The 57418-nt window shown below is 35.8% G+C and carries 63 protein-coding genes, 11 tRNA genes and 1 other RNA gene (2 of these 75 running past the window's edge); 60 read left to right on the forward strand and 15 right to left on the reverse strand.

Going from position 1 to position 57418, the window contains the following annotated elements; translation table 11 throughout:
- The 7 genes from DS031_RS03540 to DS031_RS03570 form a co-directional block, all read left to right on the forward strand.
- On the forward strand, positions 1 to 793 hold the 3' portion of the coding sequence (locus tag DS031_RS03540; RefSeq protein ID WP_113804556.1) for a putative glycoside hydrolase. Its footprint begins 413 nt before the window's first position; 793 of the gene's 1206 nt are visible here — the last part of the coding sequence; its start codon lies off the left edge, out of view; the stop codon is at positions 791 to 793.
- A 197-nt stretch (positions 794 to 990) separates the two neighbouring features.
- Positions 991 to 1434, forward strand: a complete 444-nt coding sequence (gene sirA / locus DS031_RS03545) for a sporulation inhibitor of replication protein SirA (protein ID WP_181832994.1) — start codon at positions 991 to 993, stop codon at positions 1432 to 1434.
- Between the two features lie 109 nt (positions 1435 to 1543).
- A complete protein-coding gene (locus DS031_RS03550; protein ID WP_113804558.1) occupies positions 1544 to 1759 on the forward strand; it encodes a YneF family protein in 216 nt (71 codons plus the stop codon).
- Between the two features lie 155 nt (positions 1760 to 1914).
- Positions 1915 to 2745 carry a M15 family metallopeptidase gene (locus DS031_RS03555; RefSeq protein ID WP_113804559.1) on the forward strand — a complete coding sequence of 277 codons (831 nt, stop codon included), beginning with the start codon at positions 1915 to 1917 and terminating at the stop codon, positions 2743 to 2745.
- 108 nt (positions 2746 to 2853) lie between these two features.
- Positions 2854 to 3564: a cytochrome c biogenesis CcdA family protein gene (locus tag DS031_RS03560; RefSeq protein ID WP_113804560.1), complete on the forward strand. Its 711-nt coding sequence runs from the start codon at positions 2854 to 2856 to the stop codon at positions 3562 to 3564.
- 35 nt (positions 3565 to 3599) lie between these two features.
- On the forward strand, positions 3600 to 4037 hold the full coding sequence (locus DS031_RS03565; RefSeq protein ID WP_281269092.1) for a Na(+)/H(+) antiporter subunit B: 438 nt from the start codon (positions 3600 to 3602) through the stop codon (positions 4035 to 4037).
- Between the two features lie 131 nt (positions 4038 to 4168).
- Positions 4169 to 4654, forward strand: a complete 486-nt coding sequence (locus tag DS031_RS03570; protein WP_113804561.1) for a CcdC family protein — start codon at positions 4169 to 4171, stop codon at positions 4652 to 4654.
- 21 nt (positions 4655 to 4675) lie between these two features.
- Here DS031_RS03570 and DS031_RS03575 read toward each other — a convergent pair whose 3' ends face one another.
- The 3 genes from DS031_RS03575 to DS031_RS03585 all read right to left on the reverse strand — a co-directional run bounded on the left by DS031_RS03575 (position 4676) and on the right by DS031_RS03585 (position 5630).
- Entirely contained in the window at positions 4676 to 5101 is a 426-nt protein-coding gene (locus DS031_RS03575; RefSeq protein ID WP_113804562.1) for a DUF2621 family protein, read from the reverse strand.
- A gap of 186 nt (positions 5102 to 5287) precedes the next feature.
- Entirely contained in the window at positions 5288 to 5446 is a 159-nt protein-coding gene (locus tag DS031_RS24390) for a YfhD family protein (protein WP_113804563.1), read from the reverse strand.
- Positions 5447 to 5489: 43 nt separating this feature from the next.
- Positions 5490 to 5630 carry a small acid-soluble spore protein P gene (locus DS031_RS03585; RefSeq protein WP_113804564.1) on the reverse strand — a complete coding sequence of 47 codons (141 nt, stop codon included), beginning with the start codon at positions 5628 to 5630 and terminating at the stop codon, positions 5490 to 5492.
- Positions 5631 to 5753: 123 nt separating this feature from the next.
- Between DS031_RS03585 and DS031_RS03590 the strand changes: the two genes are divergently transcribed.
- Entirely contained in the window at positions 5754 to 6011 is a 258-nt protein-coding gene (locus DS031_RS03590; protein ID WP_113804565.1) for a hypothetical protein, read from the forward strand.
- Between the two features lie 32 nt (positions 6012 to 6043).
- On the opposite strand, the gene sspO is transcribed toward DS031_RS03590, so the two are convergent.
- Positions 6044 to 6187: a small acid-soluble spore protein O gene (gene sspO, locus DS031_RS03595; protein WP_113804566.1), complete on the reverse strand. Its 144-nt coding sequence runs from the start codon at positions 6185 to 6187 to the stop codon at positions 6044 to 6046.
- Between the two features lie 211 nt (positions 6188 to 6398).
- On the opposite strand from sspO, the gene acnA reads away from it, so the two are divergent.
- From acnA to DS031_RS03650, 11 genes are all read left to right on the forward strand, one after another.
- Positions 6399 to 9110, forward strand: coding sequence for an aconitate hydratase AcnA (gene acnA, locus DS031_RS03600; RefSeq protein WP_113804567.1), 2712 nt, complete (start codon positions 6399 to 6401; stop codon positions 9108 to 9110).
- Between the two features lie 319 nt (positions 9111 to 9429).
- Positions 9430 to 9978, forward strand: a complete 549-nt coding sequence (locus tag DS031_RS03605; protein WP_342767223.1) for a thermonuclease family protein — start codon at positions 9430 to 9432, stop codon at positions 9976 to 9978.
- Positions 9979 to 10167: 189 nt separating this feature from the next.
- A complete protein-coding gene (locus DS031_RS03610) occupies positions 10168 to 11619 on the forward strand; it encodes a NarK family nitrate/nitrite MFS transporter (protein WP_113804569.1) in 1452 nt (483 codons plus the stop codon).
- Between the two features lie 208 nt (positions 11620 to 11827).
- Positions 11828 to 11956, forward strand: a complete 129-nt coding sequence (locus DS031_RS03615) for an FbpB family small basic protein (RefSeq protein ID WP_113804570.1) — start codon at positions 11828 to 11830, stop codon at positions 11954 to 11956.
- 177 nt (positions 11957 to 12133) lie between these two features.
- Positions 12134 to 12277, forward strand: a complete 144-nt coding sequence (gene sspN / locus DS031_RS03620) for an acid-soluble spore protein N (protein ID WP_113804571.1) — start codon at positions 12134 to 12136, stop codon at positions 12275 to 12277.
- Positions 12278 to 12356: 79 nt separating this feature from the next.
- On the forward strand, positions 12357 to 12575 hold the full coding sequence (gene tlp, locus DS031_RS03625) for a small acid-soluble spore protein Tlp (protein WP_113804572.1): 219 nt from the start codon (positions 12357 to 12359) through the stop codon (positions 12573 to 12575).
- Positions 12576 to 13001: 426 nt separating this feature from the next.
- The gene (locus tag DS031_RS03630) at positions 13002 to 14816 is read left to right on the forward strand and encodes a sensor domain-containing diguanylate cyclase (RefSeq protein ID WP_113804573.1); all 1815 of its coding nucleotides are present in this window, start codon (positions 13002 to 13004) and stop codon (positions 14814 to 14816) included.
- A gap of 229 nt (positions 14817 to 15045) precedes the next feature.
- Positions 15046 to 15633: a Gmad2 immunoglobulin-like domain-containing protein gene (locus DS031_RS03635; protein WP_113804574.1), complete on the forward strand. Its 588-nt coding sequence runs from the start codon at positions 15046 to 15048 to the stop codon at positions 15631 to 15633.
- 329 nt (positions 15634 to 15962) lie between these two features.
- Positions 15963 to 16544 carry a hypothetical protein gene (locus DS031_RS03640; protein WP_113804575.1) on the forward strand — a complete coding sequence of 194 codons (582 nt, stop codon included), beginning with the start codon at positions 15963 to 15965 and terminating at the stop codon, positions 16542 to 16544.
- Between the two features lie 30 nt (positions 16545 to 16574).
- Positions 16575 to 18050 carry a hypothetical protein gene (locus DS031_RS03645; protein ID WP_113804576.1) on the forward strand — a complete coding sequence of 492 codons (1476 nt, stop codon included), beginning with the start codon at positions 16575 to 16577 and terminating at the stop codon, positions 18048 to 18050.
- An 83-nt stretch (positions 18051 to 18133) separates the two neighbouring features.
- The gene (locus DS031_RS03650) at positions 18134 to 18898 is read left to right on the forward strand and encodes a carbon-nitrogen hydrolase family protein (RefSeq protein ID WP_113804577.1); all 765 of its coding nucleotides are present in this window, start codon (positions 18134 to 18136) and stop codon (positions 18896 to 18898) included.
- Positions 18899 to 18959: 61 nt separating this feature from the next.
- Here DS031_RS03650 and DS031_RS03655 read toward each other — a convergent pair whose 3' ends face one another.
- The 3 genes from DS031_RS03655 to DS031_RS03665 form a co-directional block, all read right to left on the reverse strand.
- Positions 18960 to 19580 carry a class D sortase gene (locus tag DS031_RS03655; protein ID WP_181832995.1) on the reverse strand — a complete coding sequence of 207 codons (621 nt, stop codon included), beginning with the start codon at positions 19578 to 19580 and terminating at the stop codon, positions 18960 to 18962.
- A gap of 17 nt (positions 19581 to 19597) precedes the next feature.
- Positions 19598 to 20086: an LPXTG cell wall anchor domain-containing protein gene (locus DS031_RS03660; RefSeq protein ID WP_113804579.1), complete on the reverse strand. Its 489-nt coding sequence runs from the start codon at positions 20084 to 20086 to the stop codon at positions 19598 to 19600.
- Positions 20087 to 20391: 305 nt separating this feature from the next.
- Positions 20392 to 20481, reverse strand: coding sequence for a YjcZ family sporulation protein (locus DS031_RS03665; RefSeq protein WP_113804580.1), 90 nt, complete (start codon positions 20479 to 20481; stop codon positions 20392 to 20394).
- A 192-nt stretch (positions 20482 to 20673) separates the two neighbouring features.
- On the opposite strand from DS031_RS03665, the gene DS031_RS03670 reads away from it, so the two are divergent.
- From DS031_RS03670 to DS031_RS03690, 5 genes are all read left to right on the forward strand, one after another.
- Positions 20674 to 21807 (forward strand): zinc-dependent alcohol dehydrogenase, encoded by a 1134-nt coding sequence (locus DS031_RS03670; protein WP_113804581.1) that lies wholly within the window; start codon positions 20674 to 20676, stop codon positions 21805 to 21807.
- A gap of 179 nt (positions 21808 to 21986) precedes the next feature.
- Complete coding sequence (locus DS031_RS03675; protein WP_113804582.1) at positions 21987 to 22367, forward strand: hypothetical protein; 381 nt, start codon at positions 21987 to 21989, stop codon at positions 22365 to 22367.
- A 214-nt stretch (positions 22368 to 22581) separates the two neighbouring features.
- Positions 22582 to 23418, forward strand: coding sequence for a pyrroline-5-carboxylate reductase (gene proC, locus DS031_RS03680; RefSeq protein WP_113804583.1), 837 nt, complete (start codon positions 22582 to 22584; stop codon positions 23416 to 23418).
- 54 nt (positions 23419 to 23472) lie between these two features.
- On the forward strand, positions 23473 to 24642 hold the full coding sequence (gene proB, locus DS031_RS03685; RefSeq protein WP_113804584.1) for a glutamate 5-kinase: 1170 nt from the start codon (positions 23473 to 23475) through the stop codon (positions 24640 to 24642).
- 18 nt (positions 24643 to 24660) lie between these two features.
- Positions 24661 to 25923, forward strand: coding sequence for a glutamate-5-semialdehyde dehydrogenase (locus DS031_RS03690; protein ID WP_113804585.1), 1263 nt, complete (start codon positions 24661 to 24663; stop codon positions 25921 to 25923).
- A 138-nt stretch (positions 25924 to 26061) separates the two neighbouring features.
- On the opposite strand, the gene DS031_RS03695 is transcribed toward DS031_RS03690, so the two are convergent.
- The 3 genes from DS031_RS03695 to madL all read right to left on the reverse strand — a co-directional run bounded on the left by DS031_RS03695 (position 26062) and on the right by madL (position 28635).
- Complete coding sequence (locus DS031_RS03695; RefSeq protein ID WP_113804586.1) at positions 26062 to 27246, reverse strand: cation:proton antiporter; 1185 nt, start codon at positions 27244 to 27246, stop codon at positions 26062 to 26064.
- Positions 27247 to 27435: 189 nt separating this feature from the next.
- Positions 27436 to 28200, reverse strand: coding sequence for a malonate transporter subunit MadM (gene madM, locus DS031_RS03700; RefSeq protein WP_113804587.1), 765 nt, complete (start codon positions 28198 to 28200; stop codon positions 27436 to 27438).
- 15 nt (positions 28201 to 28215) lie between these two features.
- On the reverse strand, positions 28216 to 28635 hold the full coding sequence (madL, locus tag DS031_RS03705) for a malonate transporter subunit MadL (protein WP_113804588.1): 420 nt from the start codon (positions 28633 to 28635) through the stop codon (positions 28216 to 28218).
- A 600-nt stretch (positions 28636 to 29235) separates the two neighbouring features.
- Between madL and DS031_RS03710 the strand changes: the two genes are divergently transcribed.
- The 7 genes from DS031_RS03710 (at position 29236) to DS031_RS03735 (ending at position 35156) form a co-directional block, all read left to right on the forward strand.
- Positions 29236 to 29907 (forward strand): GntR family transcriptional regulator, encoded by a 672-nt coding sequence (locus tag DS031_RS03710; protein WP_113804589.1) that lies wholly within the window; start codon positions 29236 to 29238, stop codon positions 29905 to 29907.
- A gap of 377 nt (positions 29908 to 30284) precedes the next feature.
- Positions 30285 to 31082, forward strand: a complete 798-nt coding sequence (locus DS031_RS03715; RefSeq protein ID WP_113804590.1) for an enoyl-CoA hydratase/isomerase family protein — start codon at positions 30285 to 30287, stop codon at positions 31080 to 31082.
- Between the two features lies 1 nt (position 31083).
- Positions 31084 to 32289 (forward strand): CaiB/BaiF CoA transferase family protein, encoded by a 1206-nt coding sequence (locus DS031_RS03720; RefSeq protein ID WP_113804591.1) that lies wholly within the window; start codon positions 31084 to 31086, stop codon positions 32287 to 32289.
- Between the two features lie 90 nt (positions 32290 to 32379).
- Positions 32380 to 32532: a hypothetical protein gene (locus DS031_RS23345; RefSeq protein WP_181832996.1), complete on the forward strand. Its 153-nt coding sequence runs from the start codon at positions 32380 to 32382 to the stop codon at positions 32530 to 32532.
- Between the two features lie 135 nt (positions 32533 to 32667).
- Complete coding sequence (locus tag DS031_RS03725; protein WP_113804592.1) at positions 32668 to 33480, forward strand: hypothetical protein; 813 nt, start codon at positions 32668 to 32670, stop codon at positions 33478 to 33480.
- A 304-nt stretch (positions 33481 to 33784) separates the two neighbouring features.
- Positions 33785 to 34717 carry a manganese-dependent inorganic pyrophosphatase gene (locus DS031_RS03730; protein WP_113804593.1) on the forward strand — a complete coding sequence of 311 codons (933 nt, stop codon included), beginning with the start codon at positions 33785 to 33787 and terminating at the stop codon, positions 34715 to 34717.
- Positions 34718 to 34940: 223 nt separating this feature from the next.
- Positions 34941 to 35156 (forward strand): hypothetical protein, encoded by a 216-nt coding sequence (locus tag DS031_RS03735; protein ID WP_113804594.1) that lies wholly within the window; start codon positions 34941 to 34943, stop codon positions 35154 to 35156.
- 238 nt (positions 35157 to 35394) lie between these two features.
- On the opposite strand, the gene DS031_RS03740 is transcribed toward DS031_RS03735, so the two are convergent.
- On the reverse strand, positions 35395 to 35982 hold the full coding sequence (locus tag DS031_RS03740) for a hypothetical protein (protein WP_113804595.1): 588 nt from the start codon (positions 35980 to 35982) through the stop codon (positions 35395 to 35397).
- Between the two features lie 244 nt (positions 35983 to 36226).
- On the opposite strand from DS031_RS03740, the gene DS031_RS03745 reads away from it, so the two are divergent.
- The 15 genes from DS031_RS03745 (at position 36227) to DS031_RS03815 (ending at position 40346) form a co-directional block, all read left to right on the forward strand.
- Positions 36227 to 36442: a hypothetical protein gene (locus tag DS031_RS03745; protein ID WP_113804596.1), complete on the forward strand. Its 216-nt coding sequence runs from the start codon at positions 36227 to 36229 to the stop codon at positions 36440 to 36442.
- A 116-nt stretch (positions 36443 to 36558) separates the two neighbouring features.
- Positions 36559 to 37527: a hypothetical protein gene (locus DS031_RS03750; RefSeq protein WP_113804597.1), complete on the forward strand. Its 969-nt coding sequence runs from the start codon at positions 36559 to 36561 to the stop codon at positions 37525 to 37527.
- Between the two features lie 206 nt (positions 37528 to 37733).
- Positions 37734 to 38002, forward strand: an RNA gene (ffs, locus tag DS031_RS03755) — signal recognition particle sRNA large type.
- Positions 38003 to 38129: 127 nt separating this feature from the next.
- Positions 38130 to 38205, forward strand: a tRNA-Thr gene (locus DS031_RS03760).
- Between the two features lie 85 nt (positions 38206 to 38290).
- Positions 38291 to 38375: transfer RNA gene (locus tag DS031_RS03765), tRNA-Leu, on the forward strand.
- 14 nt (positions 38376 to 38389) lie between these two features.
- Positions 38390 to 38478: transfer RNA gene (locus DS031_RS03770), tRNA-Leu, on the forward strand.
- A 46-nt stretch (positions 38479 to 38524) separates the two neighbouring features.
- A tRNA-Arg gene (locus tag DS031_RS03775) sits at positions 38525 to 38601 on the forward strand.
- A gap of 36 nt (positions 38602 to 38637) precedes the next feature.
- Positions 38638 to 38714 (forward strand) — tRNA-Pro (locus tag DS031_RS03780).
- Between the two features lie 36 nt (positions 38715 to 38750).
- Positions 38751 to 38843 (forward strand) — tRNA-Ser (locus DS031_RS03785).
- 13 nt (positions 38844 to 38856) lie between these two features.
- Positions 38857 to 38932: transfer RNA gene (locus DS031_RS03790), tRNA-His, on the forward strand.
- A gap of 30 nt (positions 38933 to 38962) precedes the next feature.
- A tRNA-Gln gene (locus DS031_RS03795) sits at positions 38963 to 39037 on the forward strand.
- A 4-nt stretch (positions 39038 to 39041) separates the two neighbouring features.
- Positions 39042 to 39115, forward strand: a tRNA-Gly gene (locus DS031_RS03800).
- A gap of 23 nt (positions 39116 to 39138) precedes the next feature.
- Positions 39139 to 39212, forward strand: a tRNA-Ile gene (locus DS031_RS03805).
- Between the two features lie 38 nt (positions 39213 to 39250).
- Positions 39251 to 39341: transfer RNA gene (locus tag DS031_RS03810), tRNA-Ser, on the forward strand.
- A gap of 156 nt (positions 39342 to 39497) precedes the next feature.
- Complete coding sequence (locus DS031_RS03815; RefSeq protein ID WP_181832997.1) at positions 39498 to 40346, forward strand: tyrosine-type recombinase/integrase; 849 nt, start codon at positions 39498 to 39500, stop codon at positions 40344 to 40346.
- A gap of 54 nt (positions 40347 to 40400) precedes the next feature.
- Here DS031_RS03815 and DS031_RS03820 read toward each other — a convergent pair whose 3' ends face one another.
- On the reverse strand, positions 40401 to 41039 hold the full coding sequence (locus tag DS031_RS03820; protein ID WP_113804599.1) for a LysE family translocator: 639 nt from the start codon (positions 41037 to 41039) through the stop codon (positions 40401 to 40403).
- 170 nt (positions 41040 to 41209) lie between these two features.
- Between DS031_RS03820 and DS031_RS03825 the strand changes: the two genes are divergently transcribed.
- From DS031_RS03825 to DS031_RS03865, 9 genes are all read left to right on the forward strand, one after another.
- Complete coding sequence (locus tag DS031_RS03825) at positions 41210 to 42193, forward strand: 2-hydroxyacid dehydrogenase (protein ID WP_113804600.1); 984 nt, start codon at positions 41210 to 41212, stop codon at positions 42191 to 42193.
- 41 nt (positions 42194 to 42234) lie between these two features.
- Positions 42235 to 43008, forward strand: a complete 774-nt coding sequence (locus tag DS031_RS03830; RefSeq protein ID WP_113804601.1) for an IclR family transcriptional regulator — start codon at positions 42235 to 42237, stop codon at positions 43006 to 43008.
- A gap of 243 nt (positions 43009 to 43251) precedes the next feature.
- Entirely contained in the window at positions 43252 to 44217 is a 966-nt protein-coding gene (locus tag DS031_RS03835) for a sugar kinase (RefSeq protein ID WP_113804602.1), read from the forward strand.
- 24 nt (positions 44218 to 44241) lie between these two features.
- Positions 44242 to 44904, forward strand: coding sequence for a bifunctional 4-hydroxy-2-oxoglutarate aldolase/2-dehydro-3-deoxy-phosphogluconate aldolase (locus DS031_RS03840; RefSeq protein ID WP_113804603.1), 663 nt, complete (start codon positions 44242 to 44244; stop codon positions 44902 to 44904).
- A gap of 426 nt (positions 44905 to 45330) precedes the next feature.
- Complete coding sequence (locus DS031_RS03845) at positions 45331 to 45642, forward strand: DUF1806 family protein (protein ID WP_113804604.1); 312 nt, start codon at positions 45331 to 45333, stop codon at positions 45640 to 45642.
- Between the two features lie 16 nt (positions 45643 to 45658).
- Complete coding sequence (locus DS031_RS03850; RefSeq protein ID WP_113804605.1) at positions 45659 to 46363, forward strand: PIG-L family deacetylase; 705 nt, start codon at positions 45659 to 45661, stop codon at positions 46361 to 46363.
- 17 nt (positions 46364 to 46380) lie between these two features.
- Positions 46381 to 47547 carry an acyl-CoA dehydrogenase family protein gene (locus DS031_RS03855; protein WP_181832998.1) on the forward strand — a complete coding sequence of 389 codons (1167 nt, stop codon included), beginning with the start codon at positions 46381 to 46383 and terminating at the stop codon, positions 47545 to 47547.
- An 85-nt stretch (positions 47548 to 47632) separates the two neighbouring features.
- Entirely contained in the window at positions 47633 to 49033 is a 1401-nt protein-coding gene (locus DS031_RS03860; protein WP_113804606.1) for a LysM peptidoglycan-binding domain-containing protein, read from the forward strand.
- A gap of 160 nt (positions 49034 to 49193) precedes the next feature.
- Positions 49194 to 50552, forward strand: coding sequence for an MATE family efflux transporter (locus DS031_RS03865; protein ID WP_181832999.1), 1359 nt, complete (start codon positions 49194 to 49196; stop codon positions 50550 to 50552).
- A gap of 138 nt (positions 50553 to 50690) precedes the next feature.
- Here DS031_RS03865 and DS031_RS03870 read toward each other — a convergent pair whose 3' ends face one another.
- A complete protein-coding gene (locus tag DS031_RS03870; RefSeq protein WP_113804608.1) occupies positions 50691 to 51407 on the reverse strand; it encodes a LytR/AlgR family response regulator transcription factor in 717 nt (238 codons plus the stop codon).
- 125 nt (positions 51408 to 51532) lie between these two features.
- Here DS031_RS03870 and citZ point away from each other — a divergent pair, with 125 nt between their 5' ends.
- The 4 genes from citZ to DS031_RS03885 all read left to right on the forward strand — a co-directional run bounded on the left by citZ (position 51533) and on the right by DS031_RS03885 (position 55453).
- Entirely contained in the window at positions 51533 to 52672 is a 1140-nt protein-coding gene (gene citZ / locus DS031_RS03875; protein WP_113804609.1) for a citrate synthase, read from the forward strand.
- Positions 52673 to 52765: 93 nt separating this feature from the next.
- Positions 52766 to 52918, forward strand: coding sequence for a hypothetical protein (locus DS031_RS23465; RefSeq protein WP_181833000.1), 153 nt, complete (start codon positions 52766 to 52768; stop codon positions 52916 to 52918).
- Between the two features lie 73 nt (positions 52919 to 52991).
- On the forward strand, positions 52992 to 54704 hold the full coding sequence (gene acsA, locus DS031_RS03880; protein ID WP_113804610.1) for an acetate--CoA ligase: 1713 nt from the start codon (positions 52992 to 52994) through the stop codon (positions 54702 to 54704).
- A gap of 83 nt (positions 54705 to 54787) precedes the next feature.
- On the forward strand, positions 54788 to 55453 hold the full coding sequence (locus tag DS031_RS03885; RefSeq protein WP_113804611.1) for an adenylate kinase: 666 nt from the start codon (positions 54788 to 54790) through the stop codon (positions 55451 to 55453).
- 81 nt (positions 55454 to 55534) lie between these two features.
- Here the strand turns inward: DS031_RS03885 and DS031_RS03890 are convergent, their stop codons facing one another.
- Positions 55535 to 55933 carry a hypothetical protein gene (locus DS031_RS03890; RefSeq protein ID WP_245947177.1) on the reverse strand — a complete coding sequence of 133 codons (399 nt, stop codon included), beginning with the start codon at positions 55931 to 55933 and terminating at the stop codon, positions 55535 to 55537.
- Between the two features lie 276 nt (positions 55934 to 56209).
- Between DS031_RS03890 and DS031_RS03895 the strand changes: the two genes are divergently transcribed.
- On the forward strand, positions 56210 to 57043 hold the full coding sequence (locus tag DS031_RS03895) for an STAS domain-containing protein (protein WP_113804612.1): 834 nt from the start codon (positions 56210 to 56212) through the stop codon (positions 57041 to 57043).
- Positions 57044 to 57090: 47 nt separating this feature from the next.
- Here the strand turns inward: DS031_RS03895 and DS031_RS03900 are convergent, their stop codons facing one another.
- Positions 57091 to 57418 carry the final stretch of a Cof-type HAD-IIB family hydrolase gene (locus DS031_RS03900; RefSeq protein WP_113804613.1) on the reverse strand. It continues 494 nt past the right edge of the window, so 328 of the gene's 822 nt are visible here — the last part of the coding sequence; its start codon lies beyond the right edge, outside the window; it ends in the stop codon at positions 57091 to 57093.

Raw genomic sequence — 57418 nt, forward strand, 5'->3', positions numbered from 1 at the left:
ACAGAAAATTTACCCAATTGCTCGAGTAGTGGTCTTTAAAGATTCTGTCCTTGCACAGAAAAAGCCTGAACTTTCTTTTAAAGAAAACGGCTCCTTATGGAAAAACCGGCGTGAAGAAGCATTTGTAAATCCTTTTATGAAAGAAGTATGGGAGCATAATGTTCAAATTGCCATTTCTGCAGCAAAACTTGGATTTAAAGAAATTCAATTTGATTATGTTCGATTTCCTGAAGGTTTTGAAAAACGTGATCAAACATTAACATATAATGAAGGAGAGTATGCATCATTAGAAGAGGACAATGTCCAAAAGCGTGTTAAAGCTGTTACAGATTTTGTAGCATATGCAAAAGAACAGTTAAAACCATATGATGTTGATGTTTCAGTTGATATATTTGGATACTCAGCAACACTTCCTGAAGCACCAGGAATTGGGCAAAACTTTAGTAAAATCTCCTCTCATGTAGATGTGATTTCTTCGATGATTTATCCTAGTCACTGGACTTCTTATTTTGGAATTGCAAAACCAGATTTAGAACCGTATCGATTAGTGTCAGAATATGCAAAGGTAGAAAATCAAATATTATCTAAATTAGAAAATCGTCCTACTTCTAGACCGTGGATTCAAGATTTTACAGCTAGCTATTTAGGAAGCGGCAACTACCGCGTTTATGGAAAAAAAGAGGTTGAAGATCAAATTCGCGCTTTAAACGAACAAAATATCAATGAATTTCTTCTTTGGAATGCAGGCAATAGTTATACAGAAAACGTAGATTACACGCCTCTTAGTAACTAGCTGAGCAGCATCTTGTTAAGAGAAGCCTGTAGAAATTAAAGAAAAGACACCTTTGTTGAGTCTCTTATAAGACAAAGGTGTCTTTTATGTTTCAATTTTTTCGACAAAACTAGTGTCTCATTTTTCCACTGATAGACACTGCTTGCTGTCTATATCTTTTATACTTATATACAACAAGGTGAAGGGGAGGAATTAATGTGAAACGTTATACAATATATCTTATAGAAGATGAAGCGGCAAAGTCTTGTTTTGGTCAAGAAGTCTTATTGTATAAGCTTTTCTTAAAAGGACAAGCCGATGTTTCTCCTCAACAAACTATTATAAAAAAACAAATTTCATATATAACGAGATTGATTCCTGTATTAACTATTCATAGTCGTTTACAAGAGAAACTTGGCGGATTGAACGGTTATGAGATGAAAGATAACCACATTATTTTTTGTCCTGACAGCAGAGCAGAACTGAGGATTTATTACGATCATATTGTGCTGCTTGCCAATGGATCCTTAGAGGCGGAAACAATGTTCTTTGAGATTCTTCGTCAGGTTGAAAGCTGTTTTTTTGCGATGAATTTTCAAAATCACCATTTTGGTTGGCTCAGTCCTATAAAAACAAAAAAAAATGGTGTAAAATTTGGTTGAATTAGCGTTTTATTCATATAAAACAATTCCAATTCACTAATTAATCTTGTATAATCAGTAGCGTGTGTAGTAAAATACACTGTAGATATAGTGAAGGAGGAAGTAATATATGTGGACTTATATTCTTGTGGGCGTGATAGCGCTTTTAGCAGGTGCAGCGCTTGGTTTTTTTATTGCCCGCAAATACATGATGGATTATTTAAAGAAAAATCCACCAATTAATGAAAATATGCTTCGAGTGATGATGATGCAGATGGGACAAAAGCCATCACAGAAGAAAATTAACCAAATGATGAAAGCGATGAATAATCAAGTTAATAAATAAAACAAAAAGCACTCATGGTTGTTGAGTGCTTTTTTATACGTTTTTTCCTTAGTTATTTCTTACTAAATTATTACTTTTAGCACCTCCCGTAATTTAAGGGAAAAATGATAAGATGATTATTGTATAAAATCAATTAAACAGACAGGATGAATGCTATGAAATTATTTAAAAAAATGAGTATAGGAGTAATCGCTTTAGCAGCTCTTACTGCATGTACTCCAACAGTTAATCAAGTAGAAGATCACGAACAAACTGTAAAAAACCCATCAGAAGAAACGGCCGACCATTTACAAGAAAATAATGATGAAAACAAGAAAGACTCGGATCAAGCTGCTAAAAACAATAACGAAGAAAAAAAGAAATTACCAACTCTTGCTGAAACAATTACGAAAGGAGAGAATGGAAAAGATGTAGTGACAAATCCGAATGATATTTTAGTAGTTGCAAATAAAGAAAGACGTTTACCTTCTGACTATATTCCGGATGATTTAGCTGAGCCAAATGTACCGTTTACCTTTGAAGAAGATGTACCAAAAAAGCTGATGCGAAAAGAAGCTGCTGCAGCATTAGAATCATTGTTTAATCAAGCAGAAAAAGAAAACATTCATATATTAGCACAATCTGGTTATCGTTCCTATGAAACACAACAAGCCATTTTCGCTTATAACGCCAAACGATATGGCAGTGAAGAAGAAGCGAATAAAGTAAGCGCATATCCAGGAGAAAGTGAACATCAAACAGGCTTATCCATGGACATAACGAGCTCTTCTGCCGAATATCAATTAGTAGAGGCGTTTGGAGAAACAAAAGAGGGAAGATGGGTAGCTGAAAATGCTCATAAGTTTGGGTATATTGTTAGATATCAAAAAGGGAAAGAGCAGATCACTGGTTATCAATATGAACCATGGCATTTACGTTATGTAGGAATAGAAGCAGCCTCTCATATTTATAAGCAAAATATGACGTTAGAAGAGTATTTACAATAAAAAGTAAAAATATTGTCAAACGATAGGCTGACATTAAAAAGGTTAGCCTGTTATTCTAAAGAAGGTTACAATTGAAACATTATTAATAAATAAGGGGCTGTACCTCATATGACTGACATTAATTTTTTATTAGCGTTCGGTGCAGGCTTTCTTTCGTTTATTTCTCCATGTGTCCTGCCCTTATATCCAGCATTCTTATCATATATTACAGGGGTTTCGGTTACAGAACTAAAGGAGGAAAACGGAATTTTGCAGCGTCGTGCTCTTTTACATACTACATTCTTTTTAATTGGTTTTTCGATTATTTTTGTTGTGCTCGGTATGTCTACCTCACTTATTGGTGGACTATTTATTCAATATAAAGAATTTTTAAGACAGATTGGCGCACTGCTTATTATTGTATTTGGTTTAGTTGTCGTGGGTATATTAAAGCCCAAGTTTTTAATGAGTGACAAAAAAATTATTTTTCGCAGTCGGCCAAGCGGCTACTTTGGATCTATTTTAATTGGAATGGGATTTGCAGCAGGATGGACGCCCTGCACAGGACCTATTTTAGCAGCTGTTATTGCCTTAGGGGTGACAAACCCAGAAAAAGGTATGCTGTATATGCTTGTATACAGCTTAGGATTTGCTGTACCATTTTTCCTTCTGTCTTTTTTTATTGGCAAATTTGATTGGATTAAGCGTAACAATCAAAAAATTGTATTGCTTGGCGGATACTTAATGATTGTAATGGGTGTTTTTCTATACTTTAATTGGATGACAAGAATTACTTCATTTCTTGTTGACCGTGTTTTCGGTGGTTTTCAAGGTTTTTAAATGATATAATAAAAAATGAAAAGGGGGCTGTACTAGTGAAAGCGGTAAGAACAAATGATTTAATTTTAAAAACAACGACTACAATGATCGTATTTGTTATTTTAGCCTTTTCAGTATATTTATTTTTAGCAGGGCATAATGCGCCAGGCGGTGGTTTTATTGGTGGCCTTATGACTTCAGCTGCTCTACTTCTTCTCTATGTTTCATACGGATTTAAAACGATGAAGCGAATTATAAAAGTGAATTTTCGAATGTTTATTGGATTTGGATTGTTAATAGCAGTATTGACTGGAATTGGATCTTTTTTCTTTAATGTTCCGTTTTTAAGTCATACATTTGCTCATTTTCATCATGTACCAGTTATAGGAGAAATTGAATTAGCAACAGCTATGCTGTTTGATTTAGGTGTTTATTTAACTGTAATTGGTGTTACGATGACTATTATTTTAACGATTGCTGAAGATGCTGGGTAAAAAAAGCGAGCCTTATAAAGTGCTCGCTTTTTTATTATTTTTGTTATCTAGTTGTATTTTGTGAAAAATGAAAGTACAATAAAAAAAGTGTATAACATTCCTTCTAAATGGAATCGGAAAGGGATGAGAAGGTGTTTATAGCAAGTACTGTTATTGCGGTGTTTATGGCGCTTATCGTTGTGATCATTCGTGTAAAGGCAAGTAAAAAGCCTGTTTCAGCAAAGAAAATTTTATTGCCACCTTTCTTTATGAGTACAGGATTTATGATGTTTCTATACCCGCCTGCACGCATTTCTGTGAGTGAAGCTGGTGAAGCGTTTATAGTGGGGGCTCTTTTTTCCCTTTTGCTTATTAAAACGTCTAAATTTGAAATAAAAAATAAAGCAATTTATTTAAAACGTTCCAAAGCTTTTATAGCCATATTACTTTTATTATTACTTGTAAGGATTGGACTTAAAGTTTATTTAGGTCAAACCATTTCATTTGAAGAAACAAGCGGTGTATTTTTTATTCTTGCTTTTGGTATGATTTTACCGTGGCGAATTGCTATGTTTATTACATACCGGAAATTTGAACAAATGCTTCATATGAGTGAAAGCAATAAAAGTCTCGTTTAGACTTTACTCTAAACGAGACTTTTATTGCAATAACTGTTTATATGGTTGAATGCTTATTTCTTTTTCATTTAGTTTTTTCATAAGAAACTTATGATCACGTTTTGGAGTTGCAATAATATATCCTCGTATAATTAAATCTTCTCGCATTGCTTTTGCTGACTCTTTTAAAGCGAGTTCACCAATTTTTGCAGCAATTTTTTGTTTTGCGACATCACGAAACAAACTTGGTACAGGCTCCACTAATTCATTTAATAACTTTTTTTGTTCCTCAGACCAAAGGTGATATGTTTTTTCTACGTAATATTCTTCCCAATCAATAATTGATTTTCCATCATCTTTTGGCAGTCTTTTTAAGAATTTGCGAAACATAAAATAGCCGCCGATAAGAAAAATGGTAATTAAAAAAAACATCCAAATTACAATAAACCCCATAAACCAAGGAGACATAAAACGTTCACCCCATTATAATATCTTCACTTATTTAAAAACTTTTTGCTGTGCAGTATGTAGAACTTTTCTAATCACTAGAGTATATTATAAATTTCTTTTAGTGTGAAATCAACAATATTTCATTTTATAATAAAATCCCGCACACCCTTTTTATTTTTAAGGATGTGCAGGATTGGACGGTCTTTATTTATGATTTATCGCTTGACGATGGGCATCCTGAGCTCGCTTTTGCGCCTCTTTATCATCAGCGTCAGCGAGCTCTTCTGAATATTCTTCATCATAAACGCTAACAAGCGGTTCTTCTTTATTAGCCGTTTGTGTTATTTCTTTGCGTTTAGTCACTGCTCTTCCTCCTTAAAAGTTCTAATGAAATGAAAGGTTAGTTTTAAAATCCTTCACCATTCTTTTGACGTGTATGGTTACGGTTTTTCACTTTTTTTGATCCGCTTAATGGTTTAGGCTGACCTGAATCATTTCCTTCTGGCGAATTTCTGCGAATATCCTTAAAATCGTTGCGTTCTCCCAATTGATTCGCCTCCTTTCTTGATTAGAGTGAACGAGTTACTTTTTTTTTATTCTTAGCTGTGAAGGTATAAGCAGTCGTTATTATGTTAAAAATAATTCAAGAATGTATTAAAGGAGTGAAAATATGCCTTATCATAAAGACAAACAACAAGCGTTTCAAGCGGCGCAGCAGGGATATAATGAAGCAAAAGAAGCGAGTTATGATTTAGTAATTGATTCAAGTGACTATGGAAAGCAATTAAAACATTTAAAACAAGAAGTAAATGAAGCGTATATGCAAATTGAAAATGCCCTTGAAGTGGCTTCAGAACATCAAAGAGAACAGCTCGAACGTTTTCAACAAGATTTATCAAATATTGTGAATCAATTGGATAGGGAGTAAAACAAAAATCCCGCTGTGCGGGATTTTTGTGGTTACTGTCGCTTTTTTGTTTTCTTGTTAAATTGACGCTGTTCGGCAGATAATGGTTCATTAGCAAATTCTGTTTGATGACCTTTGCTTTGACCAAATGCAGGGTTCATTTCAGGAGCACTGTTTTTTGTAGATCGTTTTGCCATTTCTATTCACCTCCACACACATAGTGTGGATAGAACTTTTAACTCTATACATTCCATAAGTATTTCTTATTAATATTGATAACATACTTGTAATTTACTTATGTTAATCAATGGTATATTATAATAATTGTGAATAAAAAGTAAAACAAATGGATTATTTCGACAACTTTTACTTTTTAGTATATCATAAAATCGAGGAGGGGAATTACATATGTCAACAAATGACGTTTATCAAGCAAAAAAGACATTTGACTCAAATGGCAAAACATATTATTACTACGATTTAGCAGCTCTCGAAAAAGCTGGATTTGGAAATGTTTCCAAACTTCCTTATTCGATTAAGGTTTTATTAGAATCTGTTTTACGTCAATATGATGGAAGAGTAATCAATAAAGAACATGTAGAAAACTTAGCGAACTGGGGTACAGATCAATTAAAAGATATTGATGTACCGTTTAAACCTTCTCGTGTTATTTTACAGGACTTTACAGGAGTTCCGGCTGTTGTAGATCTTGCATCATTACGTAAAGCAATGGCTGACATGGGGGGAGATCCTCAAGCAATTAATCCAGAAATTCCTGTGGATTTAGTTATCGATCACTCCGTACAGGTTGATAAAGCTGGTACTAGTGATTCACTTGAATATAATATGAGACTTGAGTTTCAACGCAACGAGGAGCGTTATAAATTCCTAAACTGGGCGCAAAAAGCTTTTGATAACTATCGTGCTGTGCCGCCTGCAACTGGTATTGTCCACCAGGTTAACTTAGAATATTTAGCTAACGTTGTACAATCTCAAGAAGTGAATGGTGAAACTTTAGCATTCCCTGATTCTCTTGTAGGTACTGACTCTCATACGACAATGATTAATGGTATTGGTGTTTTAGGATGGGGTGTTGGTGGTATTGAAGCAGAAGCAGGGATGCTTGGCCAACCTTCATACTTCCCAGTACCAGAGGTAATTGGAGTGAAGTTTACAGGTTCACTGCCAAAAGGTACAACTGCAACAGATGTTGCTTTAAAAGTAACTCAAGTTTTACGTGAGAAAAAGGTAGTAGGTAAGTTTGTTGAGTATTTCGGACCAGGGCTTACTGAAATGCCTTTAGCTGATCGTGCTACAATCTCAAATATGGCTCCTGAATATGGTGCAACATGTGGTTTCTTCCCAGTTGATGAAGAGGCGCTAAATTACATGCGTTTAACTGGGCGTTCAGAAGAGCAAGTAAAGCTTGTAGAAGAATATTGTAAAGCAAACGGACTTTGGTATGTTCCTGGACAATCTGAAGATCCAACATATACAAGTGTTGTTGAAGTGGATCTTTCTAAAATTGAAGCAAATCTGTCCGGTCCTAAGCGTCCGCAAGATTTAATTCCACTTTCTAAGATGCAAAGCGAGTTCCATAAAGCAGTTACTGCACCTCAAGGCACACAAGGTCTTGGTTTATCACAAGATGAGTTCAAAAAAGAGGTTACTGTAAAGTTTGCTGATGGAAGCGAAGCGGCTATGAAAACAGGCGCAATTGCAATTGCTGCTATTACAAGCTGTACGAACACTTCTAATCCATATGTAATGCTTGGTGCAGGTCTTGTTGCCAAGAAAGCAGTAGAAAAAGGTCTTCAAGTTCCTGAATATGTAAAAACATCTTTAGCGCCAGGATCAAAGGTTGTAACAGGTTACTTACGTGACTCAGGATTAGAAAGCTATTTAGATCAATTAGGATTCCAGAATGTAGGTTACGGCTGTACAACATGTATTGGTAACTCAGGTCCATTAGCAGATGAAGTTGAGGAAGCCATTTATAAAAATGACTTAACTGTTACGTCTGTTCTTTCTGGTAACCGTAACTTTGAAGGTCGTATTCACCCGCTAGTAAAAGCGAATTATCTTGCTTCACCTCCACTAGTTGTAGCTTATGCATTAGCTGGAACAGTAGATGTTGATCTAAACAATGATTCGCTTGGAAAAGATAAAGATGGTAATGATGTTTTCTTTGATGACATTTGGCCGTCAACAGAAGAGATTAACGAAGTTGTTGCAAAAACTGTTACTCCTGAATTATTTAGAAAAGAATATGAGGATGTATTTAAAAGCAACCCACGTTGGAATGAAATTGATACAACAGATGAAGCGTTATATAAATGGGAAGAGGATTCAACTTATATTCAAAATCCTCCTTTCTTTGAAAATTTATCAGCAGAGCTTAATGAAATTAAGCCGCTGAACAGCTTAAGAGTAATTGGTAAGTTTGGTGATACGGTAACAACTGATCATATTTCACCAGCAGGTGCAATCGCAAAAGACAGCCCTGCAGGTAAGTATTTACAAGAAAAGGGTGTAAGTCCTCGTGACTTTAACTCTTATGGTTCACGACGCGGAAATGACCGTGTAATGACTAGAGGTACGTTTGCAAATATTCGTATTCGTAACCAAATTGCTCCTGGTACAGAAGGTGGCTGGACTACTTATTGGCCAACAGAAGAAGTAATGTCTATTTATGATGCAGCAATGAAGTACAAAGAAAATGGTACAGGACTTGTTGTAATTGCCGGTAAAGATTATGGTATGGGAAGTTCTCGTGACTGGGCTGCAAAAGGAACAAACCTTTTAGGCATTAAGACAGTTATTGCTGAAAGTTATGAGCGTATCCACCGCAGTAACTTAGTATTAATGGGTGTGTTACCACTGCAGTTTAAAGAAGGCGATACAATTGAAAGCCTTGGATTAACTGGAAAAGAGCACTTCTCAGTTGAAATTGATGAAAATGTAAAACCTCGTCAAGAATTAAAAGTAACAGCAGCTGATGAAGAAGGAAACACAACAGAATTTAATGTAATTGCTCGTTTTGATAGTGAAGTTGAAATCGACTATTATCGTCATGGCGGCATTTTACAAATGGTACTTCGTGATAAGCTTTCTAAATAAGGATGCTTTCCTACAAAATGTTTCATAAAACTGCTGAGGCTTTCTCAGCAGTTTTATTTTATAATGAAGAGAAAATGAAGATATACATTGAAAATTTCACGTACTATATTAATTTTATAATTGTGTAAAAAAAATGATATGATAAATATATCTTCTAAAATAAAGGTGGAAAAATATAAGATGGTTTTTATTCCTAATAGTAGGGCTTGTTCTATTAACGGCTTGTTCTGACACACATAATGAAGGTATTCCTGTTACAAAAGTGGTGGATGGAGATACAATAAAAGTACAGTTAAACGGAAAAGAAGAGACGATCAGAATGCTTTTAATTGATACTCCTGAAACTGTTCATCCTAACAAGCCGGTTCAGCCTTTTGGACCAGAAGCAAGTCAGTTTGTAAAAAGTAAACTTGAAGATCAAAATGTTACACTTGAAATGGATATTAGTGAACGTGATAAGTATGGAAGACTTCTCGCATATGTGTATACAATGGACGGAGAAATGATTAATGAACGCTTATTAGAAGAAGGGTTAGCACGAGTTGCTTATGTGTTTGAACCTAATACTAAATATGTAGATAACTTTTACAAAATACAACAGCAAGCACAGCAAGAGGAAAAGGGCATTTGGAGTATGGAAAATTATGCAACAGATGAAGGTTCCAATTACGATGCTGCCGTTGATACATCAGCGGAAACAATAGAAAAACAAAATAGCGGTTGTGATATCAAAGGGAACATTAATTCAAGTGGTGAGAAAATCTATCATCTCTCATCAGGACGCTATTATAAACAAACAAAAGCAGAAAGAATATTTTGTACGGAAGCTGAGGCGAAAAAAGCAGGCTTTCGAAAAGCGCTTCAATAATAAAAACCATGAGTAATTTACTCATGGTTTTTATTATTTTAAAAAAGAAATGAAAGTGTGGGAAATTTTAATATAAAAAATATGGGAAAATCATGTAAGAAAAGTTAACATCATCTGTGACAACATCGTTAATGTATGGAATAATCAAAATTGTCAAACGGAATAATTTATTATTAGGAGAGTGGAGAAATGAGTGGAGAGACAATTTACAAAGGAAACAAAAAGATTTTAGGATTAACAACATTATCTTTTTTCTTAACATTTGTTGTATGGTTTAACATGGCACCTTTTACTTCAACAATTAAAGAAGCGCTCAATTTATCAAAAGAAGAAATTGGTGTTCTAATGTCCATTAACATTGCTTTAACAATTCCAGCCCGTATTATTATTGGAATGTTAGTAGACAGATTTGGACCAAGAAAGGTTTATTCTTCCTTATTAATTGTGATGAGTATTCCGTGTTTTATATTTGCTTTTGGTACTTCGTTTATGCAGCTTTTCATTGCAAGAGCATTTTTAGGAATTATTGGAGCAGGTTTTGTAATTGGAATTCGAATGGTTTCCGAATGGTTTCCTGCCAAACAGGTTGGCTTAGCTGAAGGAATCTACGGAGGTTGGGGCAACTTTGGTTCAGCAGCAGCAGCTTTTACATTACCAACGATTGCATTATTTATTGGCGGTGAAAATGGCTGGCGCTATGCGATTGCATTATCAGGTTTACTTTGCTTAATTTACGGTTTTGTTTATTATCGTTCTGTTCAAGATACACCTTCAGGAAAAGTATATGAGAGACCGAAACGAAATGGTGCAATGGAAGTAACTAGTTATAAAAGTATGGCCGGCTTAATTTTTATGACTCTTCCACTGTACGGTATACTTGGACTGTTAACATGGAAGCTTAGCAATACTTCATTAATTAACAGCAGTTTAGCAAATACTATTTATGTTATTTTAGCAGTTATTTATCTCTATAATGTGTATAAAATATGGAATGTAAATAAAGAGCATTTAAAAGAAGGCGTAGATAAAAAAGAGCAGTATTCCTTCCGACAAGTTGCTATTTTAGATTTTGCTTATTTAATTACATTCGGTTCAGAACTAGCAGTAGTGTCGATGCTTCCGATGTTTTTTGAAGAAACATTTGAGTTAAATATCGCTCAAGCTGGAATGGTTGCGGCAAGCTTTGCGTTTATGAATTTAGTTGCTCGTCCTGGTGGTGGGTGGTTAAGTGATAAATTTGGACGTAAAAAGACATTGATGATCTTACTGCTTTGTTTATCAGTTGCTTATATGGGAATGTCACAAATTAATTCAAGTTGGCCGCTCGTTTTAGCGATTATATTAACGATGACATGTTCATTCTTCGTTCAGGCTGGTGAAGGTTCCGTTTTCGCAATGGTGCCACTAGTAAAAAAACGATTAACAGGTCAAGTTGCAGGGATGGTAGGAGCCTATGGAAATGTAGGCGGTGTATTATTTTTAACAGTATTAAGCTTTGTAAATCCATCATTATTTTTTATGACAATTGGTGTGGCTGCGTTATTATGCTTTATCGCAAGTTTATTTCTTAAAGAGCCGGATACTGCAGAGCATTCAAGCATTGTAGTTCAAGATAAAGCCGGTAAAGAGGCAGCAATGTAAAGATATAAAAGATTATAGCGTTAATATTTTTAATATAAAACAACGTGTGGTTAGAATTCTAACCACACGTTGTTTTATTTTATTATTCGAAAAAGGTTGAAAATAAGATAATATTGTAATGAAACATAAATATTCGTACAATTTGAATAATTTATATATTTACTGGAGATAGTAATAGTAATTAAAAAATATGCAAAGGATGAGGAAAATGAGAAGAATAAAAAAGATAACATTTAACGAGTTAGTGATCCAAAATAAACAAGAACTGCTTCGTAATCCTGAGGCAATAGCGCGTATTGAACAAAAAATAGATGAAAAACATGCAAATAATTTTTAACGCAGGAAGTTACTTCCTGCGTTTTTAGTTACCCTTTAAGAAAGTTTAAATTTTAAAAGGATTAAAGATAAGAAAAACTAAGGCTTTCGCTAAAAGAACTTTGCGGCAAGCCAAGTTTTTCTAATGTATAAACATGATGAATTCGGTGATAGTAAAAGGGAGAAAGGAGGAGAGGTTATGAGTAATCCAAAACACGATCCAAGACCATTCACAAAAAATCACCTTTCTTCTGCAACGCTTGAAGCAGGCGGGAATAAAGGAAAACAAATGCAAAACAAAAGCAATGAACATCCTGATTATGTACCAGCTAAAGGAAAATAAGGGAAGAGAAAAACACCAATTTAAGGAGTTTTAACGCAGCAAAGCAAACATATTATAAATATCCAAAGGAGAATAAAACATGCCAAATCCAAAACCAGATGATCGAAGCGATAATGTCGAAAAATTACAAGAAATGGTAGATAATACACTTGAAAATATCGAAGCTGCTGAAGAAACGCTTCAATTTGCTGATGGGGAAGAAAAACAGCAAATTATTAATAAAAATAAGCGTCGAGAAGAAAGTATTCAAGCAATGCGTAATGAAATTAAAGATGAGTATCGTGATCAACATCAATAAACTTTCTGTGAAGGGGCTGTCTAGAAAGTCAGTGAAAACTGGCTTTCTGAAGCCCTTTTGCTTGTGAAATGAAAGTTACCATACCAACATTTCAGAAAGGAATGATTTTTAGGAGTAATTCTTGAAACCCGGAAAGAGAAGCAAAAACAGCGCAGTCAATTTAAGAAATCATTAAAGTTCATTCGATGAAGGTCCCCTGCCTCGTCTCGCTAAATATAAGAAACAGAACGAGGTCTTTTGGGATCGAAACAGTTATTCCAAAACAGACAAAGACTCGCTAATACAAAAACGAAATGTTTTTCCTCAGCTTCTTTACTTTTAGGGACTTATCGAACAACCCCATTTTTTATTTTACAGCTCATGATGTCTTAACAATAATGCTATAATAAATAAATTAAAAAATTCATACATGATGGTGGAAGATAAATGCGCAAAAAGAAGCTCTTTTTTTCTTTAATTTTTCTATTGTTTATTATTGGGTTGCTGTTATTTAGTGTAAATGGCCAAGATAATCATCAAAAAATCCCAATAGAAAAAGATATTGTTTCTTTACATAGCGAATGGGAGTTTTATTGGAATCAACTGCTTGATCCTGAAGCAATAAAACAAGAAAAAAACAAACTTAACTACATAAAAGTCCCTTCTTCTTGGGAAGGGAAAGTAATTGATGGAAAGCCGCTTTCTAACGTTGGTTATGCGACATATCGTTTACAAGTGAAGATACCAAAAGAAGACATAGGAACAAATAAAGCTCTGTATTTAAGATATATTGGGAGCGCTTATCAAATATGGATTGACGGAGAAAAAAAGGATGTTATCGGCCATGTAGGTAAGAGCATAGAGGAAGAAATTCCAAAATTACGTTTAAATGTTATTTTCTTTGAACCAAAGCAAGAAATAATTGAAATTGTGATTCAATTTTCTAATCATTCGTTTCGAGAAGGTGGGATTTTTGGCGATGTTTCTTATGGAGATGCGAAAGTTCTCATTCCTACTATTCTAAAAGGGCTGCTTAAAGATAGTTTTCTAATTGGTGGTTTTTTCTTTATTGGATTATATCATCTCATTATTTTTGGAATGAGAAAGCTTGAGTTATCTATTTTTATTATTGGTTTAATGGGAATGGTTGGCGCAGTTCGTACTTTGCTTCTTAGTGAATACCTTCTTTTTTTACTAGTTCCTCATATTGAATGGACATTAATGGCTAAAATGGAGTATTTAGTAGAAATTGCTGGATTTTTATTAGTCATTTTTCTAATGAAAAATATGTATCCAAAGGAAGTTAAAAAACTTCCTCTGCTGAGTTCTTATATGTTTACAATATTGTGGAGTACATTTATCGTATTAACACCTGCGCAGGTTTTTACAGAACATATTTTTATACATACAGCAATGATGATCATTTTTCTTTTTTATTTTGTTTTTTATGTAGGAATCCTTGCAGCGTATCGAAAAAGAGAAGGCGCATCTATTAACCTAGTAGGGTTAATGATTATAATGATTTGTATTTGTCATGATGCACTTTATTATACACAAATTATTGAGTCAATATCTTTACTGGAGTACAGCGGCCTGCTCTTTCTTTTAATGCAGGCAGTCATTATTTCTTATCGTTATGCAAAGCTGTTTAGAAAAAATCAAACATTAACGAGAGAACTAATAGCGATAAACGGCACATTAGAACAAAAAGTGATGGAAAGAACGAAAGAACTAAAGAAAAAGAATGAAGATTTGTTTTATCAAGCAACTGTTGATGGGTTAACAGGTGTGTTTAATAGAACATATTTTTTAAAGAAAGTAACTGAGCGATTAAGAAGTCCAAAGGCAGGACTTACTCTTTTTCTTATTGATCTTGATGATTTTAAATCGATTAATGATCGATATGGTCATATAGCCGGTGATCATGTGCTTCTTGCTTTTTCCAGCCTTTTAAAAGAAACATATGAAGACATAGGGGTTGTTGGACGAGTTGGCGGTGAAGAATTTGCGGTATGTGTAACAAAAATAAGTGAAGAAGAAGCCCTTCATGAGGCTGAACGGTTACGAATTCTTATTGAAAGTAAGAAAATTTACCTTCATGAAGAAAAGAGGATTTCAATTACAGCAAGCATCGGCATTGCTTATACAACAAGATATAATATAAAGTTTGAGGATTTGTATCACACTGCAGATCTGGCACTTTATCAATCAAAGAAGACAGGGAAAAATAAAGCAACATTAGGTGAGCTGGTTTTTAGATGAAGGCTGGTTCAATCTTTACAATATAAATGAAAAGGCATTATCAGAGCATTTAGAAAATGATTTGGTAATGTCTTATTAGTTTTTAGGAAGCATTTTTTATAGATCCTGAACCAATCGTCTTATTTTTAAGAAAGCACTAATATTTATGAGATATTTCATCACATTCGAAATATATTATACCAAAGAACATTCATGCAAGTACAAAATCTTTATAGAGGAGCTATAAAGGATGAAAATTAAGATGATGTTTTTACTCATGTTAATAATAGGGGCTCTTATTGCAGTAAGCGGTTGTCAAGGGGAGAAAGAAACGACTGACAATAATGATTCAACCAAGATTGAGGAAGAAAAAACTATTGAGGAAGAAGAAAACAATGAAGCAAAGGAAGCTGAAAAAGAACAAGATACTGAAGAAGTAACAGCCCCTAAAGTTGAGGGAGAACCCGAACAAGAAGAACCTTCTGCTGGAGAGAAAGAAGAACAAGAACAAAACGCAACGGTTTTAGAAAATGAGGCCTTTAAAATTACATCTCCTCTTCCTAATCAAAAAATCAATGGATCGTTTCTAGTCGAAGGGGAAGCGCGCGTATTTGAGGCGAATTTCCTATATCGCCTTGAAGATGGTCATAATGTGTTAGCAGAAGGCTTTGTAACAGCAAGCGAAGGAGCACCAGGATGGGGAGAGTTTTCATTTGAAATAAACTATGAAGGTGCCACAAGTCCTTCTGCTGTTTTAGTAATTTATGAAGGAAGCGCAAAAGACGGCTCACCGCAGCATGAGTTGTTTATACCTCTTCAGGTGGAAGATTACGAGTAAAAAAGTGAAATAAAAAGAAATGATAAAAGCCGTTTCAATCACTCCTATACAAAGTAGCAGGAGAGTCTGCCTTTAAGCGATTCAACACTTAAAGGCAGACTCTCTTTTGTTTTCCTAAACTATTAAACAACCTTTATAAATAGTCATATTATTGGAAAATTCAATTTAAAATACTGAAATTACTCCAATATATGATAAATTCCGCTATAATATAGGTAAAAGGAAATAGATAAATATAGATGGATCTCCTTTTTTATTTCTTATAGTGTGTGAAGAGCTCTCACCTATTTTGTTTATATATTTTGAAGAATGAAGGTGATCAAATGAAGATGGAAAACATCGAAGAAATTTATTTAGATGATATCCTTGAATATAACGAAAACAGTATAAACGCAATAGAAGAAGAGAAGGAAGAAGAGAAGCAAGCTTCTAATTTATTTGAAAAAGCAGTTCTTGATTTACATACCATTGCTGTACAAAAAGAAACTTTTAAAGAAAAAATCTCAGCATTTGTTTTGAAAAAATTTCATGGAGGCGAGATTGATAGACTACAAGCTCTTTATGACAAAATGCAGCCTGTCCATCGCTTTTATGATGAAACAGAAAGAACGTTAATTAAATGGCAGATAGATCGTGAGCGTATGCCGAATACTGCCCCATTACAATCAGAAAATGAAGGGATTGAGCATTTCTTCTCAGCATTTAAAGCCCAGCAGGAAAAAGTATCCTATCATATGACTGCTTTATCTGCAAAACAAGAGCAAATTGAAAAAAATCTTTTTAATTTAGTAAAAGATCCATCCACTCCATTGCAAGAACGTACGCAAAAAATGGTACCTTTAATGGAAGCACAAGAGAAAATCAATATGTTTATCCAAGATTTAAAAAATATTTTATCTGTGATTCAGTAATCAAACAATGATTAGAAAAGGTGATAGCTCATGAATTCATTGGTTGATGGATTTTTCGAAAATTCCAAAATAAAAAAAGCGGTTAATCCTAATCCTGCCGTAAGCCAATTTATTGCGAAATTTGAAAAAGAATTGTTTGTAAATAAAATTGTGGATGAAGCGGCTCAGGAACTATTTGATCCTTCTTATCAACTGATTTATCGAAAAAATGGGAAAGAAATTGTTACCCTTTATCCGGTAAAGAGTACCTGCAGTTTAAAGCTTGTGAGTGGAAACTGGGATATTTCGATTTTTTCTGCGATGCCTGTACATCTTGAATATTTAAAAGAAGAAATGTGCTGGAAAATTGATTCGGTTACAAAAATTAAAATTTCTGGTTTAATTGAGGCAATTAAAAAAGCACAAAAATATAAACATGATTTGCATTTATCTCTTATCCATACGTATACGGTTATAAAAGCGTTTGTTCTCAAAAATTCCCTGCTTTTTCATGATAAGGACAAGCTGTCTGAACTTGCTGTTAACTCTTTTTGGAATGGTGAAATTGAAGAGATTAGCAAATTATATAAAAGATTAACAAGTAAAAAATATGATTTTTTAAAAACCTTTCTTTTGAATTGGGATAAAGAATTAAAATATGAAAAACAAATTTCAGCCTCACTCTTTGCTTCTAGTATGGAAAGTGATTTACATGAGTTAAAAGCGTTGTTTTCAAAATTGACTGCTTCTTTAGATAGCCAAAGTGAAGATTATCTTGCTTCAGTAAAAATGATTTGGTTTAATGAGCAATTAATGAATGATTTTCAAAAGTTTCATCAAACAGTGGAGATTATGCGCAGAAATACAAATAAAACACGTCAATTTACAAAGGATTTAAATGCGGTGATTGAACAGTTGAATGAGGAAGAAGCGGAAGAAACATTTTTAGGTATGGACACCGCGGAAACCTTTATTGAAGAGCTTATTGATGAAACGACCGAGCAATTTCTAGAAAAGACAGGGGAAAATTTTTTCATAGAGGAGTCGGTTTTGAATTTCTCACCAAGCAGTATTGGAAGTCTATTAAGCAGTTATGATTTAAAAAGTGAGCATATTCCTTTTATTGTTCGCGAAGAAACGCTTCCGTATATGTATGCCGAATTACATTTAAATGAAGAAGCAGTGATGACGTTAGCAGCGCATTTAACTAACGAAGAAAAATACCATCTTGAATTAGTTACCCTCATTACTGTTTTAGTAAAAACATGCAATACAGCTGGGTATGCGGTAAAAGAAGAGCTGAAGAAGTCGTTTATGGTAAACTATGACGATACAAAAGCAATACTGGATTATTGTGAACGATATCATGTAAAGCATCTAGCTGTTCAAGCATCATTAGCAAACTTTTTTGAAAAAGTAATAAATGATTTTTACAAATTTAATATGATAAAAATAGAGTTAGAGCGAGTCCAGGAAAAAGAAGAACAACGCATTTATTGGAACTATAATGTATGTGTTTATGAATAAAACGTAAAAGAAAGAGGATAGTTTATTAAGATCTACGTCTATTTTCCTAAAGTATTTTCTTTTCTTTGAAAGAAGGCATAATAATGAAAAAGATAAAAATCGCTTTCCTGCACTTATTACCGCTTGCAGGAAATATTACACATAATCAGCAGCTAATTGAAAAAGCATTGACGTTAATACAAGATAAAAAAGTGGATTGGTTCCTTACACCGGAACTTGCTGTGAGTGGATTGCAATTCTCTAAAAAGTTTGGAACGAATTGGATCAATAGACAGCCAGATGAATGGATGACAAATTTTATAAAACTTGTTAAGACAGTAAATGTTAATGTGTTTTTAGGGTGTCCGGAAAAATCCGCGGATGGAAAGCTTTATAATACCGTTTTTGTTATTAATCGAAGTGGGGAATTAATAGGAAAACAAAGAAAAATATCAAGTGTAACAGATGACTGGTCCACATCTGGAGAGTTTATTGAACCGATTAATGTAGAAGGCAGTAAAGTCGGCATTGTCATTTGTGCGGATGCGTATACAAATCATGTTTCAAACACGTTATTAGCAAAAGGAGCAGAAATTATTATTGCTCCTTCATCTTGGGGACCAGGGCTGCATGGGCCAAATGGAGAGTGGGAGCAGCGTTCGGTTGAGACGAATTTACCTTTTATTGTCTGTAATCGTACCGGAGAAGATGAGACCGTTTCGTTTTGGGAAGCGGAAAGTTCGGTCATAAAAAACGGTAAAAGACTTCTGGCTTATCAATCAAAACAATCGGCAGTTGTAACATTTGATTGGGATTTAGATAGAAATGAATTACTTTCTAAAGAATTCGAAGTGCTTGAAATGTTGTAAAACAAGAGGGGGGCATTACAGGAGTATAAAACAGCCCGCACAAATGTGTGGGCTGTTTCTATTATTCTTTTGAAATAAGTTCAGCTTGAATAATATAGCGATCGGGCGCTGAACCGAGATAATCAAATGGATAGCAGGTTGTTAATGTTAACGTTGGGGTTGATTTTTTTACAATTACGGATCGATCGTCTTTATCCGTAATCCATATTTTTCGAACTTGGTAATTATAAGTTGTTTCTTCATATGTGAAATAGAGGTGATCTCCTTTATTCATATCTTTAAGATTTCGAAAAACGGTATCACGGTGCCCAGAAAGAACGACATGACCCTTTTGATTAGGAGAGACCGTCCACTTGCTTTCATACATTCCAACACCTTTTTTTAATGTGTTAGGATCAGCTCCCCAATACACGTCATATGCGCTGCCGATTCTTGGAATCGCAAGTTTGCCGACATGTTTCCCAGTTTGATAGGTTTTTATTTCTTCTGTTTTGACTGTTTCTTTTTCACTTACGATAGGGTTTATTGTTTTCTTCGCTGTTATTTCTTTCCAATCTTCATGCTGTTGTTGGATTTTGTCTGGATCATACGTTACAGCTTGAGCTTGATCCCACCAAGCATAACCGTTTGATAGAAGGATTGCTATCCCAATCATTATGAAAAGATAGCCAAGTTTTCTCATTATTTTCATCCTTTAAGTTAGACACTCACATGCTTTCTTCTTATCATAAATAAGGCACCAAGTACAATAAACGCACCACCAACAACCAACATTAATGGTAAAGATGTTGCAGTATCAGGAAGCTGTCCGCCGTTGTCTGATTCAACATTATCCATACGATCTCCAAATACCCATTTTCCAGCTTCATATTTATAATGAATTGTAAGCGTGTAGTCGCCTCTTAATTCATTGTTTCCGGATTGTGTTAGCTTATAATGGTTTTCGTTCATCTTTTCTAAGCTATATTCTTGATCAGTCATTAATGAAATCGGACCATCTCTAGATTCTAAGTATACATTTCCATTTTCCTCATAAAAGAATGTATCTAAGTAATGATCAGCAAGCGGCCATACCATAATGCCTTTAAGATCTTGCTCTAATTTGTCCATAGAATCATAATTCTTTAATTGACCATCTTCCATTGTTTCTTGATAAATGAAATCCTTAAACTGCTGCTCTAATTCCATAATAGGGGGTTCACCATGTTCTTCTGCAGATACTACACCTTAAAATCCTAATGCAAGTAAAGATACGACTAGTACTGCTGACAATTTTTTTATCAAATTAAAACCTCCTTAAAGTATTCTAGTCTATGTGTACCATGAATGTCTGGCTGTTAAACGTTTTTTGGAAATCTGTTGGAATCATTTCAAAAAAACAAAGATTAGCACAAAATATGTATAATTTATATGTAATAACAAAGAAAGAGGACTTGTACGAAGACAAGTCCCTGAATCGAAATTTCACTTTCAGTTAACGCAGAAGCTGCTCATTAACAAACGAAAGCAGTACCTACGATAATTAAAAGAATAAACAGCACAACAATTAACGCAAAGTTGCTTACAGGCTTATAACCAGACATAAGACACTCTCCTTCCTTTTGTATAATATAATTGAGAGTTTTACTCTCACTAATAAGGTATGTCAATTGTTTACGTGATGTTTGGACAAGAGCGGGGAATAGGAGCGGATTTTTTAAATGCAAAATTTGAATAGTATGTTTTCTAAAGCTAAATAATAGAAGCAGACTTATTTGGCGAATGGAGTGTAAAATATGAAAGCTGTAACCTATCAAGGACCAAACTCTGTAAAGGTTAAAGAGGTCGAGGACGCAAAAATCGAAAAAAAAGATGATGTGATTGTTAAGATTACTTCTACTGCTATTTGTGGATCTGACTTGCATTTATATAAAGGAAATATGCCGCTTCCTGAAGGTTATGTAATTGGACACGAGCCAATGGGGGTTGTTGAAGAGGTTGGACCTGAAGTAACGAAGGTTAAAAAAGGGGATCGTGTTGTTGTTCCTTTTAATGTTTCATGTGGGCAGTGTTTTTATTGCCAGCATGAAATGGAAAGTCAGTGCGATCATTCTAATCCTCACTATGATTCGGGAGGATACTTTGGTTACACTGAAAAATTTGGTAATCATCCTGGGGGACAGGCTGAATATTTAAAAGTACCGTTTGGAAACTTTACTCCTTTTGTGATCCCAGAAGCATGTGAATTGGAAGATGAATCGCTTCTTTTTTTAAGCGATGTTCTTCCTACAGCATACTGGAGTGTTGATTATAGTGGAGTGAAGAAGGGAGATACTGTCGTTGTACTTGGCTGCGGTCCGGTTGGATTAATGACACAAAAATTCGCGTGGATGAAGGGAGCTGAGCGGATTATTGCAGTGGATTATCTCAATTACCGCTTACAACATGCAAAAAAGACAAATGCTGTTGAGACATTTGATTTCACTCAATATGATGATATGGGTGAACATTTAAAGGAAATTACTTATGGGGGGGCAGATGTTGTCATTGATTGTGTGGGAATGGATGGTAAGAAATCACCGCTTGAATTCATTGAGCAAAAATTAAAACTGCAGGGAGGCACACTTGGACCGATTCAAATTGCAACAAAAGCGGTTAGAAAATTTGGCAATGTTCAAATCACAGGCGTGTACGGCAGTAATTATAATAAATTTCCACTTGGCGCCTTTTTCTCAAGAAACATTACCCTTAAAATGGGACAAGCACCAGTCATTCACTATATGTCCGAGCTGCTGCAAAAAATCATTAATAAAGAATTTGATCCCACCGATATTATTACCCATCGTATTTCTCTTGAAGAGGCAGCCAAAGGTTATAAACTCTTTAATGATCGTGAGGATAACTGTATTAAGGTTGTATTAAAGCCTTAACCGAGATCATTAAATTGATAAGCCGCTCATTCGCAGGATGTATGAATAAGTTTCCTTGTAAGTATGAATGCAGGAGGGGCTTATTTTTTGTTTTTATTCATATAATTGTTAAAAGATAGTTGAATTTCTTTTTTCTATATCATGTTTTTGTTATTTTTAGTAAATAGGGAGATGAGCGTTTGATTATCGAAAATGTGTATGCATTAAGTAATGAAACGTATTTTGCAAAGCTCTCTGTGAAAGATGCTTTTAGTTTGTTAGATATTGAAATGAATTTTAATGAACATGTGATGAAGAAGCATTTTAACTTTATATTGGCTGTTAACATTCATAAAGAAACAGGTGGAGAAATAATATATAGTGAAGAAACGAGAAATCTTTTTATTATCAAAGAAAAAGCTTCTCTTATTGAAATACTATTAACGGAAGAGCTTAAAGAAATTAATCCTTTTTCAACCATTGGTTTAAAAATTACTCATTATTCAACAGCACAGTTATTAAAGCGCTTTGGTAAAGTAGATAAGATAGACATATTGAAAAAGTTTCTTGAAAACCGATAGAAAATAATCGGTTTTTTCTTTTGAATAAAGCACTGTTAAATGATGAAGATGGCATAGTTTGTAAACAATCCTCTGTGAACGGTTCTATTTTGCGGGAAAAAGTAGTACTGAATAAATTATAGGAGATAAACACAAAATTTGTTTAGAAGAAAAGCACTTTTTATATGAACAAACACGATCAATATAATAAAAAATACGAGGGGATGAGAAAAAAATGGCTGGTAATCATAAGGTTGCTTTTATTGGGGCGGGCTCAATGGCTGAGTCGATTTTTTCAGGATTGCTGCAGCAAAAAAAGCTTTTACCGGAAAACATTCTTGTAACAAACCGTCAAAACGAAGAGCGTCTTAATGAATTATATGAAAAGTACGGAGTACAAGTAAGCTCGAGCAATGAGCAAGTTTTAGCAGAAGCAGATGTTGTCATTTTAGCAATGAAACCAGCAGGCATTCAAGGCGCAATCGAGTCAATTCGTCCATTCATAACTAAAAACCAGTTGTTTATTTCTGTTCTTGCAGGGATTACGACAGATTATATTTCATATTTGCTAAAAATTAATGCTCCCGTGGTACGCGTTATGCCGAATACTTCTGCAGCAGTAGGGTCATCTGCAACAGTAATTACAGCAGGAAAATATGTAAAAGATGAACATCTAAAAATTGTAGAAGCTTTATTTCAAGCAGTTGGAATGGTAAAACGAGTAAAAGAAGCTGATTTAGATGGCATTACAGCTCTTGCTGGCAGTGGGCCTGCATTTATGTACTATTTAGTGGAAGCACTGTATAAGTCAGCAGAAGAATTAGGATTAGACCGTAAGTTGGCAGAAGAACTAATTCTGCAGATGATACAAGGATCTGTCGATTTACTTCAGCACACAGATCACGAGCCATTTCAATTATACGAAAGTGTTAAAAGTCCTGGAGGTACAACGGAAGCGGGACTTAATGTGTTAGAAGAAAATCATTTTCAAGAAATTATGATGAAATGCATTAAACGTGCAGCAGCACGCTCAAAGGAAATTACTGAGGAGTTATCCATTGTACCAGTTTAATATGCTAATTCTTACTTCAAGAAGATAGTAAATAAATGGGGGTCACAGCATAAGATGGGAGAACATAAAGGAAAAAAGCGTATTGTTGTTAAAATTGGAAGTAGTTCATTAACAAGTCGACATGGTGAAATTAGTTACCGAAAATTAGTTCGTTTAGTCGATGAAATTGCTTTATTGAAAGATGATGGTTATGAAGTTGTTCTTGTTTCCTCAGGAGCTGTTGCGGCAGGATATCGTAAGCTTGGTTGTTTAGAGCGACCTGAAAATTTAGCTGAGAAGCAGGCGGCCGCTTCAATTGGTCAAGGACTTTTAATTGAGGCCTATTCCGAAAGATTCGCCTCTCATGGATATGTAGCTTCGCAAATATTAATAACGCGAAGTGATTTTTCTGATGAAGATCGTTATATGAATGCGCGAAATACACTTACTGTTCTGCTTGAACGAGGGGTTGTACCGATTGTAAATGAAAACGATACAATTACCATTAAGCATTTGAAGTTTGGTGATAACGACACATTGTCTGCTAAAGTTGCGGGCCTTGTTGAAGCAGATCAATTAATTATATTATCAGACATTGATGGTCTTTATAATGATGATCCTCGAAATAATCCAAATGCTAAGCTGTTAGAAGTTGTTGATGCGATTACTCCTGAAATTGAAGCAGCTGCCGGAGAATCTGGAAGTGAGGTTGGGACAGGGGGAATGCGCTCAAAAATTGATGCAGTAAAAATTTCATTAGCTGCAGGCATTCCAACTTTTTTAGGAAATGCGAATCGAGCAAATATTTTGTATGATGCGGCTTATCATAAAGCGAGAGGAACATATTTTAAGGCAGATAAAGAGCAGGATGAATTAGATGTAAAACAGCACTGGATTGCCTTTAGCTCTGGTCCTCAAGGCGAAGTGATCATTGATGAAGGTGCACGAACGGCGATTACGGAAGAGCAAAGTCATCTGCTTCCACAAGGTGTGCGGGATGTGAAGGGAATGTTTGATTGCGGAGATGTTGTGGTGATTCGCCATTTAGATGGACAAGAGGTTGGCCGCGGGGTAATTAATTATTCCGCAGAACAGCTTCGAGAAATTAAGCGTCTTAAGCTGAAGGAAATCCCAGCTCACATTAAAGTGACAAAAAGTGAAGCAATTAGTCAAAGTGAACTTGTATGCCATACAAATATTACACTTCCAATGCCGGATAAAGGAGAGTTTTCATCAAATACTTAAGTAAAGGAATGAACATGGTTGAGTATAGAGACGACTACAATAAATGTAAAAGATCAAGCAGTAAAAGCCCAGCAGTCAGGAAAAATATTAAGCCTTTTATTAACATCTGAAAAAAATGATGCCCTAAATGTAATCGCAGATACGTTAGAACAAGAATATAAGTTTATTTTAGAAGAAAACAAAAAAGATCTTGAGACAGGAAAGGAAAAAGGATTCAATGAGGCTTTTATGGATCGACTCCGGCTAACACAGGAGCGAGTAAACGATTTTGCGAATGGACTTCGCGACGTGGCAAAGCTTGACGATCCAATCGGCGATATTTTATCAGAGTGGACGTTAGAGAACGGCCTTCATGTAAAAAAAGTCCGTGTTCCACTCGGTGTAATTGGGATGATTTATGAAGCAAGACCAAATGTCACGGTAGATGCGACCGGGCTTGCATTAAAGTCAGGAAATGCAATTATTCTAAAAGGCGGATCTTCCGCACTTATTTCGAATCGAGCGATTGTATCTGTAATTCATCGTGCACTTGAAAAAACAAAAATTCCAAAAGAAGCTGTTCAATTTATTGCAACAACAGACCGAAGTGCGACAGAACAATTATTTACATTAAAAGAGCACATTGATGTCCTGATTCCACGCGGTGGTGCTTCTTTAATTCAAACAGTTGTAAACAATGCAACTGTACCTGTATTAGAAACGGGTGTAGGAAATGTTCATATTTATATTGATAAAGAAGCAGATGTAGAAAAAGCTTTAAACATTATGGTAAATGCGAAGACAGATCGTCCTGCTGTTTGTAATGCATTAGAAACCCTCATTGTTCAGAGAGACTGGTTACAAACGAATAAAGAAGCATTAATTTCTAAGTTTCACGAACACAGCATTACGGTTCATGGAGATGAAGAAATTTTAGAAATAATTCCTGGGGCTGTAAAAGCAGAGGAAAAAGATTGGACAGAAGAATATTTATGCTTAGAGTTAGCGGTTAAAGTTGTTAATAATGTTGAAGAAGCAATTGCCCATATTGAACAATACGGTACAAAGCACTCTGAGGCAATTATTACCGAGAATCAAACGACAGCACAGCAGTTTTTAAAAGCAGTTGATGCAGCAGCTGTTTATCATAATGCTTCTACTCGGTTTACGGATGGCGGGGCATTAGGATTTGGAGCAGAAATCGGAATCTCTACACAAAAACTTCATGCCCGCGGACCGATGGGCCTTTCGGCTTTAACAACGACAAAATATTGTATAACAGGCAATGGACAAGTTCGCTAGACTCATAAATCATATTTATAAATAAAATAAAGTGATTGATATGTGCTGATTTATAGGACACAAAACACTGCCTTTAAATCAGCACATATCAAACATTCAAAGAAGCATTATAATAAAAAATATAGTGATTTCGATAGGTTATAATGATAAAATTTTTTTTGATAAAGGATAAATGAGTGTGCTCTGAATAATAAGTGAAAGAATGATTGCACCAAAGGTTAAGGAAAGGATCGTATCGGTTTTACCTGCGCCTTGGGCAGCCAGCCCTAAAAGAAGGGCAACTGACATTGTTCCTTTAATGCCAGACCAAGTGATTAAAGTTACTTCTCCCCACCTAAACTTTTCTTTCCAAGATGGAAAAATTTTTAAAATAGAAGAAAGAACACCAAATCGAACGATTAACGATAAAACAAAAATAAGAAGGATAAAGCCTATATTGTTAAATTGTAAATACTTCATTGCTTCAAGACCGATTACAAGAAAAATAAGCGAAAGAATACTAGGTTCAATTACTTCCCAAAAGCCATTAAGATAACGGCGGAAAGTTTTCTCTTTCTCTGTTTGTTCTAATTTCCATGACAGCATAATTCCTGAAGCAACAGACGCTAATACTCCTGAGACCCCTAAGTGTTCAGCTAAATAAAAGCTTCCATAAGCTAAAATAATACTAAGCATCACTTGATATTGGTGGTGATGGGTGTAATGAATGGCTTTACTAAAGAGCCATCCAAATAGTATCCCGATGAACAGACCTCCTAACGAAACTTTGGTGAATTCAAGGAAAAAGGAAATTACTCCAAATTGTTCATTTTTTATATATACCTGGGAAACTAAAGTGAATAATACAATGCTCGTGCCATCATTAACCATTGATTCTCCTTCTACTACTTCTGCAATTTTAGGGCTGTTCGATGATTTTTTTAATATCGATACAACTGAAACGGGATCAGTTGGGGTAAGAATGGAAGCAATTAATAAGGCTTCAATAAATGAAAGTGATATGAAACTAAAAAAATAAATAGCGGTTCCGAGAAGCAGTACGGTTAGAATTAATCCGATTGTGCTTAATACGCTAATTACGCCGATATTTTTCTTTAAGCCGCCAATTTGGAACTGGTAAGCAGAAGTAAAAAGCAGGGCAGGTAGAAACCAGTTAAAAATCATATGCTTCGTAATTTCGACAGAAGAAAAGAACGAAAAAAAAGAAAGGCTAATCCCAATTAAGAGTAGCACCATTGGCACAGGAAAATTTTCTTGTTTCTTATCAATCGTAAATACGATATAGCCAATACATAATAACGTAATAATTTGATATGATTCCATAGAAAAAACTCCTTCAGAAATGATGGTAATTATATTCCCATGGAAAGGAAGAGGCAAACAGAACGGTTTATACGTTTTTTTAGAATAGATATTAAATTATTAAGTGAACCTATAAACGCGCTCAACGTAAAAAATCCGCTTCCATAAAGGAAACCGGATTTTTTACGTTATATGAGATTTTTATTATGGTTAACCAACGATTCCCTTAACAATTAAAAATAATACGGATGGTGCTAAGAGACAGCCTAAACCTGTATAAAATGTTGCAGTCATGGCACCGTATGGTACAAGTTTAGGGTCTGTTGCTGCTAAACCGGCTGAAACTCCGCTTGTGGTTCCCATTAATCCTCCATAAACAATAGCTGATTGAGGGTTATTAAGTCCAATAAATTTAGCAGCAAGCGGTGTTGCGATCATTGTTAAAATGGATTTCACTAATCCAGCAGCAATACTAAGAGCAATCACTTCTGAACTTGCTCCAACAGCTGCCCCAGTTATAGGTCCTACAATATATGTGGCAGCGCCTGCACCAATTGTAGTTAAACTTGCTGCATCTGTATAGCCGAATGCGTAGGCTGCAACAGCTCCAACAATAAAGGAAACGATAATACCTAAAAACAAGGAAATGATGCCGCTTAAACCCGCTTTTTTAATTTCATCAAACTTTACTCCAAAAGCAGTAGAGACAATCGCAAAATCACGAAGCATACCGCCGCCCATTAAGCCAACACCTGCAAATAGCTGCATATCAGAGAGCCCGCCTTTGCCGCCAGTGGTAATGCCGCCAAAATAGGCAAGCGCTAGTCCAGCGACAATTGCAATTGCTGAACCATGGATTCTTCCTTTTGTAAGCTTGTTTGAAATAATATAAGAAAGATACATAGTAATTCCAATCACTGCAAAAGCAGTAATCAGCTCGTTATCTACCATTGTCGTTTTTAAAAGTTCTACCATACTAAATAACCTCCCTTATTTTGCTTCGTCATATGCAGCAGCAGTTTCATTTTGATACGTATCTAGTTCATTTTGATTTTCATTTTTTCCAATCTTGCTTAATAATGGAACAAGAGCAAAACTGACTACAACTGCGCTAACACCTGCTATTAATGCTAGAGGACCTGCTTTTACTGCCGCTACTACATTTTGCTTTGCGGCCATTGCTACTACGATAGGAATATACATGGAGCTCCAAAAGGCAATTCCTGATTCTGATGGTTTATTTAGTTTCCCTTTCTTAATTAAATAATTACTAAGAAAGATTAACAGCAGCATCGCAATCCCTACACCGCCAATATTTGAGTCAACACCGACAATTTTACCTAACAATTCTCCAAAGAATACTCCTAACAGCATACAAATTGATAATAGTGCAACACCATATATAACCAACTATAAAACCTCCTGAATTTTATAGATTTATTAGGACAAAATTAGTAGATCGAGACAGTTTATTACTAAGCTTTCGTAATCTAGTAACTTGTCCGTTTTATTATTTAGTTAAGATAGCCTTCTTTGAAACCGCATTCATTTTTTCGTTGCTGATAAACATTGATGTGGTTGTCCTTTAAATCAAATAAATTAATAGCTTTGTATATATTAAGAAGAGATAAGAGGTAAAAAAGAATTGTGCAAATTATGTAACAAAGAGATGTAAGCGTATTGGATAAAAATAATTCACTTTTTCAACTCCTTTCTAATTGATTTAATCACAGAATTTAATGATAAATCAATATAATTAAAATATTTTGTTGTAAAAAGGTAATTTTTATACAGTCAACTGTCGACTGTATTATATTTTTCATTATAAGATACATATTTTTTATTTGCAACAACTTTCTGAAAATTTAACCTTTTTAATAAAAGTCTGACTTTTTATTGAATCTCTATATAATAGATTAATTTCAGAATATTTAAATTTGTATTCCCCTTAAAGTTATAATAAAATAAGTTTAAAATCGACTGTCGTCAATATGGAGAGGGAGATTGGTAGTGAAAAGTAATCAATTGTTTTTTAATAATTCATTATCTCATAAGATTGCTGAAAAAATAACGAATCAAATTATAACTGGTGAACTAAAACCAGGTGAAAAAATTGTTGAATCAGTTTATGCAGAAGAGTTTGGAACGAGCAGAGCACCAATTAGAGAATCGCTCTATTTATTAGCAACTGAGGGACTAATCGAGCGAATTCCTAGAAAGGGTGCTGTTGTCAAAGGTTATTCAGAAAATGAAATTTATGACATTCTTGATATTCGAGTACAATTAGAAAGTCTTGCAATGAAAAGAATTAAAATTTTTGGTGTGAATAACGAACTCATAAAAAAAATGGAAGAATTAATTGTGAGAATGACTAAAGTTGAAGACGATCGCCAGCAGTATGCTGGTCTAAATAGTGAGTTTCATATGTTTATTATTGAAATGAGCAAAAGCGACATAATAAAAGAAATGTATTGGAGACTAGGGCGTCCTTTACTTGCACTTCAGCAGCTTTCATTTTTAGAAGGAAAACATATAAAAAATTCGATCGAAGAACATGAACTTATTTTAAAATTATTAAAAGAAAGTTTCATCGATGAAGCGAGTGCTGTTCTTGAAAAGCATAATCAAGCTGTTATTAAAAGAGTTGAGAGTAAAATTATCAATAACACATCTGTAAATTAGTACCTGATTATGTTTATGAATGCTTCAATCCTTATATAGGAAAGATTAGCGGAATTCAGTATGTTTAGTAACAATATCTTTCTCTTTCACTTGCTTTGTTAAACTTCAATAGGATGAGAAAACAATTAGTGCCCGGAAGTACTTATTATCTATCTGGGCTTTTTTTCTCCAAACAACTTTATTCTTTTCCAAAACTTTTTATAATAAGTATTTAAATTTTTAGAAAATTCTTATTGACTTTTAAGGGGGAAAGGAATATTATTTACTTATAAAGTATAAAGTCGATTGTCGACAATATTCTGTATACTTATTATCGTTGTATTGGAAGTGAAAAAGTAAAATCAGGAAAATTTATTCAAGAAGGGAGAGCTTTTCTTATGAGGATTACAATTAGTCGAGTTGAGACCGATGGGAAAATTACACTTCAGGAAAGCGGTGGAATGGCTATTGTAACGATTCACCGTCCCCACTTAAAAAATGCGATGTCATCAAACATGTGGCGGGAATTAGGAGAAATTGGAAAGAGGATCCCTCAAAATCCTAAAACAAGAATAGTTATTGTGCGAGGTAGTAAGGGACAATTTACTGCTGGTTCTGATTTAAAGGAGTTTAATCAAATGACGGTTGAGGAAGCAAACGAAGCGTTTCGTTTAATGGAAGAAACGATATCTACGTTTGAAAAGATGCCGCTGCCAACGATCGCCGCGATAAGTGGTCCTGCATTAGGTGCCGGATTTGTTCTTTCCTTGGCTTGTGATCTTCGCGTTGGAACATCAAAAGCTAAAATGGGTATTCCGGTTGGGCGATTAGGAATTACACTACCTCAAGTGTTTGTAAGGCGAATTGAAAGTCTGATAGACAGAGGCAGAATGTTAGATTTAGTATATACAGGACGTTTACTAAATGCTGTAGAATCTTATCAGCTCGGTTTAATTAATTATATGCTGTCAGACGATGAAGATATTGACCACTATGTTATAGGTTTGGCAAAAAAGATAATGGGGCAGTCTCCAGCATCCCTTCTCGCAGTGAAGCGTTCTGTTGCTTATAGTAATCCTATTATTTCACTTCCATGGGATACAGGTGTTACAAGATGTGTTGATCCGGTTGATTTCCCTGAAGGGGTTCGTGCATTTGTAGAAAAAAGAAAACCAAACTTTAAAAGGAGAGGATAACATGTTACCACTTGAAGGAATTAAAGTTGTTGATTTAACAAGAATATTAAGCGGTCCATTTTGTACGATGACATTAGCTGACTTAGGAGCGGAAGTGATTAAAGTTGAAAGTCCACAAGGGGACGATACGAGACAATGGGGTCCTCCTTTTATTCAAGATGAAAGCGCATACTTTTTAAGTGTTAATCGAAATAAGAAAAGTATCGTTCTAAATTTAAAAGAAAAAAAAGGAAAAGAAGTTTTATTAAAACTAGTAAAAGAAGCCGATGTTGTTGTGGAAAACTTTCGACCAGGCACATTAAAAAAACTTCGTATTGACTATGACGTGTTAAAAGCTCATAACCCTGGAATTATTTTAGCATCGATTTCCGGATTTGGACAAACTGGTCCATATGCTCAAAAGCCGGGATACGATGTTTTAGCGCAAGGAATGGGCGGCTTAATGTCTGTAACAGGAGAGCCAAACGGTGCACCAGTAAAAGCGGGCTATTCGCTTGCAGATATCGGAGTGGGCATGTGGGCAACGATCGGTGTTTTAACAGCTCTTTGGGAAAGAGAGCGTTCTGGTGAAGGGCAGTGGGTCGATGCGTCCTTACTTGATACAATGGTTTCATGGCAAACTTATTTAGCAGGAAACTACTTTGCGACAGGGAAAAACCCTAAGCCATTAGGTGGTGCGCACCCTAACATTGCACCATATCAAGTATTTGAAGCATCCGATGGTCATTTCATTCTTGCGGTTGGAAATGACAGCCTTTGGAAATCATTTGTTGGCGCAATGAACATGGAGGAACTGAAAGGTCAGAAGTTCAGCACAAACCCAAATCGGGTTCAAAATCGAGAAGAATTAATTGGTCTTCTTGAAGAAGTATTTAAAGAGAGAACGAAGAACGAATGGGTTGAATTATTTGAAAGTGTAAAAATCCCATGTGGTCCGGTTAATCAATTCTCCGACGTTTTAACAGATGCTCATGTATTGGAGCGAGAAATGGTTATTGAAATGGCGCATCCAACGCTTGGGGCGTTAAAACAGCTTGGTGTCCCAGTTAAACTATCGCGCACACCAGGAGAGTTAAAAACAGTACCGCCTGCACAGGGTGAACATAGTACAGATGTTTTGAAGCAGCTTGGTTATAGTGAAAAAGAAATAGAAGCGCTTGTCAATGAAGGAGTAACCTCTCAATCAAACCAAATTCAATACACTTAACAGTCGACAATCGACTTTGTGTATATGCAAAATCTTCTCGCTGCACAGCCGTCAATTGTCTGTGCGGTGAGTGTAATAGTGAGGGATTTTATGTACTACATTATGTTTAATCAGTGGGAAGAGGTTATTTTTGAAAATATTAATGAAGTAACCGAAAAGCTAGTATGCGGTTGGAAATTATATGGTTACACAACAGATAAGAGATTAGCTTATTCATTAATCCATGAATGTAAACATTACTAAAATGAACGTTTTAGAACTGCCCACAAGAAAGTGAAATGGTAATGATGCTTATATGAAAATTTAAACAAAATATCGGAGTAGAGATAGTGGCAAGGATTTTAATTTGATTGATTGAAAGAAAAGGAGTATTTGATGATGCAAGTATTTGCACTTGTTGGTCCAAGCGGTACTGGAAAGAGTACCAGTGCACTTTCTTTTGCTCATAGTAAACACATACCTGCAATTATTGATGACGGTATGTTAATTTATAAAGGAAGAAAAGCAGCAGGGTTTTCGGCCAAATATGAAAAAAATTATATAACAGCCATTAAGCGAGCGATCTTTTTTTATGACGACCATTTAAAGGAAGTTCAAGAAGCTATTAACCTACTTGCCATTCATTCGATCTTGATTATCGGAACCTCTATTAAAATGGTAAATCAAATTGCTGAGAAATTAAATATTGGTATGATTACTAAGTATTATCATGTTGAAGAGATTCGCTCCTCGAAAGAAATAAATATGGCGTTATATGTACGGAAGACAGAAGGAAAACATATTATTCCGCTTCCTTATATACAAGTGGAGCATAATTTTATAAAAAGAATGATTATGCATGGAAAGAAAATTTTTTCTCCACAGAAGGAAATAATAGGTGAGACAACAATTATTAGGCCGAATTTTCAACAAGGGGTTATTCATATTTCCGAACATGTAATTAAACGGGTTGTTTCACATGGATGTACTTCCATAGACGAAGTAAGAGATTGTACTCAAATAGATGTTAATTTAACTGAGCTGCCAAAAGTAAAAGTTAACTTGTCGCTTTACTATACAGCAGATAAAACAATAACTGATATTGCGAAGATAGCCCAGGAAAAAGTAGCACAAGACATTAAAAAACTTTTTAATATAGAATTAGACACAGTTGATATTGTGGTTGAGAAATTAATTATAAAGGCTAATTAACACGTTTTGGTAAATGCACTTTCATTTTGTATATGTAATGATAAGCTGAGACCTTTTCTGAAAGTTGTTTTTATTTAAAGAAAGTTTACTTTAGTCGAGGGTTTAAAGTAAGTGTAAGAGTGTCGATAAGACTTCATCTCCTTAGATGAAGTCTTATCGACACTCTTATTTTTAATTGATAGTTTCTCAAAAAGGTGTTTTATGCTACTCTATAAACTGTAGGTAATCATACTTTAGTGCGCCGCTATGGTAACTCAAGTATGAAAAGCAATTACACATAGAACATATTTAAAGGAGTAGACCTATGGAAAAAGTACTTATTTTTGGACACAAAAACCCTGACACAGATACGATTTGTTCTGCACTTGCGTATGCTGATTTAAAAAACAAATTAGGCATTGACGCTGAGCCTGTACGTTTAGGTGAAGTGAGCGGTGAAACACAATATGCGCTTGATTATTTTAAAGCAGAAGCACCGCGCCTTGTGCAAACAGTAGCCAATGAAGCAAAAAATGTAATCTTAGTTGACCACAATGAGCGCCAACAAAGTGCTGATGACATTAATGAAGTTCGCGTATTAGAAGTTATTGATCACCACCGCATTGCTAACTTTGAAACAAGCGACCCATTGTACTATCGTGCTGAGCCTGTTGGATGTACGGCGACAATTTTAAACAAAATGTATAAAGAAAACGGTGTTGAAATTGAAAAGAACATTGCTGGGTTAATGCTATCAGCGATTATTTCTGATTCTTTATTATTCAAATCACCAACTTGTACAGATGAAGATGTAGCAGCAGCGAAAGAACTAGCAGAGATTGCTGGTGTAGATGCAGAAAGCTACGGATTAGAAATGTTAAAAGCTGGCGCTGATTTAAGCGATAAAACAATCGAACAATTAATTTCACTTGATGCAAAAGAGTTTACAATGGGCAGCAGCAAAGTAGAGGTTGCTCAAGTAAATACTGTTGATACGGATGATGTGTTTAAGCGTCAAGCTGAATTAGAAGAAGCCATTTCAGCGGTTATTTCTGAAAAAGGATTAGATTTATTTGTATTTGTTGTAACAGACATTTTAACAAATGATTCTACAGCATTAGCACTTGGTAATGAGACTGCTGCAGTAGAAAAAGCATTTAATGTAACATTAGATAACAACACAGCTGTTTTAAAAGGTGTTGTATCACGTAAAAAACAAATTGTTCCAAACTTAACAGAAGCGCTTAGCGCGAAATAAAAATAGTTATAGAACGAACCGTTGGCAAACAATCCGTTTGCCAACGGTTTTTTTATTTTCTCATATTTTGCGGGAGACAAGCGTTTATCTTGTCGACTTCTTTAATTCATTGTCGCAATAATGTGAACGTTTTCTTAATAAAATGATGCTTGTTTGTTATATAATGGTAGTAAGGAGTGTTGGTTTAATATGATAGAGAAGGAGGAAAATGGAGGTGAGTTAATTGAATATCCGTTTTATTAAATTATCAAAGCATGCCTATAAGCGTTTAATGGAAAGAGTAACATGGATGACAAGAGCAGAAGCAGAAAAATTTGTAAGAAAAGAACTTAATAAATGTCGGAGAATGGAAATTTTAGAAAATGGTGTTGCTTATATATACAAAGGAATTAAATATATTGTTCGAAATAACATTATTGTCACATTATATCTTGTTTAGCAGGGGGCCCATGTAAATGCATCTGTATAGAAGATTCCAGAAAAACTGGCGAAAGATCAAGCCGCCTTTTGATTAGTTTTTTTATAACATAACTTCTCTTTGCATGGAAAGTGTATAAAAGTAACGTCATATCTGCTTTCTCGTTAGCCTTTTCAACACTCCTTTATTAAGGATAATGAGGAAGGGACAGGGGAAATAAACATGTGTGTTATTATCCATAACTAAACGTCTGAATAATCTAAACTTCCGTATATTTGAATTCAACAGTACCGTTAAAGATTACATTTTCTCGCTCAGAGTCATCTTTTTGCGTTTCCATTGAAAATAGAATATTTTTTATTTCAAAGCAGTTTTCAAGCGGCTCTTTTTTACTAGAAAACCCAATAATTTCATTTACATAAACTTTATCGTAACAAGAGAAAGTTAAATTTTCCCCTGAAACAGTATTTTTACTTGTGACGCTTACGTTAAACAATGCATTTAAACAGCCGATTAATCGTATTCTAGTTGCTTCTGCTACGCAGCCCTCTAATTTTCTTCCAGTATGTGTTTCGTGTAATGGGACAGGAACTCTTAACATATCTGTACAGCAAACTAAATGATTTGTGTCAATTCCTAAGTGAACAGATCCATCCTTATTTATAGTAAAACCTTCAGGAATTAAAGTTGTGGAGGAAAATTTAACGACAGCATCGTTTGTTTCAACAGAGTTAGAATTATCTTCAGCATCCTTTGATGAATTAATGGTTTTCCCTACTTCAATTAACTCCCCAGTGCTCAAATTAACCTCGAAATAACGTTTCTTTTGTTCGGTGTTAGTTGACATAAAAATATCCCCTTTCCTTTATTACGTTAGGTACTTGAACCAATGTAAATACCTATTTATTACATTAGATGAGAATTAGCATTATTAGGAAACCGGCATATACCCCAGAGTAATTGCCTATTTTTATAAGATTTAATATTGCATACTGTTATTATGAAAAGAATGTATTTCTTTTTTGTTCAGTCAAAAGGGAATTGTCTTTTTATGCCGAATTTAATTTAGTAGATAAAAGGAGATGATAGCATTGGCAGCGAAAGAAAACGATCATATTATCAAGCTTGCTCATGAAGCAATTCAAAATAGAGCAAAAATCGATACATTAATAGAGCTCTTAATTGAAAAGAACTTTTTTACAGAAGAAGAGTGCGAAGAGAAGCTTCAAAAAGTTTTCAAAGTAAATAAGAAAGAATACATTGCTGATATTATGGATATGTATCCACAAAACTCTAAAGCTGAGTAAGAAAACACTCTAGCTTTAGAGTTTTTTCTTTTAATGAAAGCCATTAAAAAGAGCAGGATTTTTATTAGAAACCGGGAATATAATAACATGAAACGGTTAAAAAGGAGAAGATATCGGTGGAACCGCACTATTTTGTAAAGGAAGAAAGTGTTATTATACCGAGTGCTGAAGAAAAAGATTTGCTGAAAGAGTACAATGAAGCAAGAAGATACGGTGAAAAAGAGAAGATGTTGAAAAAAAGAGATGCACTTGTTCATCTTTATATTTATTATGGCGATTATTTTCATATGGAAAATCCGACTCCGATGTTTGTAGAGAATTATTTACAAAAAGCATTAGCATTAAATGAAACTCATCCACTTGCAAATTACCGAATTGCTCATTTTCATTATAAAAACCGCCAATATCTTGAAGCGCTGAATTCCTTTAAAAAATCTCTAATCGGTTCTGAAACAGAAAGGCTCAATGATACGCAGGAAATGCTTGCTCAAATGTTCATCGTAAATTGTGGTGTACTAGTTGCTAAAGAAGCACGAAAAGAAATTGAAACGATTAAAATCAATGCTTCTGTTCAATGTGACGAAGAGTTGGTAAATCGTTATGGAAACGAGATTGTTGTCGCAAGTGAAAAAATGATTGACCGAATGTTTTATTGTAAAATAACACCTCAGCAAAAAGAAATTATTTCAGAAGATATTTATTCTTCTATTATGGAAATGGAAGAAATCGATCGGGTACTTCTCTCAATAAGTGAACGTGGATATGAAGTGAAATTCCACGGACATAAGGCTACTCTTGATATTCCTTCTTTTTATATTTTTTATACGCTTTTAAAATCCAATCAGTTTATAACAGGAGAAGAGATTAGAAAAGAGCTGTTTGACAAATATTTAACTCAAGCAAGAAGTGATAGTTCCCTTCATCAAACATTCAGCAAGCTGAAAGAGCGCTTGCCTTTTTGGGATGAAATTATTGAAATGGCGTCGGTTGACAGTAAAACGGCTAGACGTTTAAAAAATCGATTTAGCTATTGTGTACTGTATCGAGCAAGCGATATTCTCCCAAAGCTAAAAGATAAACGGTAGAAAAATAACGTTCATAGGGTGAAATAAAGGTGAACTGGCTTACAGCTTGTAAGTCAGTTTTTTATAGTTAAATCTTATAATTCGTAACTTCTTCAATAAAGAAATTTGAGTGAGCAAAGAAAAAACAAAAAAATATTAACGCAGATGTTGACTTCCGCGAAATAAGGTGGTAAGATTAGTTTTGTCATCACGTATGACACATCATCTGGTGCTAGTTGGGGAGCTAGCGGTGCCCTGTACTCGCAATCCGCTGCAGCGAGGATGAATTCCTTTCTGAGGTTAAGATGTTTTAAGGTTAGCGTTTAAGAGGCAGTTATGAAGATTTCGGTCCTGTACAATGAAACTTCATGAATCCTGTCAGGTTCGGAAGAAAGCAGCAGTAAGTGAAATGTTTTCATGTGCTGCAGGGAAGCCGAGATTGAGCTGATTTCTGAAACAGCACTTAAAATAATTTTAATCGAAGTAAGGTGCGCCGGATATTTATTAAGAAATATTTTTTTAAAAAATATTTCGCGGATATTGACTTCTACGAAACATTATAGTAATATTGATATTGTTGCTGAGGTATGGTGACGATGAAAACATGTAGAGTTACTTTTTATGCCGGCCTAGCTCAATTGGTAGAGCAACTGACTTGTAATCAGTAGGTTGGGGGTTCAAGTCCTCTGGCCGGCACCATTTAAACTTGTGATAACTATTTGGAGTTAACTTCCTTGTTATCTTGAAATTGTAGTCCTTGTAGAGGGCGGTATTATACATCTTTGCGGGTGTGGCGGAATTGGCAGACGCGCTAGACTTAGGATCTAGTGTCTTACGACGTGGGGGTTCGAGTCCCTTCACCCGCACCATAAATATAAGTCCTGCCGGAGTGGCGGAATTGGTAGACGCACAGGACTTAAAATCCTGCGGAGGGTTGCTTCCGTGCCGGTTCGAGTCCGGCCTCCGGTACCATTATTAGGTTTATATGATAAATATAATTGATTATAATTATAATACTGCGCCCGTAGCTCAATTGGATAGAGCGTTTGACTACGGATCAAAAGGTTAGGGGTTCGACTCCTCTCGGGCGCGCCATATTGAAAAAGCGGAAGAAGCCCGCTATTTAAAAAACGGGAAGTAGCTCAGCTTGGCAGAGCACTTGGTTTGGGACCAAGGGGTCGCAGGTTCAAATCCTGTCTTCCCGACCATGCTGTTAAATTAGGATAAAATTGTTTATTTTATTTGGAGGAATACCCAAGTCTGGCTGAAGGGATCGGTCTTGAAAACCGACAGGGGCTTCACGGCTCGCGGGGGTTCGAATCCCTCTTCCTCCGCCATATTATCATAATGGCGATTGTGGCGAAGTGGTTAACGCATCGGATTGTGGTTCCGACATTCGTGGGTTCGATTCCCATCAGTCGCCCCATTTTATCATTTTATAAACAGCAAGCATTATTGGGGTATAGCCAAGCGGTAAGGCAACGGTTTTTGGTTCCGTCATGCGTTGGTTCGAATCCAGCTACCCCAGCCATTTTGCGGGTGTAGTTTAATGGTAAAACCTCAGCCTTCCAAGCTGATGTTGTGAGTTCGATTCTCATCACCCGCTCCAATTTTAAAATAAAAGTTTGAAATGGGCCTGTAGCTCAGCTGGTTAGAGCGCACGCCTGATAAGCGTGAGGTCGGTGGTTCGAGTCCACTCAGGCCCATCATTTCAATAAATTTTTCTTAAGATATGAACATAGATGGAGAAGTACCCAAGTGGCTGAAGGGGCGCCCCTGCTAAGGGTGTAGGTCGTGTAAGCGGCGCGAGGGTTCAAATCCCTCCTTCTCCGCCATACATATATTTTCATTACTATTGAAGGGTTTGACTTCTTTTTGCAAAGTCAAACCTTTTTTATAATTATCGTGAAATTTAATTCATAGAGTTTGATTTCTGCGAAAAAAATTGGTATAGTAAAAAATAATAATTGTAAAAGGGAGTATAAATGAAAATGGGGAATAAAGGGGAAATAAGTGACAGTATTGATTCCTACAGCACTTGGCTTTTGGAAGAGGGAAAATCAAAAAATACAGTAAAAACATATGTTGGCGTTCTTCATGCTTTTGAAAGCTGGTTAATTGAAAAAAAAAGAAACATCTATGAATTATCAACTGATGATATTCAAGGTTATATCAATTATTTACAAGCGTTGAACCGAAGTACTTCAACAGTAGAAAAAATATTTACAGCAATCCGCATGTATGCTCATTTTCAAAACAAGCTGGACCTTGTCCAAAATATTCAGAGAAAAGCAAAAAAGAAAACAATTGAAACACCGCCAGTTTCATTAAACCATAATGAACAAAACAAGCTGCTTCAGCGTGTAAAACAAGATCATAATTTGCGTAATATCACAATTGTTTATACCCTTCTTCATACCGGTATTCGAATTAGTGAACTATGTTTCTTAAATCGTTCAGATATTTTCATGATGGATGGAAAAGGAACCTTAACAGTTAGGAATGAAGATGGCAAAATCGACCGCAAAATTCCATTATCTCAAGAGACCCAATATTATTTAGAACACTACTTAAACGAATTAGAAACAGAAAGTGAAGCATTATTTTTATCGAATGTTTCTAACCGCATTTCACCAAGAGCTGTTCAATATATGTTAAAAAAATACAATGTCAATCCTCATAAACTCCGGCACACTTTTTGCCAAGAGCTTATCAATAAAGGAGTAAGCCTTGCTGTTGTAGCTAAATTAGCGGGTCATTCCGATATTAATGTAACAAGACGATATATTCATCTGCTATCTGATGAAATAGAAGATGCAATTGAACGAACATTTGCCTAACGAATAAAGGACTAAGCCGAGAAAAGTGGTTTAGTCCTTTATTATTAAACATGTTTAATTCGTATGATGTACTTTTTCGAGAGCGAGCTTCAAACCAAATCCTATTAACACAAAGGCTGTGATTCCTTCAATTACTTTTTGGGTTAATGGCCTTTTCATAAATGCGCTAATTTGGTTAATTAACGTAATATAAAGTAAAAACCAAAGGGCAGTTAAAAGTGTATAAGTCATTCCCATAGTAAGAAAAGGTAGAAATGCATCTTCTCCTGATTCAACGAACTGAGGTAAAAAAGTTAAGAAAAAGACTGCTACTTTTGGGTTTAAAAGATTAGTGAAAAACCCTTGTTTAAAGCACGACTTATTATTAGAAGTGCTGACTGAGTCACTATGGACAGCAGGAGTTTTTTTATTTTGTTTAATTGTCCATAACGCTTTAAAGCCTAGATACATCAAGTAAACGGCACCTACATATTTAAAAATGGAAAATAATAAAGCTGATTTTACAATAATTGCTGACAGGCCTACTACCGCAGCTAAGGTATGAATAAAAAGGGCGGAACATGTACCTGTCATCGTTTTAAATCCACCGATTCTTCCGGAAGTTAACGTATTTTTTGTAGCAACTGCCGTATCAGGTCCAGGTAAAAGGATAAGAAGGATACACATGAATACAAACAAATGAAAGTTAATCATTTTTTAACCACCATTCTTATTTTACTAAAATGAAAAAGATTTAAATTCAATTTATCACAGCAATGATTCCTTGTGAATAAAAAAATAAGCAAATTTACAGCTAAATTAATGTTTAAACGGTATAATTGAAAAAGTTAGAGTATTTAGAAAAAATAAGAGGTGAGAATAGTATGAAACCAAAGATTTTTGTTACACGTCCAATTCCAACAGAAGTAGAAGCATACCTTACAGAATATTGCAACTGTAAAATTTGGGATAGCAAAGAACCAACTCCACACGATGTGTTATTAAAAGAAATTCAAGATGTGCAAGGTATTTTAACTTCTGGGTCACGGGCAAAAATTGATAAAACTTTTCTTGATGCTGCACCTTATTTAAAAATTGTCAGCAACATTGCGGTTGGATATGATCAATTCGATCTTGAGGCAATGAAAGATCGAAATGTAATCGGTACCCATACACCTCATGTTCTTGATGAAACTGTCGCAGACTTAGTATTTGGTTTAATGCTTGGAGCGGCAAGACGGATACCTGAACTTGACCGCCAGCTAAGAAACGGTATTTGGCGAACAGAAGATGATAATAATTTTGGTGTGGATGTACATGGGAAGACACTTGGGATTATAGGGATGGGGAGAATTGGTGAAAAAATTGCCAGAAGAGCAGTCTTAGGGTTTAATATGCAGGTAATGTACTATAATCGCAGCCGAAACAAGGAAGTGGAAGAGAAACTAAATATCCAGTATGCAGATCTTCAACCGCTTTTAACAAATGCTGATTATATCGTTCTTATGATTCCTTTAACAAAAGAAACAATTCAGTTTATTGGGGAAGAAGAATTTAATATGATGAAGCCAAATGCAATATTTATTAACTGTTCACGCGGTCAAACAGTCGATGAAAAAGCATTAATTATGGCTCTACAGGAAGAGAAAATACGTGGTGCGGGACTTGATGTTTTTGAAAAAGAACCTATAGATCCAGATAATCCGCTGTTAAAATTGGATAATGTTGTTGCGGTTCCCCATATTGGTTCAGCAACTGATCAAACACGGTTTGATATGGCGATGCTTGCGGCAGAAAACTTAGTCGCAGGGGTAACTGGACAGCAGCCGTTAAATGTTGTTAAAGAATTAAAGCATCTTGTAGTATAATAAGACCTAATTATACTCTTTAATAAAGAAAGGCGATTATGATGACGGATACAAAAAAAACGGTTACAACTGTTCAATCGGTTGATCGTGCCTTGGAAATTTTAATAATTTTACAAGAATACCCGAACGGATTAGGAGTGACAGAACTGTCGCATCGATTAGATGTATCAAAAAGTACAGCCCATCGTCTGCTTATGTCTTTATATACGAAAGGGTTTGTAAAGCAGGATAAACAAAATGAAAAGTACTTATTAGGATTAAAGCTTATTGAATTAGGTGAAACGGTATCTCAATCATTGGATGTCCGCAAAGTGGCATCTCCATTTTTACATAAACTATCTGAAGAAACAGGTGAAACAGTGCACCTTGTAATTATGGAGGAAAATGAGATTGTTTATATTGACAAAATTGAAAGCTCGGCAACGATTCGGATGTATTCAAAAATAGGTAAGCGAGCGCCAATTCATTGTACAGGTGTCGGAAAAGCGATGTTAGCTTTTAAATCGCAGCAGGAAATTGACAACTTTATTAAGCATCAAACTTTTCCTGCCTATACGGAAAAAACAATTACATCTCCGCAGGAATTTAAAAAGCATCTCAATCAAATTCACATACAAGGCTTTGCAATTGATGATGAAGAACATGAGCTTGGAATAAAGTGTGCAGCAGCTCCGATTGTAAACTCTCGCGGAGAAGTAATCGCTGGTGTGAGTGTATCGTCACCAATTATGCGCATGACTGAGGAACGGCTTGTAGATTTTACAAATAAAATTGTGAAGACAGCAGCTGAAATTTCTCGTGCTCTTGGTGCATAAGTGTTGAAGAGGGAAGCTTGTCTTAATAAGGGCGACCTTGCGCTTTTTAGAAAGCTCCCTTCATAAATGTTCAGAAAAATGATTAAAAATTATTGACAACGCTTTCTTTTTATATTTTAATTAAAATATAGTTTAATAGTTATCGATTTTTTCTTTTTTATACTCCTATCACGGAACAATGTTCTGTATTAAGGAACATAAAGTGAGGTTGCTCTTAAAATGACGAAAAAGAAGGTGTGAGAATTGAAATCGTTAGATGTTGTTACCTTTGGAGAAACGATGGTGTTATTTCAGCCGGATGCGCAGCTGCCGCTTGAATATGTGCATAAATTTCAAAAGCAAATTGGTGGGGCAGAATCGAATATGGCGATTGGTCTGCAGCGGTTAGGTCATCGTGTCGGGTGGTTTAGTAAGCTTGGCAGTGATCCGTTTGGTCGCTATGTTTTGCAAACGATTCGCGGTGAAGGAGTCGATACATCAGCATGTCTTTTTACCGATGAAGCGCCGACAAGCGTCTTTTTTAAAGAAATGCGCTCTTCTGATGCGGTCAATGTTTTTTATTATCGAAAAAATGGGTCGGCAAGTTTGTTAAAACCTGAAGATTTAGATGAGGCATACATTTCACAAGCAAAAATCCTTCACTTAACCGGCATTACGCCAGCACTGAGCAACAGCTGTCTTGAAACTGTGTTTGCTGCAATTAACATCGCTAAACAACACGGCTTGAAAATTGTCTTTGATCCAAATATACGTATGAAGCTTTGGGGAAAGGAAAAAGCAAAAGCAGTTCTGCAGGAGATTGCAAGTTATGCTGATGTGATTTTGCCAGGTTTAGATGAGGGTAAGTTTATTATTGGAAAAACAACTCCTGAAGAAATTGCGTCTGCCTTCATTCAACGTGGTAACCAAACTGTTATTATTAAGCTCGGCAGTAAAGGTGCTTTTTATCAAACTGCTTATGAAAGCGGTTATGTGGAAGGATTTAAAGTAAATCATGTTGTCGATCCAGTTGGTGCGGGTGATGGTTTTGCAGCTGGAATAATAAGCGGAATCTTACGAAATGAATCGCTCCAAGAAACAGTGCGTAAAGGGAATGCAATTGGTGCAATGGTTGTTGGCGTAAATGGGGATATGGAAGGATTACCGAGAATGGAAGAAGTGGAAAGCTTTATGAATCAAACGAGTGAAAAAAGAGACGTTATTCGTTAAAAAAGAGAGGGAGAGATAGTTATTATGGAAAAACTGCAGAAACTAAATCGTTTAATTGAATCAGGACTTGTGGCGGTTATTCGTCAACCAAAGAAAGAACAAATTCATTACATTGCGGAAGCGTTAGTAGAGGGCGGTGTAGGGGCACTTGAAATTACGGTTGATACGCCTCATGCTTTTGAAATGATTCGCGATTTAAAAGAAACATATGGTGATCGCGTTCTTGTTGGAGCTGGAACAGTACTTGATGCCGAAACAGCGAAAACGGCAATTGATGCTGGTTCTGATTTTGTCTTTTCCCCAAGCTTTGATAAAGAAACGGTTGAAATAACGAACCGCTACGGAAAAATATCGATTCCGGGAGTAATGACGCCAACTGAAATTGTTCAAGCTTACAGTGCAGGAGCCGATATTTTAAAAGTTTTCCCAGGCGATGCTCTTGGTGTGAATTACATTAAAAACCTTCAAGGACCATTGGGACATATTCCGATGATGCCAACAGGCGGTGTTAGCGTTGATAATGTGGAACAATTTATTAAAAACGGAGCAGTTGCAGTAGGAGCAGGCGGATCGTTAGTAAATTCAAAAGCGATTGCTGAAGGTCGCTATGAAGTGCTTACTGAAACAGCAAAACAGTTTGTTGAAAATATAAAGAAAGCAAGAGGACAGCAGCAAATAACCGTTTAAGAAGATTTAACTTGAAAATTATTTAAAATCTTATATAATAATAAACATAAGTAAGCGCTTAACCTATATGAATTGTAAGACAGCAGCATATAAACTTCGAGATAGTGGTATGTTGTAAGTAAGCATAATGTGACTAATGAAACGAACGTATAAAAAAATTCCCCATTAAAATAATCGGAAAGTGGAACGGCACCACTTTTCAATCATTTCCATCAATAGGTTAAGCGTTTTACTTTTATGGATGTGTTGTATAAACTATTTTTAGGTACTATATAAGAAAAATGATAAAGCATAACCGTCTTTAAAGAGACGGTTATTTTTTATGTATGAATATCCTAATGCTTGATCTTTGAAACAGGGTGAATTCCAGCGTATCATTAAAAGATAAATATAAAATTTTAGTTAGAGTTAAAAGGGAGTGAGTCAATGCGGCCGATTCATAAGGAGAGTGTCCAAAAAGAATTAAACAAATATGTTGGGAAAAATAGTTATATTCATGTTGAAGTGATACCAGGAGGATTTGTTAGAAATGCAAATATTACGCTTTTAAAAGCTTTTATTGCCGAAGATGAATCATATCGAATTGCACTTAAGATTGAACATAATGGTTGGATTCGTGTTGAAGGAATTACTGATTATGAAGTAGATCATGAAGGACGACTTCTTTTAGCAGGGCATGATCCGCTCGGACGGCTAATGTCAGCACTCCAGTTAAGCAGCGTTCCTTTTAGTAAGTGAAAGGAGTAGGAAGGGTATGGAGGAAAAAAGAAAAATAGTCGCCGTATTTGCGCATCCTGATGATGAAACGTTTATATGCGGCGGTACATTAGCACATTATGCCAAACAGGGTGTTCATATTACTTTAATTTGTGCAACAAAAGGGGAAATGGGACGGCGCATGGGTAATCCGCCCTTTGTAAATCGAGAAACAATGCCAATGTTACGTGAGCAAGAATTAATTGCTGCATGCAGAGAGCTTGGTATTTTAGACTTAAAGTTTCTCGAAATTCGTGACAAAATGGTTGAATTTGAAGATGAAAATATATTAGTACAAAGAATTTTTTCAATCCTTGATGAAGTTCGGCCTCAAGTTTTGCTAACGTTTCATGAAAAACTCGGAGGCCATCCTGATCATTGCGCCATTGGAAAGGCTGCCACACTTGCTTTTCAAAAAATAACATCACCGAAATATAAGCCGAGTCTTTATTTTATCGCCTTTGAAGAAATGCTTTTAGAAGCAGGAGAGTTAGGGTATACAGACAAGAAAATAAAAGTAATAAATGTGAAAGATAGCCTTTATGAAAAAATGTTGGCATCAAGAGCCCATCGATCTCAAAGTGAATTAGAAGCAGGGTTATGGCAGTCAGATAGTGAGGCAATAAAAAGTATTCGAAAGCAAGAGTATTTTTTATGCGATGAAAAGATCGATAAATCAGAAAAAGACAGTCTATTTACATAGTAAAAAGGAGTGAGTGCATGTCTTCTATTGATGCATTATTTGTAAAAACCGAACGGCAAAAACAGCTTTTTACTAAAATAAGCGAGCTTGCAGATCGCTTTTCAGAGCGATCTGAAGAGATTGATCAAACAGGAAGCTTTCCATTTCAAAATATTGAAGAATTAAAAAGCGCTGGCTATACGAGCTTAACTGTTCCAAAGAAGTATGGTGGAGAAGGTACTTCCTTATATGAGCTTGTATTACTGCAGGAACGGTTAGCACAGGGCGATGCTTCTACAGCTCTATCAATTGGCTGGCATTTAGGAATTATTATGGATTTAGGAAATAAAGAAGCTTGGAAAGCGGAGACTTATGAAAAGCTCTGTAAAGAAGTTGTAAATGCAGGTGTTTTAATTAACAGCGCTGTAACAGAACCGATGACTGGAAGTCCAACTCGAGGCGCAAAAATGCAAACAACTGCTAAAAAAGAAGGTAATCATTGGGTATTAAATGGCAGAAAAACATTTACAACGATGTCACCGGTGCTTGACTATTTTATCGTTGTGGCTTCGGCATCAGGAAAAGACGATCCTGTTCAATTTTTAGTGCCCCGTGAAACAGATGGACTGCGAGTTGATGAAACGTGGAATACGATGGCGATGCGCGGAACAGGAAGTCATGATTTAATTTTAGAAAATGTGATACTTCCTGAAGAAAGTCTGGTCCAAGAATTAGACGCAGGTTCAAAGAGTAAAGCGAGCGGCTGGCTGCTGCATATTCCGGCATGTTATCTTGGAATTGCAGTGGCGGCAAGAAATTATGTGGTCGAATTTGCAAACAGCTACTCGCCTAACAGCATTTCAGGAACAATTGGTGAACTGTCAAACGTCCAGCAAGCAATTGGAAGCTTAGAGATTGAACTTATGAATGCCCGCTATTTTCTTTATTCGATTGCTAGAAAATGGGACGAAGAGCCGGAAACACGTTATCAGCTGCAAGCAGAACTGGGGGCAGCGAAACATGTTGCTGTAAATACAGCCCTTTCCGTTATTGATCAAGCAATGAGAATTACAGGAGCGCAAAGCTTGTTTCAGTCAAATCCACTTCAGCGTTATTATCGCGATGCGAGAGCAGGCTTACATAACCCACCGATGGATGATGCGGTTATCTCGCTCTTAGCCAAAAAAGCTTTAGATAAATTATAATAGTAAGAAATGACCGTTTTTTAAGCGGTCTTTTTTATAAAAAAATTTAAGAATGGGGATAGTAACACCTAAGGAGGTGAATTACATGGAACCATTCACACATCATATGATAAAACAAACGAAAGATGGTATTGAAGTCGTTCTTTATCTTAATGAAGAGATGATGGAATTTTCAGCTGAATTAGGAATACTTGAAAGAGAAACTAAACAAACGATAGAAGAAAAAGCATTAAGCTACATAGAAAAGAAATTACCGAATTTAAATGTAAAAGCAGCAAAAATTATGGCAGGAGCGATTCTTCTTTCATCCATTGGCTTTGCAGGCTTTACACCAAAAAAAGCAGCGGCCGCAAAAATACAACCCACTGTTTCACAGAAGGTAAATAGAACCTCTTATACAGTTCAGCCTGGTGATACATTATCAGAAATCGCTAAAAAATACGGAACAACGGTTGAAGCAATTCAAGGAGCAAACCATTTAACGACTGATTTGATTCGAGCAGGGGATCTGCTGATGATACCAAACGGACTAGCTCCACTTCCATCACAACCAGCAAGCCAAACAGAGAACACACATCTTGTTTCAGGCGGGGAATCCCTATGGACAATTGCCTCAAAATATGGAACAACGGTTGAGGCCATTAAACAGCAAAACAATTTAACTAGTGATCTCCTTCAAATTGGTCAAAACTTAACGATTCCCGGAACAGCAGCTTCCCCATCATCTGTCCAAGCTGTAAGCTCAGGCACTGCATATGAAGTTTCATCAGGAGATACGTTATCAGGCATTGCGAAAAAGTATGGAACAACGGTTGAGGCCATTAAAACAAGCAATGGTTTAACAAGTGATTTCATCCGAGTGGGGCAACGTTTAACGATTTCAGGAACAGCAGCTTCCCCGTCAGCTGGGCAAACCGAACAGACAGGAACTTCTTATCAAGTTTCAGCGGGAGATACACTGTCAGGAATCGCAAAACAATATGGAACAACGGTTGAGGCCATTAAACAACACAATGGTTTAACAAGTGATTTTCTTGCCATCGGTCAAACATTAACGGTCCCAAATAGAACAGCGGCTGTACCAGCTCCCACTGCAAACACAGCATCTAGTATCATCGATCAAGAGGAAATCGAATGGCTTGCGAAAATGATTTATTGCGAGGCAAGGGGAGAGTCAATGGAAGGTCAAATTGCTGTTGGAGCCGTTATCCTTAATCGGATGGAAAGTGATCAATTTCCAAACAGTGTAAAAGAAGTGGTTTTAGAAAAGAACAACGGCTATTATCAATTCAGTCCAGCGGCAAGTGGGGTGATTTATTCGGCAGTTCCTAATGATGAGAGTATGGAAGCGGCTATAAGGGCTGCTAACGGAGAAGATCCGACTAACGGTTCACTCTACTTTTTTAATCCAGACAAAACATCAAGCATCTGGCTTCGAAGTAAACCAGTTTCAACGGTTATCGGCAACCATGTTTTTGCGTTCTAAAAAAGTAAATACAATAAATTAAAATGATTAAGCTGGCGGAACTATTTTTAAAATTTCCGTCAGTCTTTTATTTTTAAATTAAAGAGAAAAAAGAAGTATTATATTGGAAAAACAAGTATAATAAAATGGAACATCTTATTAATCAGGAGAAGAAAACATCATGAAAAATTGGAAGAAAATTTTACTGCTTGCGATTCCATCAATTGCTTCATTTGCCTCAATGACTGTTACAGGAACAATTAACTTAATTATGGTTGGTCAGCTTGGTGCGTTAGCGATTGCGATTGTCGGTGTATCAAACATTGTTATGTATAATGCATGGGCACTATTTTCAGGGATTGGGCATACGGTTAATTATTTAGTTGCTCAAAACTTTGGTGCAAATGATATGAAAAAAGGTGTGGAACGCACTTATATTGCGTTTTATCTTTGTATTGCTGCTTGTTTACTTATTGCATTTGTTGGACTCTTTTTTTCGGAAACTATTTTTAGAATAATGGGGAGCTCCGAGGAGTTAATTCAGCAAGGAACGGGTTATTTACAAATTCGTTTTTTTGCAATGGTATTTTCTATCTTTATCTTTGTTTTTCATGGATTTTTTCGCGGAATAGGTGATACGAAAACACCGATGATCAGTGCAATCCTTGGAAATGGATTGATGATCTTTTTTACATCAGGTTTAACTTATGGAAATTTCGGGATGCCGGAAATTGGTTTAATAGGGGCAGGGTATGCATTACTAATCGGGGAGATTGTAATCTTTCTAATTTGTGCTTACGTTTATTTTATCCGCCTTCACTTAGCCTATGAAACCCGTTCTAAAGTTGCTTTTGATCGTGCAGAATCAAAGCTGATACTTGGAGAAAGCGGTAAGTTAGGAATGCAGGAATTTTCAATGAGTATGGCGATGTTTGTGTTTACTGCTTTTGTTACAAGACTTGGTACAAACGCTCTAGCGGCTAATGAAATTGCGCTTAATGTGATGAGTTTCGGCTTTATGCCTGCTTTTGCGTTTAGTTCAACAGCCACGATTTTAGTTGGACAGGAGATTGGTAAAAAACGACCGCTTGATGCGAAGAAATATGGAACAGGTACAGCAATCATCGGGAGCGTATTTCTATTTATACTAGGAATTGTCCAGTTTTTCCTCGCAGAACCGATTGCAAAAATTTATACGGATGATATAGAAGTATACACATTAGCATCAAAATTAATTATGATTTCAGCATTTTTACAGCTGTTTGATGGGCTGTTAAATTTTTATGCAGGAGGCCTGCGCGGGATTGGGGATACATCGTTTCTGCTTCGTACTTCGCTAATACTTGGTTGGTTTTTCTTCATTCCACTCGCATATGTGTTAACATTTGTACTTGGTTTATCAAGCATGGGAGCGTGGATTTCGTTATACAGCTTTTTAGCGGTTTTTGGTATTGCTGTTATGATTCGCTTTTATAAAAGAGATTGGAACAGTTTGAAAATAAAGGAAGCTGACATCGATATAAATAAAAATATAAGCTGAACGGTTAATAATATCAACCATTGTTAAATAAATAATGTATTAGCTTACCTGATCATTTTACACAGGAAAACAAAATGCTCTTGAGAAGTGCTTCTCTCAGAGCATTTTTTTCTTTTTATGTAAACCCTTTCAATTTGTTCAAAATCCTAAAATACGCCTTACACTATTTACATAGGTTTGACTAACAGGAAGTTCGCTGTTATCTGGATGGTTTAACGCAACAATTAAGTTAGATGATAAATCTCTGGAAATATGTTTAATAAAAGAGATATTAATAATGTAGGAACGATGAATGCGAATAAATGAATTTGGCAGCTTATATTCAAGCGTTTTCAGTGTATCAATTGTACTGTACTGCCCGTCTTCTGTATAAAACCATGTCTTCTTTTGGTTGCTTTCAATATAAGCAATTTTTTCAAGCGGAATGGGTCTCCAAATTTCACCTTTCTTACCCGTTAAAAAAGAAAGTGCAGCTTGTTTTTTATAGAAATACGTCGGAGGCAGGATGACAATGAGTGCACCGCTAAAGCCCATTTGATCTTCAATCGGATAACCAATTCCATAATAGGGAGTACCGAATACGGATTCATCAACGAGCGATTCAACCCGGCTTTTCTGACGATATACACGCTCTGTAATACTTCCTGATGGTACTGATTGGCCAGGGCGTATCCGAATATCATGTATACCTGAAAGATAATCCAAATATTGATCTTTTGCTGCTACTGCCACAGAAGCTTCAGGCGGAATCCAGTCTTCAATAAATTTTGTTATTTGGCGCACCATCATAATATTAGAATTTTCTCTCCCTTCTAAATATTTAATTTTATTATAACATGTATTTATGATCTGCATCCACATATTCCCTTTCATCGGAAAATAAGACGATATATCGAAAATAAAAGACAGAGAAAACAAGCTGTCCTATAATAAAACTAACTACAAACAGTATAAAAAAATAAAAGAAGAGAGGGAAAGGGATGCAGAACAATAAAGGATTAGAGGGAATTACGGCGACCACATCTTCTGTTAGTTCCATTATTGATGGTGTTTTAACATATCGCGGTTTTCACATTGATGATCTTGCAAACTTTTCTACGTTTGAAGAAGTTATTTATTTGCTTTGGTTTAATAAACTTCCAACATCAAAACATTTAGCAGAATTTCAAAACGAATTATTTGAAAGCGCTTTAATTGATGGGCAGTTAATTGAAAATTTAAAGAGTTTACCACTTCATCATACACATCCAATGGCAGTGTTAAGAACGTGTATCTCACTGTTAGGCATGTATGATGAAGAAGCAGATGAAACTTCAAAAGAAGCAAGATTGCGGCAAGCAATTCGACTGCAGGCAAAGATTCCTACTATTGCTGCAGCATATGCCCGGATTCGCGAAGGAAAAGAACCTCTATCGCCTAAGAAAGAATTAAGCTTTGCGGCTAACTTTTTATATATGTTAAATGGAGAAAGGCCGGATCCTATCGCAGAGAAAGCATTTAATAAATCACTTGTTCTTCATGCTGATCATGAATTAAATGCTTCGACATTTACAGGCAGAGTTTGTGTGGCGACATTGTCAGACATGTATTCAGGTATAACTGCTGCTCTTGGCGCATTAAAAGGTCCGCTTCATGGCGGGGCAAATGAACGCGTAATGAAAATGCTGAATGAAATTAATAAAGTTCGTAATGTGGAAAATTATCTTCAGCAGGCATTTTTAAATAAACAAAAAATTATGGGATTTGGTCACCGCGTATATAAAAACGGCGATCCGCGTGCAAAGCATTTACGAGAAATGTCGCAAAAATTAGCAGATATAACAGGAGAAGATAAATGGTATAAGATGTCAGTTAAAATCGAGGAAATGGTTGTAAAAGAAAAAGGACTGCTTCCAAATGTTGACTTTTACTCGGCATCTGTGTATCACAGTCTTGGTATTAATCATGACTTGTTTACACCGATTTTTGCGATCAGCCGCACATCAGGATGGCTTGCTCACCTTTTAGAACAGTATGAAAATAACCGTCTTATTCGTCCGCGTGCCGATTATATAGGATCGAGAAACCAAACTTATACCCCGCTTGAGGAGCGTCCAGACTCTCAATTAGTAGAGATGTAAGCTTTGTTTCGCTTTCTGATTAATTTATTTGTTAAATATCCTTCCGCTTAAAAATAGAGAAATTCGTGATGATACGAAAAGGGGGAGTTTTCAATGTATTATATTATGTTTAGTAACACAGAAGAAGTAATACTTGATAATATTCATGAGGTGACCGAAAAACTGCTCGAAGGTTGGAAGTTATATGGCTATTCAGCTGATGAAAGATTATCACATTCACTTTTGCATGAATGTAAACATTATTAACAAGGATGCATAAAACTAGGCAATTTTTAAATTTAACATAGGAAAATTTACTATCTAAGGGGGACGATTTAGAATGGAAATGCTTACTGTTAAAAAGGGAAAATTTAATCTAGAAAACTATGAAAACACGTATTCTTCATTTGACTGGACAGAAGTGGAGAAAACTTTCTCTTGGAGTGAAACAGGACTTGTGAACTTAGCATATGAAGCCATTGACCGCCATGCGGAATCAGAGAAAGCGACTAAAGCGGCTCTTTATTTTTCAGATAAAGTACGAGATGAAAAATATACGTTTTCTGATATGAAGACCCTCTCCAATAAAGCCGGTAACCTTCTTAAAGAAGCTGCAGGTGTGGAAAAAAGTGACCGCGTCTTTATTTTTATGCCGCGCTCTCCTGAACTTTATTTTGTTATGCTTGGTGCAATTAAGCTCGGTGCTGTCGTTGGTCCATTATTTGAAGCATTTATGGAAGCAGCCGTTCGCGACCGTCTAGAAGACAGTGAAGCTAAAGTTCTCGTTACAACTCCTGAACTGTTAGAGCGAGTACCAGTGAATGAACTGCCACATTTAAAGCATATTGTTCTCGTTGGAGAAGATGTAAAGCAAGAAGGCCCTTATATTGATTTTCATAAAGAAATGGAAGCAGCGAGTGAGGAGCTTCAAATTGAGTGGGTAGATCGTGAAGATGGTTTAATTCTTCATTATACGTCTGGTTCAACAGGTAAACCAAAAGGTGTTTATCATGTCCATAATGCCATGATCCAGCATTATCAAACTGGAAAATGGGTGCTTGATTTAAACGATGATGATGTGTATTGGTGTACTGCTGATCCGGGTTGGGTAACTGGAACATCTTACGGCGTGTTCGCACCGTGGCTGGTTGGCGCTACCAATGTGATCCGCGGCGGCCGCTTTAGTCCGGAAGATTGGTATGGAACAATCGAAAAATATGGTGTAACCGTTTGGTACAGTGCCCCGACAGCGTTCCGGATGTTAATGAGTGCAGGTGATGAACTTGTTACAAAATTTAATTTAAACTCTTTAAGGCATATTTTAAGTGTTGGGGAGCCGTTAAATCCAGAAGTGGTGCGTTGGGGGATGAAAGTCTTTCATTTGCGTATTCATGATACATGGTGGATGACCGAAACAGGAGCGCAGGTTATTTGTAACTATCCTGCGATGGAAATTAAGCCAGGCTCAATGGGGAAACCGCTTCCAGGGATAAGAGCGGCAATTGTTGATGATGAAGGCAATGAACTGCCGTCAAATCGCATGGGCAATTTAGCGATTAAAAAGGGCTGGCCGTCGATGATGAGAGCGATTTGGAAACGTGAAGAGAAGTATGAATCTTACTTTTTAAAAAATGATTGGTATGTATCAGGGGATTCTGCGTATATGGATGAAGATGGTTACTTTTGGTTCCAAGGCCGTGTCGATGATGTGATTATGACTGCAGGTGAGCGTGTTGGACCGTTTGAAGTTGAAAGTAAATTAGTCGAGTTTCCGGCAGTAGCTGAAGCAGGTGTGGTCGGAAAACCTGATCCAATCCGCGGGGAAATTATTAAAGCTTTTATCGCATTACGAGATGGTTATGAGCCGTCGGACGAGTTAAAAGAAGAGATTCGTGTTTTTGTAAAAAAAGGACTTGCCGCACACGCAGCCCCACGAGAAATTGAGTTTCGTGGCAGTCTTCCAAAAACGAGAAGCGGAAAAATTATGAGACGTGTTTTAAAAGCATGGGAGCTCGATTTACCAACAGGTGATCTATCAACAATGGAAGACTAAACAACTTTGATGAGGTAGACTCAAATGAGTCCGCCTCATTCTTATTATTTGTAAATATAAAACAATACAAGGAGAGGTAAAACATGAATCTATTAATTATGGGACTACCAGGAGCAGGAAAAGGTACACAGGCAGAGTATCTTTCAACCAAATATAACCTTCCGCACATTTCAACAGGAGATATGCTTCGTGTAAAAATAAAAGAAGAAACACGGCTTGGTCTAGAAGCAAAAGGGCATATTGAATCTGGTAATCTAGTGCCTGATGAAGTAATGATTGGGATAATTCTTGATCGTTTTAATAAACGAGACTGTAAGAAAGGCTTTTTATTAGACGGCTTTCCACGCACTAAAGTGCAGGCAGAAGAGCTGGATAAGATGTTAAAGGAATTAAACCGCACGATTGATGCTGTAATATATATTGAAGTGGGGCAGGAAAAAGTCGTACAGAGAATTACAGGGCGCCGCATTTGTAAAGGTTGCGGCGCAAGTTATCATGTTATTTTTAACCCGCCGGCAGAAATCGGTGTTTGTAACTCTTGCAGCGGTCAATTAATTCAGCGCAGTGATGATAATGAAGAAACGGTTAGAAAACGAATTGAAGTAAACGCCATTCAGCACCAATCTCTTCTTGAGTATTATAATGGAAAGGGTTGTTTATTTACGGTTAATGGATCGAATCCAATTAATAAAGTATTTACTGACATTGAAACCATTTTAAATAATCTTTCGCGTTCAGCTGTATTATAATTGGTTAATAAAATATCGAATTCATATAAAAATCCCCCTATATTTTGGTAGGGGGATCATTCTTTGGATAAGGTAATAAAATTAGTAGTAAGGATAGTATGGGTAAGGATATGGATAGTATGGATAAGGATAATAGTATGGGAACAGTGATAATGCAGTTAATGCAGCAAGAGGGAAAAATTGACGTCTAAAACGTCGAAATCTTTGGCGGGGAAATCCATAGCCGCCGTAAAACTGCCGCTCATTAAACCCACTATCACCTTCTTGCTCCATCACATCCTCACCAACTAACATTGATACACGATCTTGATCCACACCTTCAATAATTCCATCAAATGTATTTCCATCGCTTGTCGTTGCTGTTACATGATGGAACATGTAATTTTTACATTGATCATATAAAGGGGCTTTATGACTATAATGTCCGGAATAACCATTTCTTTCTTCAGTCATTGTTTGTTCATCTCCTTTCACATCCATGATATTCACCTAGAAGACAGAGGGTTACATAAAATTAATGCGTCGTATATCACTATATAGATTCACCTTAATTTTTCAAAATCAACATGGATATGTTCCGATGTCGAATTTTTAAGGGGAAGATATATACATAAAGGATGCAGGAAATGAATGAGGCAAAAAGGTATATTTATAAAGACATCATTTGATAGACTAAAAGAGTAAGGTAGTGGAAAATCAATTATTCACTGCAATACTTTTTCTTAAGCAATGTCCAAATGTAAAGGAGTAGTTACGATGCATAGAAGTCAAGAGTTATATAACTTTCTTGTAGAAAATTCATGGCAGTTAACCGAAGATTGGTACAGTTCAGTAGAAGATCATGATCCTAATTCAGTTTATTCAACGAAAGACCCAGCGATTATTAAGGAGTTAAAGGAGCAAAATCAAGATTATTTTGTCCGTTTATTTAAAATTTTTATTCAAGAGGAACATTATTTTTTTCATGAATTCAAACAATGGTCAGAGGAGCTTGCGAAAGATCCTAAACATTTAATTACCCCCCTTCATTATGTGATTCGTGAATTTATGAAAACCCAAGAGATTGTTTTAAATTATATTAAAAAATTTATCTCGTTAAATAAAGAAACAGTGGAGTTAGAGAAAATCTTTTTCTGGTATGATTTAGTTGTAAAGACTGTCAATCTTTCTATGAATGTTTTTATTGAAGAATATCATAAAAACACTTCTACATTATTAAATGCGCAGCAGGAAACGATAAATGAATTAAGTTCACCCGTTATTATGATAAAGGAAGATGTGGCCTTACTTCCTTTGGTTGGTCATATGGATACAGGGAGAACAAAATTTATTTTAGAAAATACATTAAATCTTTGTGCTCATAAAGGAATTGTTCATCTTTTTATTGACTTATCAGGAGTTGCCATTATTGATACAATGGTGGCACAGCAAATCTTTAACTTAATTAATGCGTTAAAATTGTTGGGTGTGAAACCGACCTTATCGGGGATTAGACCAGAAATAGCCCAAACGGCAACAAATTTAGGACTTTCTTTTGAAGATATTGATATTAAATTTTCTCTTGCTCAGGCCCTCAATTCCATCCAATAATAAAGAGCCCTATTCTTGAATAGGGCTCTTGTTAGCGGTGTAATGTTTTACATTAATGAAGCTGTTTTTAAAACAAGTTCTTCAACAACTTTTGCCACACCATCATTCATATTTGTATCTGTTACATAATCAGCTTTTTCTTTAATATCATCAGGTGCATTGCCCATCGCAACGCCAAGACCCGCAAACTCAATCATTGCAAGGTCATTGTAGCTGTCGCCCATCGCGATAACTTCTTCACGCTTAATTCCAAGTTGTTGAATTAAATGATTAAGGCTTGTCCCTTTTGTTACCCCTGCTTCTGTAAACTCTAAGAAGTATGGCTTAGAACGCATCACACTTAGTTCGCCTGCTAATTCTTTTTGCAGTTTCTTT

The organism is Bacillus taeanensis, from assembly GCF_003318295.1.
GTDB classification, from domain to species: Bacteria; Bacillota; Bacilli; order Bacillales; family UBA6769; genus Maribacillus; species Maribacillus taeanensis.

Bases quoted from the DNA above. Each gene is read 5' to 3' on its own strand.
- DS031_RS03550 (WP_113804558.1), top strand. From the start codon at position 1,544: ATGTGGACTTATATTCTTGTGGGCGTGATAGCGCTTTTAGCAGGTGCA.
- DS031_RS03555 (WP_113804559.1), top strand. From the start codon at position 1,915: ATGAAATTATTTAAAAAAATGAGTATAGGAGTAATCGCTTTAGCAGCT.
- DS031_RS03560 (WP_113804560.1), top strand. From the start codon at position 2,854: ATGACTGACATTAATTTTTTATTAGCGTTCGGTGCAGGCTTTCTTTCG.
- DS031_RS03575 (WP_113804562.1), bottom strand. From the start codon at position 5,101: ATGTCTCCTTGGTTTATGGGGTTTATTGTAATTTGGATGTTTTTTTTA.
- DS031_RS03590 (WP_113804565.1), top strand. From the start codon at position 5,754: ATGCCTTATCATAAAGACAAACAACAAGCGTTTCAAGCGGCGCAGCAG.
- sspO (WP_113804566.1), bottom strand. From the start codon at position 6,187: ATGGCAAAACGATCTACAAAAAACAGTGCTCCTGAAATGAACCCTGCA.
- acnA (WP_113804567.1), top strand. From the start codon at position 6,399: ATGTCAACAAATGACGTTTATCAAGCAAAAAAGACATTTGACTCAAAT.
- DS031_RS03605 (WP_342767223.1), top strand. From the start codon at position 9,430: ATGCTTTTAATTGATACTCCTGAAACTGTTCATCCTAACAAGCCGGTT.
- DS031_RS03610 (WP_113804569.1), top strand. From the start codon at position 10,168: ATGAGTGGAGAGACAATTTACAAAGGAAACAAAAAGATTTTAGGATTA.
- DS031_RS03615 (WP_113804570.1), top strand. From the start codon at position 11,828: ATGAGAAGAATAAAAAAGATAACATTTAACGAGTTAGTGATCCAAAAT.
- sspN (WP_113804571.1), top strand. From the start codon at position 12,134: ATGAGTAATCCAAAACACGATCCAAGACCATTCACAAAAAATCACCTT.
- tlp (WP_113804572.1), top strand. From the start codon at position 12,357: ATGCCAAATCCAAAACCAGATGATCGAAGCGATAATGTCGAAAAATTA.
- DS031_RS03630 (WP_113804573.1), top strand. From the start codon at position 13,002: ATGCGCAAAAAGAAGCTCTTTTTTTCTTTAATTTTTCTATTGTTTATT.
- DS031_RS03635 (WP_113804574.1), top strand. From the start codon at position 15,046: ATGAAAATTAAGATGATGTTTTTACTCATGTTAATAATAGGGGCTCTT.
- DS031_RS03640 (WP_113804575.1), top strand. From the start codon at position 15,963: ATGGAAAACATCGAAGAAATTTATTTAGATGATATCCTTGAATATAAC.
- DS031_RS03645 (WP_113804576.1), top strand. From the start codon at position 16,575: ATGAATTCATTGGTTGATGGATTTTTCGAAAATTCCAAAATAAAAAAA.
- DS031_RS03650 (WP_113804577.1), top strand. From the start codon at position 18,134: ATGAAAAAGATAAAAATCGCTTTCCTGCACTTATTACCGCTTGCAGGA.
- DS031_RS03655 (WP_181832995.1), bottom strand. From the start codon at position 19,580: ATGAGAAAACTTGGCTATCTTTTCATAATGATTGGGATAGCAATCCTT.
- DS031_RS03660 (WP_113804579.1), bottom strand. From the start codon at position 20,086: ATGGAATTAGAGCAGCAGTTTAAGGATTTCATTTATCAAGAAACAATG.
- DS031_RS03665 (WP_113804580.1), bottom strand. From the start codon at position 20,481: ATGTCTGGTTATAAGCCTGTAAGCAACTTTGCGTTAATTGTTGTGCTG.
- DS031_RS03670 (WP_113804581.1), top strand. From the start codon at position 20,674: ATGAAAGCTGTAACCTATCAAGGACCAAACTCTGTAAAGGTTAAAGAG.
- proC (WP_113804583.1), top strand. From the start codon at position 22,582: ATGGCTGGTAATCATAAGGTTGCTTTTATTGGGGCGGGCTCAATGGCT.
- proB (WP_113804584.1), top strand. From the start codon at position 23,473: ATGGGAGAACATAAAGGAAAAAAGCGTATTGTTGTTAAAATTGGAAGT.
- DS031_RS03695 (WP_113804586.1), bottom strand. From the start codon at position 27,246: ATGGAATCATATCAAATTATTACGTTATTATGTATTGGCTATATCGTA.
- madM (WP_113804587.1), bottom strand. From the start codon at position 28,200: ATGGTAGAACTTTTAAAAACGACAATGGTAGATAACGAGCTGATTACT.
- DS031_RS03715 (WP_113804590.1), top strand. From the start codon at position 30,285: ATGAGGATTACAATTAGTCGAGTTGAGACCGATGGGAAAATTACACTT.
- DS031_RS03720 (WP_113804591.1), top strand. From the start codon at position 31,084: ATGTTACCACTTGAAGGAATTAAAGTTGTTGATTTAACAAGAATATTA.
- DS031_RS23345 (WP_181832996.1), top strand. From the start codon at position 32,380: ATGTACTACATTATGTTTAATCAGTGGGAAGAGGTTATTTTTGAAAAT.
- DS031_RS03725 (WP_113804592.1), top strand. From the start codon at position 32,668: ATGCAAGTATTTGCACTTGTTGGTCCAAGCGGTACTGGAAAGAGTACC.
- DS031_RS03730 (WP_113804593.1), top strand. From the start codon at position 33,785: ATGGAAAAAGTACTTATTTTTGGACACAAAAACCCTGACACAGATACG.
- DS031_RS03740 (WP_113804595.1), bottom strand. From the start codon at position 35,982: ATGTCAACTAACACCGAACAAAAGAAACGTTATTTCGAGGTTAATTTG.
- DS031_RS03815 (WP_181832997.1), top strand. From the start codon at position 39,498: ATGGGGAATAAAGGGGAAATAAGTGACAGTATTGATTCCTACAGCACT.
- DS031_RS03820 (WP_113804599.1), bottom strand. From the start codon at position 41,039: ATGATTAACTTTCATTTGTTTGTATTCATGTGTATCCTTCTTATCCTT.
- DS031_RS03825 (WP_113804600.1), top strand. From the start codon at position 41,210: ATGAAACCAAAGATTTTTGTTACACGTCCAATTCCAACAGAAGTAGAA.
- DS031_RS03830 (WP_113804601.1), top strand. From the start codon at position 42,235: ATGACGGATACAAAAAAAACGGTTACAACTGTTCAATCGGTTGATCGT.
- DS031_RS03840 (WP_113804603.1), top strand. From the start codon at position 44,242: ATGGAAAAACTGCAGAAACTAAATCGTTTAATTGAATCAGGACTTGTG.
- DS031_RS03845 (WP_113804604.1), top strand. From the start codon at position 45,331: ATGCGGCCGATTCATAAGGAGAGTGTCCAAAAAGAATTAAACAAATAT.
- DS031_RS03850 (WP_113804605.1), top strand. From the start codon at position 45,659: ATGGAGGAAAAAAGAAAAATAGTCGCCGTATTTGCGCATCCTGATGAT.
- DS031_RS03855 (WP_181832998.1), top strand. From the start codon at position 46,381: ATGTCTTCTATTGATGCATTATTTGTAAAAACCGAACGGCAAAAACAG.
- DS031_RS03860 (WP_113804606.1), top strand. From the start codon at position 47,633: ATGGAACCATTCACACATCATATGATAAAACAAACGAAAGATGGTATT.
- DS031_RS03865 (WP_181832999.1), top strand. From the start codon at position 49,194: ATGAAAAATTGGAAGAAAATTTTACTGCTTGCGATTCCATCAATTGCT.
- DS031_RS03870 (WP_113804608.1), bottom strand. From the start codon at position 51,407: ATGCAGATCATAAATACATGTTATAATAAAATTAAATATTTAGAAGGG.
- citZ (WP_113804609.1), top strand. From the start codon at position 51,533: ATGCAGAACAATAAAGGATTAGAGGGAATTACGGCGACCACATCTTCT.
- DS031_RS23465 (WP_181833000.1), top strand. From the start codon at position 52,766: ATGTATTATATTATGTTTAGTAACACAGAAGAAGTAATACTTGATAAT.
- acsA (WP_113804610.1), top strand. From the start codon at position 52,992: ATGGAAATGCTTACTGTTAAAAAGGGAAAATTTAATCTAGAAAACTAT.
- DS031_RS03885 (WP_113804611.1), top strand. From the start codon at position 54,788: ATGAATCTATTAATTATGGGACTACCAGGAGCAGGAAAAGGTACACAG.
- DS031_RS03890 (WP_245947177.1), bottom strand. From the start codon at position 55,933: ATGGATGTGAAAGGAGATGAACAAACAATGACTGAAGAAAGAAATGGT.
- DS031_RS03895 (WP_113804612.1), top strand. From the start codon at position 56,210: ATGCATAGAAGTCAAGAGTTATATAACTTTCTTGTAGAAAATTCATGG.